This window comes from Colwellia chukchiensis (genome assembly GCF_002104455.1).
In the GTDB taxonomy this organism is placed as follows: Bacteria; Pseudomonadota; Gammaproteobacteria; order Enterobacterales; family Alteromonadaceae; genus Cognaticolwellia; species Cognaticolwellia chukchiensis.
Window position 1 is genome coordinate 115,343 of sequence record NZ_NBOC01000003.1, and the last position, 57,671, is coordinate 173,013.

Sequence of the window (57,671 nt, forward strand, 5' to 3'; positions counted from 1 at the left end):
CAAGCAACTTGCTGCGCCGAACTAGCACAAGCAACTTGCTGCGCCGAGCTAGCAAAACCCAAAAGACGCGACAGCGTCTTTTTTTTAAGGTGTTTCTAAATATCGATAGTAGTCGATGAATTCTTTAAGGTAACAGCGATACAACACCAGCACCAACTGTACGACTCTCAGCTGCGCACCCGAGGTGCTTGCGAAAATCCCTAAAAATAGTCCAATGGTACTGTTTTATTAACGTATTTTCTCATCACGGATTAGTCCGTGAATGTGCTGGTACTGAAAACAAAAAAGACGCCGAAGCGTCTTTTTTAAGGTGTTTCTAAATATCGATAGTAGTCGATGAATTCTTTAAGGTAACAGCGATACAACACCAGCACCAACTGTACGACTCTCAGCTGCGCACCCGAGGTGCTTGCGAAAATCCCTAAAAATAGTCCAATGGTACTGTTTTATTAACGTATTTTCTCATCACGGATTAGTCCGTGAATGTGCTGGTACTGAAAACAAAAAAGACGCCAAAGCGTCTTTTTTAAGGTGTTTCTAAATATCGATAGTAGTCGATGAATTCTTTAAGGTAGCAGCGATACAACACCAGCACCAACTGTACGACTCTCAGCTTTGTCGATGACCTTAGCTCACAGAAACAAAAAAGACGCCGAAGCGTCTTTTTTAAGGTGTTTCTAAATATCGATATTAGTCGATGATTTTAGATACAACACCAGCACCAACAGTACGACCACCTTCACGGATTGCGAAGCGTAAACCTTCATCCATCGCTACTGGGTTGATTAGCTCTACAACAAACTTTAAGTTGTCGCCTGGCATTACCATTTCTACACCTTCAGGAAGCTCTACTGCACCTGTGATGTCCGTTGTACGGAAGTAAAACTGTGGGCGGTAGCCTTTGAAGAATGGTGTATGACGACCACCTTCATCTTTTGAAAGTACGTATACTTCTGACTCAAACTTAGTGTGTGGAGAAATTGAACCAGGCTTACATAATACTTGACCACGTTCTACGTCTTCACGCTTAAGACCACGTAAAAGTACACCACAGTTCTCACCAGCACGACCTTCGTCAAGCAACTTACGGAACATTTCAACACCCGTACAAGTTGACTTTTGAGTATCACGGATACCAACAACTTCTACTTCGTCACCTACTTTAACGATACCACGCTCAACACGACCAGTTACTACTGTACCACGACCTGAGATTGAGAATACGTCTTCAATCGGCATGATGAAAGCACCGTCGATTGCACGCTCTGGCTCTGGAATGTATGAATCAAGGGCGTCAGCAAGTTCTACAACTTTCGCTTCCCACTTCTCTTCGCCTTGAAGTGCACCAAGTGCTGAACCTTGAATTACTGGTAAGTCATCACCTGGGAATTCGTATTCGCTAAGCAATTCACGAACTTCCATTTCTACTAGTTCTAGTAATTCTTCGTCATCTACCATGTCACATTTGTTCATGAATACGATGATGTAAGGTACACCAACCTGACGTGATAACAAGATGTGCTCACGTGTTTGTGGCATAGGACCATCAGTTGCCGCAACAACTAAGATAGCGCCGTCCATTTGTGCAGCACCGGTGATCATGTTTTTGATGTAGTCGGCGTGACCAGGACAATCTACGTGTGCGTAGTGACGTGTTTCTGTGTCGTACTCGATGTGAGAGGTATTAATTGTAATACCACGCTCACGCTCTTCTGGAGCATTATCGATTTGTGCGAAATCTCTAACTTCACCACCGTGAACTTTAGTTAATACCGCAGAGATAGCGGCTGTTAAAGTTGTTTTACCGTGATCAACGTGACCGATTGTACCAACGTTAACGTGCGGTTTATTACGTTCAAATTTTTCTTTAGCCATTTTTCAATTACCTTAAAGTTTATTAAAAGCGCAGCCAATTCGACCGAGCCAGACTTTCACTAACTATTAAGTGATTGCCCTTACTAAGATTCAATTATTTTGTCGGCAACAGCTTTTGGTGCTTCGCTATATTGCAAAAACTCCATAGAGTATGATGCACGACCTTGAGTTGCACTACGTAAAGCCGTAGCATAACCAAACATCTCCGATAGTGGAACAGTTGCATTCACTACCTTAGAACCAGCTGGACCTTCGTCCATGCCATCGATCATACCGCGACGGCGATTTAAATCACCAACGACATCACCCATGTTTGCTTCTGGCGTAATAACTTCAACTTGCATCATAGGCTCTAAAATCACAGGTGATGCCTTAAGCACACCTTCCCTAAAGCCCATAGAAGCAGCGACTTTAAACGCCATTTCATTTGAGTCGACATCATGGAAAGAACCATCATAAAGCGTGGCTTTGATATCAAGTAACGGGTAACCCGCTAAGACACCGCTTTCCATCTGCTCTCGACAGCCCTTTTCAACGGCAGGTATAAATTCCTTTGGAACCACACCACCGACAATCTCGTCGACAAATTCAAAACCTTTACCTTTGGGTAATGGCTCTAATCTCAACCAAACATGACCAAATTGACCACGACCACCTGATTGACGAACAAATTTACCTTCCACTTCAACCGTTGAACGAATCGTTTCGCGATAAGCCACTTGTGGGCTACCAACGTTGCATTCGACGCCAAATTCGCGCTTCATGCGTTCAACCAAGATATCGAGGTGTAATTCCCCCATACCTGAAATGATGGTTTGACCCGTGTCTTCATCAGAAAACACTCTAAATGATGGGTCCTCTGCGGCCAATTTACCTAAGGCAATGCCCATTTTTTCTTGGGCTGCGACGGTTTTTGGCTCAACTGCCACTGAAATAACTGGCTCAGGAAATTCCATACGTTCTAAGGTAATAACATGATTAGCATCACATAAAGTATCACCTGTAGTAACATCTTTTAGCCCGATTGCGGCAGCGATGTCACCAGCACGTACTTCTTTTATCTCCTGACGGTCATTTGCATGCATTTGCACGATACGACCTAAACGTTCTTTCTTGCCTTTAATTGGATTGTATATACTGTCGCCAGTTTTTACTATACCAGAATAGACACGGAAGAAGGTTAAGGTACCGACAAATGGGTCTGTCGCGATTTTAAATGCTAAAGCCGCAAAGGGCGCTTTATCATCGGCTTCACGAGTACCTTCAGTTTCGTTTTTGTCATTGTTAATGCCCGTTATCGCGGCAACTTCTGTTGGCGACGGTAGGTATTCAATGACAGCATCAAGCACTGCTTGTACGCCCTTATTCTTGAAAGCAGAGCCACAAGAGCAAAGGACGATTTCATTGTTTAGCGTGCGGGTACGCAGCGCAGATTTAATTTCTGCTTCGGATAACTCACCTTCTTCAAGGTATTTATCCATCAGTGCTTCGGAGGCTTCTGCGGCTTCAGAGACAAGATTTTCATGCCATTCTTCGGCTTCTTCTTGCATCTCTGCTGGAATATCTTCATAGGTAAAAGTCATACCCTGGTCACTTTCGTTCCAGTTAATGGCTTTCATTTTAATTAAGTCGATAACACCTGCAAAATTTTCTTCTGCACCAACCGGTAAGTAGATAGGTACAGCATTCGCCTCTAAGCGTGTTTTGAGTTGTTCAACAACGTTTAAAAAGCTGGCACCAGTACGGTCCATCTTATTAACAAAAACTAAGCGTGGTACAGAGTATTTCTCCATTTGACGCCAGACAGTTTCTGTTTGCGGTTGAACACCTGAAGAACCACATAATACTAATATTGCGCCATCTAGAACACGCAATGAACGCTCTACTTCAATCGTAAAGTCCACGTGACCTGGGGTATCAATAATATTAATACGATGGTCTTCAAATTGTGCTTCCATCCCTTTCCAAAAACAAGTAGTCGCTGCCGAGGTAATCGTAATACCTCGCTCTTGCTCTTGTTCCATCCAATCCATGGTGGCTGCGCCATCATGAACTTCGCCGATCTTATGAGAAAGACCAGTATAGAAAAGTACCCTTTCTGTAGTTGTCGTTTTACCGGCATCGACATGAGCACAAATACCAATGTTACGGTATCGCTCAATAGGGGTTATACGTGCCACAATTTTTTCCTCTTTCTGAGCATTTAGCTCAGATTATAAAACAGTTGTGGTTATCACCAGCGGCCAAATTGACCTTTAGTGATAACCACGGCATTACACTCTTTACTTTGCTCGCCATGACAGCGCGCAAATTGTTACTACCAACGGTAGTGAGCAAATGCTTTGTTAGCTTCAGCCATACGGTGAACGTCTTCACGTTTCTTAACCGCGCTGCCTTTGCTCTCAGACGCATCTAACATTTCGTTAGCTAAACGCTGAGCCATTGATTTTTCACCACGTTTACGAGCTGCTTCAACTAACCAACGCATGGCTAGTGCATTACGACGCACAGGACGAACTTCAACTGGAACTTGATAAGTAGAACCACCAACACGACGAGACTTAACTTCCACTTGTGGGCGGATGTTGTCTAACGCTTCTTCAAACATTTCTAAATGCGTTTTTTCGGTGTTTTTCTCAGTTAAAATATCTAATGCACCGTAAACAATTTTTTCGGCTGTAGATTTTTTACCATCAACCATAAGGATGTTGATGAATTTTGCTAAAAGTTCGTTATGGAACTTAGGATCTGGCAATATTTTACGTTGCCCAACGACGCGTCTTCTTGGCATCTTAATTCTCCGTTATATTCAGGATAAACCCAAAATTTAATATGTTATTTGGCCTTACTTAACGTTTCTAATCTTTGGCTTAGTTAACTAAGCGAAGAAAGGGAAACTTAAGATTTAGGTCGCTTAGCACCGTATTTAGAACGGCCTTGTCTTCTGTCGCTAACACCTGAACAGTCAAGTGCGCCACGAACGGTGTGATAACGTACACCAGGTAAATCTTTAACACGACCACCGCGAATCAAAATTACGCTATGCTCTTGTAAGTTGTGACCTTCACCACCGATGTATGACGTTACTTCGAAGCCGTTAGTTAAACGTACACGAGCAACTTTACGTAGTGCTGAGTTAGGTTTTTTCGGTGTAGTTGTATACACACGAGTACATACACCACGACGCTGTGGACAAGCTTGTAACGCTGGAACGTTATTTTTGCTTACTTGTCTTACACGTGGCTTACGTACTAATTGGTTAATAGTTGCCATTAAATAGCTCCCGATTAGTTAAATTTGTATAAACTCCAATCAATGGGGGAATTTATACCCTTGTAAACGTGAAAATCCGCGACCTTATTTTTCAGTACACTAGGTACGAAATATAGGGTCGCGGAATTCTATAGGTCAAGCTTTAACCTGTCAAGCTTTACTCGCAATAGACAGGTTAATCACTTGCTTTTTGCTAATTTAGCGCTGTTATTCACTACTAGCGTCTAAATCGGCATTCAAAGCGTCAGTTAATGCTTGTGCTGCTTCGTCTGCTGATACAGTTATTTCATCTTCTGGAACGGCGTGTTTAGCACGCGCTCGTTCCTGATGATAAGAATAACCGGTACCTGCTGGGATCAAGCGGCCAACAATAACGTTTTCTTTCAAACCGCGCAGACTATCTTTCTTACCCGCTACTGCGGCTTCGGTAAGCACGCGCGTAGTTTCTTGGAAAGATGCTGCTGAGATAAATGACTCAGTAGCTAATGATGCTTTAGTTATACCCATCATTTGCATTTCGTATTCCGCCGGTTGTTTACCCGCAGCTTCTAATTCACGATTTGCGATGTTGACACGCGCAACTTCCACGGTCTCACCTTTAAGGAAGTTACTGTCACCGGCGTCTAAGATCTCACACTTGCGGATCATTTGACGGACGATAACTTCAATGTGCTTATCGTTAATTTTAACCCCTTGTAAACGATATACTTCTTGTACTTCGTTAACAATGTAGTTAGCTACTGGTGCAACACCACGCAAACGCAGAATATCATGCGGAGATTCTGGACCATCGGCAATAACTTCACCTTTAAGTACCGACTCACCTTCAAACACGTTTAGTTGACGTATTTTTGGAATCATCTCTTCGTAGACTTCACCGTTTGGTTGCGTGATTAATAAACGCACTTTACCTTTGGTTTCTTTACCGAAGGAAATAATACCGGTTTTCTCGGCTAAAATTGCCGGTAACTTAGGCTTACGCGCTTCAAATAAGTCCGCTACGCGTGGTAAACCACCGGTAATATCACGAGTTTTCGACGAGGCTTGAGGAATACGCGCGAGCGCATCACCAATACCAACATCTGCACCATCTTCTAGGTTGACAATAGCGTTACCCGGTAAGAAGTACTGTGCTGGAATATCAGTACCAGCGATCATGACATCGTTACCTTTCTCGTCGACTAGTTTCACCATAGGGCGCATTTCTTTACCCGCAGAACTACGTTGTCCTGCTTCAGTGATAACAATACTCGACAAGCCGGTAAGTTCGTCCGTTTGACGTACCATAGTAACGCCGTCGATTAACTCAACAAACTGAACCTTACCTGCAACCTCAGTAATGATTGGATGCGTATGCGGATCCCAGTTCGCGATAATATCGCCAGCATTGATAGCTTCGCCATCTTTCTTGCTTAAAATAGTACCGTAAGGCACTTTATAGCGCTCTTTTTCACGACCAAGCTCGTCAATCACAGTTAGCTCAGATGAACGTGACGTGATCACTAAGTGGCCTTCAGAGTTAGTAACAAATTTCGCATTTTGTAGCTTCAACGTACCTGTGTTCTTCACTTGTACATTGTTCTCAGCTGACGCTCGAGATGCGGCACCACCGATGTGGAAGGTACGCATGGTAAGCTGTGTACCTGGCTCACCGATAGATTGTGCTGCAACTACACCAATGGCTTCACCTTGGTTGATCATATGACCACGCGCCAAGTCACGACCGTAACAATGCGCACAAATACCAAAGTCAGTTTCACAAGTGATGATTGAACGTACTTTAATTTGGTCAACTGAGTTTTCTTCGATAACGTCACAAAGTGCTTCATCGATCAATGTGTTGCGCGGTAACAACACTTCTTCAGTACCTGGTATTAATACGTCTTCACAAACAACACGACCTAGTACACGTTCGCGAAGCGGTTCAACAACGTCACCACCTTCAATTAACGGCGTCATTTGTAAACCGTCTAAAGTGCCACAGTCGTGTTCAGTAACCACTAGATCTTGCGCAACATCCACTAAGCGACGTGTTAAGTAACCTGAGTTAGCGGTTTTCAATGCGGTATCGGCCAAACCTTTACGCGCACCGTGAGTTGAGATGAAGTATTGTAATACGTTCAAACCTTCACGGAAGTTCGCCGTGATCGGTGTTTCGATGATTGAGCCATCAGGTTTTGCCATCAAGCCACGCATACCTGCTAGCTGACGAATCTGAGCAGCACTACCACGAGCACCCGAGTCCGCCATCATGTAGATAGAGTTAAACGAGTCTTGCTCTTCTGGCTCACCGTCACGGTTAATAACCGTTTCTTTTGATAAGTTATCCATCATAGCTTTAGAGATTTTCTCATTCGCTGATGACCAAATATCGATAACTTTGTTGTATTTTTCACCCTGAGTGACAAGACCTTGCTCAAACTGGGTTTGAATTTCTGCAACTTCTTCTTCAGAGTCTTCGATGATGCTATATTTAGCTTCTGGAATAACCATATCATCGATACCCACAGAGGCACCGGCAACCATAGCGTAATGGAAGCCTGTGTACATAATGTGGTCAGCAAAAATAACCGTGTCTTTAAGACCTAAGTTACGATACGCATGGTTAATCAATTTTGAAATCGGCTTTTTACCTAATGGCTGATCGATAAGATCATAAGGTATGCCATCAGGACAGACTTGCCATAAAATCGCACGGCCAATCGTGGTATTGCGTAAAGTCGTTTTTGCCACTAACTCACCGTCACTATTACGTTCGTGTTCGGTGATACGAATTTTAACGCGAGCATGTAACTCAGCAAAACCTGTGCGGTAGGCTTTTTCGGCTTCTTTGATGTCGGTAAACACCATGCCTTCACCTAAACCATTAACACGGTCACGTGTTAAGTAATACAAACCTAAAACAACGTCTTGTGACGGAACAATAATTGGATCACCGTTCGCTGGCGACAGTACGTTGTTCGTTGACATCATTAAGGTACGCGCTTCCAATTGCGCTTCAATGGTCAAGGGTACGTGTACCGCCATTTGGTCACCATCGAAGTCAGCGTTGTATGCCGCACAAACGAGTGGATGTAGGTGAATCGCTTTACCTTCAATAAGTACAGGTTCAAACGCTTGGATACCCAATCTGTGTAGTGTCGGTGCACGGTTAAGCATCACTGGATGTTCGCGAATTACTTCGTCAAGTACATCCCATACTTCAGCGCCTTCGCGCTCAACAAGCTTTTTAGCGGCTTTAATGGTTGTAGCTAAACCACGTGCTTCTAATTTACCGTAAATAAATGGCTTAAATAACTCTAACGCCATCTTCTTCGGTAAACCACACTGGTGTAAACGCAATGTCGGACCTACAGTAATTACTGAACGGCCAGAGTAATCAACACGCTTACCTAATAAGTTTTGACGGAAACGACCTTGCTTACCTTTGATCATATCGGCAAGTGATTTAAGAGGACGTTTGTTAGAACCGGTAATAGCACGACCACGACGACCGTTATCTAATAAGGCATCAACAGACTCTTGTAACATACGCTTTTCGTTACGAACGATAATGTCTGGCGCAACTAAGTCTAATAGACGTTTTAAACGGTTGTTACGGTTGATAACACGACGGTATAAATCATTCAAATCAGAGGTTGCAAAACGACCGCCATCCAAAGGCACTAACGGACGTAAATCCGGTGGTAAAATTGGTAGTACGTTCATGATCATCCACTCAGGTTTGTTACCTGAAGCGGCGAATGCTTCCATTAACTTTAAACGTTTGGTAATTTTCTTACGCTTAGTTTCACTACCGATTTCTGGCAATTCTTCACGCATTTGCGCGACTTCACCGTCAAGGTCGATTTGTTGTAGTAAAGCTAATACCGCTTCTGCACCCATAAGTGCGTCAAATTCGTCACCATGCTCTTCTAACGCATCAAGATATTCTTCTTCCGTTAGAATCTGGCTTTTCTCTAATGTTGTCATGCCTGGCTCGGTGACAACATAAGATTCAAAATATAATACGCGCTCAATATCGCGCAAGGTCATATCAAGTAATAAACCAATACGAGACGGCAAAGACTTTAAGAACCAAATATGTGCAACTGGGCTTGCTAATTCGATATGACCCATGCGGTCACGACGAACTTTGGTTAATGTCACTTCAACGCCACATTTTTCACAAATAACACCACGGTGCTTAAGGCGTTTGTATTTGCCACAAAGACATTCATAGTCTTTAACTGGACCAAAAATACGCGCACAGAACAAACCATCGCGTTCTGGCTTAAAAGTACGATAGTTAATCGTCTCAGGTTTCTTTACTTCACCAAAAGACCATGAACGTATCATGTCTGGTGAAGCGAGGCCGATGCGAATACCATCGAACTCTTCTGTTTGGTTTTGTTGCTTAAGAAACTTAAGTAAATCTTTCACACTCTATCTCCTGTCGGAGTTAAATACCGGAGAGAGCAAAATTTTGCTCTCTCCCTGTACTGACCTTGCCATTTCGACTCAGTCAGCAATGTAGCTGAAGGTAGCCTAATCCTGATCCAATTCGATGTTGATACCCAACGAGCGAATTTCTTTCAACAATACGTTGAATGATTCAGGGATACCCGGTTCCATACGATGATCACCATCAACTAAGTTTTTATACATCTTAGTACGACCGTTAACATCATCTGATTTCACCGTTAACATTTCTTGTAGGGTATAAGCAGCACCGTATGCTTCTAATGCCCACACTTCCATCTCACCGAAACGCTGACCACCAAATTGTGCTTTACCACCTAATGGTTGTTGCGTTACTAGGCTGTACGAGCCTGTAGAACGCGCATGCATTTTGTCATCCACTAAATGGTTTAGTTTTAACATATACATGTAACCTACGGTTACTGGGCGCTCAAATTCACGACCTGTGCGACCATCGGTTAGGGTAAATTGACCACTTTCTGGCATATCAGCAAGCTTAAATAATTTTTTAATTTCCAGCTCACTGGCACCGTCAAATACCGGCGTTGCAATTGGTAAACCAGCGCGTAAGTTATCGGCTAAGCGCATCACTTCATCATCAGAGAAGCTATCAATATCAACTTCTTGACGTGACTCACCTAAGCTGTAGACCTCTTTTAAGAATTCACGTAATTTGTGAATTTCTTGTTGCGCTTGCAACATACGGTTAATTTTCTCACCGATACCGCGTGCGGCCATACCTAAATGAGTTTCTAGGATTTGACCTATGTTCATTCGTGATGGTACACCTAAGGGGTTTAGTACCACATCTACCGGCACACCGTGCTCATCGTATGGCATATCTTCAACAGGTACTACGTTTGAAATAACACCCTTGTTACCATGACGACCGGCCATTTTATCACCTGGCTGGATACGACGCTTAACAGCTAAGTACACTTTAACGATTTTCAATACGCCAGGCGCTAAGTCATCACCTTGGGTGATTTTACGACGCTTAACTTCAAACTTCTTATCAAAATCAGCTTTAATGTTATCGTATTGTTCGGCTATTTGCTCAAGCTCTGATTGTTGACCTTCATCACTTAAGTTTTGCACTAACCATTTATCGCGTGACATACCGTTAAGGTCTGACTCGTTTAAGCCTGATGCTAGTAGAAGTTTCTTGGCACGAGCATAAATACCATCTTCTAAAATGCTAAACTCATCGCCTAAGTCTTTCTTGACTTCTTTTAGCTGCATCTCTTCAATTTCAACCGCACGCGCGTCTTTTTCTACGCCGTCACGAGTGAAGATTTGCACATCAATAATAGTACCAGAAACAGAGTTAGGTACGCGCAATGAGCTGTCTTTAACGTCTGCGGCTTTCTCACCAAAGATAGCGCGTAGTAGCTTTTCTTCCGGCGTTAATTGCGTTTCACCTTTAGGGGTAACTTTACCCACTAAGATGTCACCACCGTTAACTTCAGCACCAATGTAAACCACACCCGCTTCATCTAATTTAGATAACGCAGATTCGCCAACATTTGGAATATCCGCCGTGATCTCTTCACTACCAAGCTTAGTATCACGGGCGATACAGGTTAATTCTTGAATGTGGATAGTGGTAAAACGATCTTCCTGTGCAACACGCTCAGATAACAACATTGAATCCTCAAAGTTGTAACCATTCCACGGCATAAACGCGATACGCATGTTTTGACCTAAGGCCAATTCACCCATATCAGTAGAAGGACCGTCTGCTAGCACATCACCACGAACCACAGGCTCAGCCATACGACATAATGGACGTTGGTTGATACAAGTGTTTTGGTTAGAGCGCGTGTATTTGGTTAAGTTATAAATGTCGATACCGGCTTCGCCTGGTACCATTTCATTTTCGTTAACTTTTACCACGATACGAGAAGCATCAACGTAATCAATAACACCACCACGTTTAGCAACCACGGTTACACCCGAGTCAACCGCAACAATTTTTTCCATACCAGTACCGACAAGTGGTTTATCCACTTTCAGTGTTGGTACTGCTTGACGTTGCATGTTCGAACCCATCAAGGCACGGTTAGCATCATCATGCTCTAGGAATGGAATAAGTGACGCCGCCACTGAAACGATTTGCTGTGGTGACACGTCCATATATTGAACTTGTTCCGCCGACATTAAGGTAAATTCATTTTTGTGACGACAGGCAACTAGACCATCGACTAGTTTACCGTCAGCATCAATTTCCGCTGTCGTTTGTGCGATAACGAAGTTACCTTCTTCAATCGCAGATAGGTAATCAATTTCATCAGTGATCACACCATCAATAATTTTACGATAAGGCGTTTCTAAGAAACCATAATCGTTAGTACGAGCGTAACAAGAAAGCGAGTTGATCAAACCAATGTTTGGACCTTCTGGCGTTTCAATCGGACAAACACGACCGTAGTGAGTTGGATGTACGTCTCGCACCTCAAAGCCTGCACGTTCACGCGTTAAGCCACCTGGGCCTAAAGCAGAAATACGACGCTTGTGTGTTACTTCTGATAACGGGTTGTTTTGATCCATAAACTGTGACAGTTGTGAAGAACCAAAGAATTCTTTCACAGCCGCAGATATTGGCTTAGCGTTGATCAGGTCTTGTGGCATGATGGCATCTAAGTCACCTAGACTTAAACGTTCACGAACCGCACGTTCTACACGCACTAAACCAACACGGAATTGGTTCTCGGCCATTTCACCAACAGAGCGAATACGACGGTTACCTAAGTGGTCAATATCATCAACTTCACCTTTACCGTCACGGATATCGATCAAGGTTTTCATCACTGAAATGATGTCATCTTTTGATAGTACACCCGTACCAACATCATCAGCATTACCGACACGACGGTTAAACTTCATGCGACCGACAGTCGACAAGTCATAACGCTCAAGCGAGAAGAACAAGTTATTAAATAAGGTGTCTGCGGCATCTTTTGTTGGTGGCTCACCTGGGCGCATCATACGGTAAATTTCTACTAACGCTTCTAAACGGTTAGTTGAGTTATCTACGCGTAAGGTGTCAGACATATATGAACCAACGTCAAATTCGTTCATGTATAAAGTTGACAGTACCTTATGACCGGCTTGACTTAGCTCGGCAAGCAACTCTAAAGTGATTTCAGCATTCGCTTCAGCGATCACTTCACCGGTTGACTCGTCGATATAGGCTTTAGAAAGTACGCGACCAACAATGTATTCTGCTGGCACTTCTAAAGTTTTCATTTTCGCTTTCGAAAGCGCGCGAATATGACGAGCAGTAATACGACGACCTTGCTCAACTAATACATCACCATTAGGTAACTTGATATCAAAGGTGGCTGTTTCACCGCGTAAGCGTTCTGGAATCAAATCCATCACTAGCTTATCGCCTTGAATTGAGAAGTTAGTGGTGTCGTAGAAAATCGCTAAGATTTCTTCTGTTGAGTACTCTAAAGCACGCAATATGATCGACGCAGGTAATTTGCGACGACGGTCAATACGAACAAATAAATTATCTTTTGGATCAAATTCGAAATCTAACCATGAACCACGATAAGGAATAACACGAGCGTTATATAACACCTTACCAGAAGAGTGGGTTTTACCTTTATCATGATCGAAAAACACACCAGGAGAACGATGTAATTGTGAAACAATAACACGCTCTGTACCATTAATAACAAACGTACCATTGTCTGTCATTAATGGGATTTCACCCATGTATACTTCTTGTTCTTTGATATCTTTAACTGTACCTGCCGCTGCTTCTTTATCATAAACAACTAAGCGTAATTTAACGCGCAATGGTGCAGAATAAGTTACACCGCGTATTTGACACTCTTTAACGTCAAATAACGGCTCGCCCAAACGATAGCTAACATACTGTAATTCTGAGCTACCTGAATAGGCTTTAATTGGGAAAATAGAACGAAACGCAGCCTCTAGGCCTGCTTCACCTGTTGGATCAATATCAATAAACTTACGGAAAGATTCGAGTTGGATTGATAACAAGAACGGGTAATCCATTACTTGTACGCTTTTACCAAAGTCCTTACGAATACGTTTCTTTTCAGAGTAAGAGTAAACCATGGGGTTCCTCAGCTTGCTGGTTATGGCCGATCTGCCTTTAAATACCAATTGGATTTAAATAATTGACCGACACTCGCCAAAGCGTTGTGGCCATCTATTATCTAATCCAATTGGTATCAGACAGGATATTGCAGTGATACTTTTATCTTAAGTATCAAATAATGCACTGTTTTGGTTTAAAAAAAAACCACTTTCTTTAGCGCAAAAAGGCCGGTGACGTTTAAATCACCAGCCATTGCCTTTTCAGGCAAACAATCTGTCTAAAAGCAGATTATTTGATCTCAACAGAAGCACCGGCTTCTTCAAGAACTTTCTTAAGCTCTTCAGCTTCAGCTTTTTCAACGCCTTCTTTGATCGCTTTTGGTGCAGCTTCAACAAGCTCTTTCGCTTCTTTTAAGCCAAGACCAGTTGCGCCACGTACTGCTTTAATCACAGCAACTTTCTTATCACCGAAGCTCGCTAAAACTACGTCAAATTCAGTTTGCTCTTCAGCAGCACCACCAGCGTCACCGCCAGCAACAGCAACAGCAGCAGCAGCAGATACGCCAAACTTCTCTTCCATTGCTTCGATTAGTTCAACTACGTCCATTACTGACATTTCAGCAATAGCATTTAGGATATCGTCTTTAGAAATAGACATTTTTAATTTCCTGTTTTAAGTAACAGCCTTTGTGACTGTTATAAATAACTATAAATACAAAAAGTGCGAATTGTGCTCTTATCATTAAGAGGTAAACAATTATTATGCAGCTTCTTGCTCTTTCTGATCGCGTACTGCAGCAATCGTGCGGCAAAGTTTGCCAGCAGATGCTTCTTTCATAGCGCTCATTAAACGGGCAATTGCTTCGTCGTAAGTTGGTAGCTTAGCTAACATGTTTACGTCTACTGCATTACCTTCAAATGCGGCTGCTTTTAATTCAAAGGCTTCGTTAGTTTTAGCGAAATCTGTGAATAAACGTGCTGCGGCACCTGGATGCTCGTTTGAAAATGCAATTAATGATGGACCTACTAATGTGTCAGTAACACATTCAAAGTTAGTACCTTGTAATGCACGACGTGCTAATGTGTTACGGATAACTTTCATCCATACACCATTTTCACGTGCTTGCTTACGTAAGACAGTAATTGCTTCAACTGAAACACCGCGAGAATCCGCGATTACAGCTGATTGAGCGCCATCGGCAGCTTCTTGAACTTCAGCAACAATTGCTTTTTTGTCATCAAGATTGATAGCCATTGGCTTTACTCCTGGTTCACCGGTCAAAAAAACCGGTATTTACTATCCCTAAGTAACTTATCAGTTACTTGGGCCGTTACGGCGAGGACCAGAATTAGGAAATACTGGGTAATCACCATCTACGTAGGAAATATTAAGCGTTTAGCGAAGAATCGCCTTAGCTCCTACGGTCTTTGACGGGGCTGTCTTGTGCAATAAAATGCCCATAATTAGACAACACCTACCAAAATTTAAGGGGCGAAATTATAGTCTACAATTTCGCCCATGTAAAGTATCGAACACGACACTTTCAGAAAATTATAGTGTCAAGCTAGCTTGGTTAACGGCAACGCCGGCACCCATAGTTGTTGAAACTGAAATTTTCTTAATGAACTGACCTTTCGCATTAGCTGGTTTTGCTTTTTTAAGCGCTTCCAACAAAGACTCTAGGTTTTCTTGCAATTTAGCATCTTCGAAATCAACCTTACCAATCGTAGTATGGATGATACCGTTTTTGTCATTGCGGTAACGAATTTGACCTGCTTTGGCGTTGTTAACAGCGGTTACAACGTCTGGCGTTACTGTACCAACTTTCGGGTTAGGCATTAGACCACGTGGACCTAAAATCTGACCTAGTTGACCAACAACACGCATCGCGTCAGGCGTAGCAATAACAACGTCAAAGTCCATGTTACCGGCTTTAACTTGCTCTGCTAAGTCGTCCATGCCAACAACGTCAGCACCGGCTTCTTTCGCTTTATCAGCGTTAGCGCCTTGGGTAAATACAGCAACACGAACATCACGACCAGTACCATTTGGTAATACAGTCGCACCACGTACGTTTTGATCTGATTTACGAGCGTCAATGCCAAGATTAACTGCTACATCTACACTTTCGCGGAAGTTTGCTGTAGCAAGTTCTTTAAGCAAAGTAAGTGCTTCGTTGATGTCATATTCTTTTAATACGTCTACTTTTTCACGGATAAGACGAGCGCGTTTTGATAATTTAGCCATTGATTAGTCCTCTACCACTAAACCCATTGAACGAGCTGAGCCCGTAATGGTACGCACTGCCGCTTCCATAGAGCCAGCAGTAAGATCTGCTTCTTTAATCTTAACAATTTCTTCAAGTTGGGCTGTAGTAACAGTACCCACTTTTTCTGTGTTAGGACGACCAGAACCACTCTTCACACCAGCAGCTTTTAGTAATAAATAAGCGGCAGGTGGAGTTTTTGTTTCAAATGTAAAAGAACGATCAGCATAAACAGTAATAACTACTGGAACTGGCGCGCCTTTGTCTAAAGAATCTGTTTTGGCGTTAAACGCTTTACAGAATTCCATGATGTTAACACCGTGTTGACCAAGAGCTGGACCAACTGGTGGTGACGGGTTTGCTGCACCGGCAGCAACTTGTAGCTTAATTAAAGCTGTGACTTTTTTAGCCATGGTTTAATACCTTTATGTATGGGTGCGAACGCTGTTTATAGAAAACCAGCTCCCCGTTAACAAAATTCGATTTTAACTTTAACAGCTAAAATCGGCAGCGGATTATATATTATTCAAGGCGGAGAGTGCAAGATAAGATAGCTAATTTGTGCAAAAAATCAGCGCAAAGACGGAACAATAAACGATAACTGTAAATTTAGCGGAATATTTGAGCAAAAAAAACCAGAGTAAGCACTCTGGTTTTTTCGAAAGCAATTAGTGATTAGCCTTTCTCAACTTGACCAAATTCTAAATCAACAGGTGTCGAGCGACCAAAAATTAATACTGAGACTTTAATACGGTTTTTCTCGTAATCTAACTCTTCAACTACACCGTTAAAGTCAGCAAATGGACCTTCAATAACGCGTACCACTTCACCTGGTTCAAACAATGTTTTAGGTTTAGGCTTATCTGTGTCTTCAAGGCGCTGTAAGATGCGATCAGCTTCTTTTTGTGTAATAGGTGCTGGTCGGTCACTGGTGCCGCCAATAAAGCCTAATACACGCGGCACACTTTTAACTAAGTGCCATGCTTCTTCATCCATTGCCATTTGTACTAATACATAGCCAGGGAAGAATTTACGCGCACTTTTACGTTTTTGCCCAGCGCGCATTTCTATAACTTCTTCAGTTGGCACTAAAATTTGACCAAACTTATCTTGAAGGTTATGAATTTCAATATGTTCGGCTAGGGTTTTTTGCACCCGAGCTTCATAGCCCGAAAATGCCTGCACAACATACCAACGCAATTTAGGTTTATTGGCTTCTTCCGGTGTCTCTGTATTTACAATTTCTTCAGTCATGATGTTGCCTTTACCCTACTTGTAATCCGGTGATCAATCCTACTACCCAAAATAGAATTGAATCTAATCCCCATAGTAGTAACGACATAATTACTGTTGCCACTAAAACAATACCTGTGGTTTGTACGGCTTCTTGACGTGTTGGCCAAACCACTTTTCTCACTTCGGTACGCGACTCTTTGGCAAACGTCACGGCAGTGCGACCTTTAACCGTTTGCATAGCAACAAAACCAGCAACAATAATCGCCGCTACTACTGCTAAAGCGCGAACAAGCACTGATTGCTCAGCAAAAACGTAATTACCGACCACAGCGCCAGCTAAAAGTAAAACGATCACGCTCCACTTTATAAAATCAAATGAACCACTTGGTTCAGTTTCTGTACTTGCATTCATATCTACTACCTGTAATTACGTGTCTAACCTAAGACGAAACAACCCCGACATTATCGAGGTTTATATCTAAAATGCTTATTTACCGCACTAGCATTTTACAAAACATGGCAGGGGTAGAGAGATTCGAACTCCCAACCGTCGGTTTTGGAGACCGCTGTTCTACCAATTGGAACTATACCCCTTCAAATTATACTTACACTTACCGAGTGGTCTTAGTTGTTTGGGAATTAAGAGTGACTCTAGAAGTGAGGCGCTATTATACTAAGCAATTTATTTTACTCAAGGACTATTTTTAACTTAAGGATAGATGCCGAGGCAGATATCAACAGAGCTAAATCAGGCAACTTGTCGAGAACGCCATTGATATTCCTTTTTATTTTAGCTACTTTAGCGGCAATTATTTATTAGATAGTGGTCATTAATGCTTTTACAGTTACTGGAAGACAAACACTTTGGTCGATTAACCACAGCAAAGGTTTTTAAACTCGCCAACAATAATGCCAATTTTGCCAACCTTTGGCTGGTACAAGCAATAAGGAGTGATTGTAGTCTCAATGAGCTTGCTTTAGCTATCGCCGCTAATATTAAATGGCAAAGTAAAAATTTAGCACTTTTAGAGCGCTACCTACCTGAGACAGAACTAGCAAACGATCATCTCAGTAATGAACTACTACAAGCGATGGCGTATTCTCAAGACATCATCCAAGATTTTTGTCAGCAACGCCAAGCAAAGCTCCTTATACGCATCACCTCGCTAGCTGAGACAATAACCACAACAAAAATCGATACACATAAAATGACCTGTAACTTATCACTTAGCCTTGAACAGCTTAATGATATTTTAACCAGTTGTAGCCCACATTTAAAAGATGCGGTGTTATTCGGCGCAGAAGGCAAGAGCAGCCAAGACAAAGGGATTAGAAATAACAGCCACTTCCCTACGCCACTACCCAATGATTCAATGGCATTGGCACTGCTTGAGCATTTACTTGCTAAAGCAAGCGGTTTACCTATTGGCGTTGCAGAGCCACCCGTGGTATTACGTTACCTACCTGAGCAATATTATCACTGGCACTACGATCATATTTATCCGCATACTGAGGATATTAAAAAGCATATCGCCCAATTTGGCCAACGCGTTAAAAGCGCTATTTTTTACCTTAATGACGACTTTGTTGGCGGCGAGACAGAGTTTAAAACCCCGTTTATATCTATCACTCCAAAACAAAACAAAGCATTGATCTTTGACAACTGTGATCAACAAGGAAACCGCTACAGCGACAGTATTCACAGAGGAAAGTCGGTTATAAGTGGCGAAAAGTGGATAGTGACCTTGTGGTTTAGAGATAAACCGTTTTGGCTTAGATCGGGTTTACTTTGAGCTCAGAAACTTAGCTGAACTTTCACGCAAACAATTAGCTTTTGCCACTGATTAATTTTCATAGCACCAACTGTACGACTCTCAGCTTTGTCGATGACCTTAGCTCACACAAACAAAAAAGACGCCGAAGCGTCTTTTTTAAGGTGTTTCTAAATATCGATAGTAGTCGATGAATTCTTTAAGGTAACAGCGATACAACACCAGCACCAACTGTACGACTCTCAGCTTTGTCGATGATCTTAGCTCATACAAACAAAAAAGACGCGGCAGCGTCTTTTTTAAGGTGTTTCTAAATATCGATAGTAGTCGATGAATTCTTTAAGGTAGCAGCGATACAACACCAGCACCAACTGTACGACTCTCAGCTTTGTCGATGATCTTAGCTCACAGAAACAAAAAAGACGCCGAAGCGTCTTTTTTTTAAGGTGTTTCTAAATATCGATAGTAGTCGATGAATTCTTTAAGGTAACAGCGATACAACACCAGCACCAACTGTACGACTCTCAGCTTTGTCGATGACCTTAGCTCACAGAAACAAAAAAGACGCCGAAGCGTCTTTTTTAAGGTGTTTCTAAATATCGATATTAGTCGATGATTTTAGATACAACACCAGCACCAACAGTACGACCACCTTCACGGATTGCGAAGCGTAAACCTTCGTCCATCGCTACTGGGTTGATTAGCTCTACAACAAACTTTAAGTTGTCGCCTGGCATTACCATTTCTACACCTTCAGGAAGCTCTACTGCACCTGTGATGTCCGTTGTACGGAAGTAAAACTGTGGACGGTAGCCTTTGAAGAATGGTGTATGACGACCACCTTCATCTTTTGAAAGTACGTATACTTCTGACTCAAACTTAGTGTGTGGAGAAATTGAACCAGGCTTACATAATACTTGACCACGTTCTACGTCTTCACGCTTAAGACCACGTAAAAGTACACCACAGTTCTCACCAGCACGACCTTCGTCAAGCAACTTACGGAACATTTCAACACCCGTACAAGTTGACTTTTGAGTATCACGGATACCAACAACTTCTACTTCGTCACCTACTTTAACGATACCACGCTCAACACGACCAGTTACTACTGTACCACGACCTGAGATTGAGAATACGTCTTCAATCGGCATGATGAAAGCACCGTCGATTGCACGCTCTGGCTCTGGAATGTATGAATCAAGGGCGTCAGCAAGTTCTACAACTTTCGCTTCCCACTTCTCTTCGCCTTGAAGTGCACCAAGTGCTGAACCTTGAATTACTGGTAAGTCATCACCTGGGAATTCGTATTCGCTAAGCAATTCACGAACTTCCATTTCTACTAGTTCTAGTAATTCTTCGTCATCTACCATGTCACATTTGTTCATGAATACGATGATGTAAGGTACACCAACCTGACGTGATAACAAGATGTGCTCACGTGTTTGTGGCATAGGACCATCAGTTGCCGCAACAACTAAGATAGCGCCGTCCATTTGTGCAGCACCGGTGATCATGTTTTTGATGTAGTCGGCGTGACCAGGACAATCTACGTGTGCGTAGTGACGTGTTTCTGTGTCGTACTCGATGTGAGAGGTATTAATTGTAATACCACGCTCACGCTCTTCTGGAGCATTATCGATTTGTGCGAAATCTCTAACTTCACCACCGTGAACTTTAGTTAATACCGCAGAGATAGCGGCTGTTAAAGTTGTTTTACCGTGATCAACGTGACCGATTGTACCAACGTTAACGTGCGGTTTATTACGTTCAAATTTTTCTTTAGCCATCTTAAAATACCTCTGGGTAGATTAAATTAAATAATTTTTTAGTGTTTTTAACATTGATAATCTAGAGAGGGCCTGAAAGAAGTGGTGCTGATAGGCAGATTCGAACTGCCGACCTCACCCTTACCAAGGGTGCGCTCTACCAACTGAGCCATATCAGCATTTTCTATCACAACTGGAGCGGGTGGCGGGAATCGAACCCGCTTCATCAGCTTGGAAGGCTGAGGTAATAGCCAGTATACGACACCCGCTAATTCTACCAGATTATCTCTGTTAAAATGGTGGAGGGAGGTGGATTCGAACCACCGAAGGCGGAGCCGTCAGATTTACAGTCTGATCCCTTTGGCCACTCGGGAACCCCTCCAAATTTTTTACATTACTTTTAATGTATTAATGGTGCCGACTGCCGGAGTCGAACTGGCGACCTACTGATTACAAGTCAGTTGCTCTACCAACTGAGCTAAGTCGGCACTACATTAAGTGGTGCGAATTCTAGAGTAATGTTTTCACGCTTGCAATAGGAAAATGCAAAAACAAGCATGTTTTTATGTGTTTGCTGTTTTTTTACTCATTATTACTATTTTTTTTTGCTTTATTAACAAGCAAACTCGCCTGAAAGCAGCTTAAACCATGAAAAATCAACTTAGGTTCTAACTGACAGGCGTCGGTTAATAATTTAGCGATATTGGCACCGTTGCCACCTGTAATAAGAATTTTATCTAAACTAAGTAAACGCTTGCTCTCAACTATGGCCTCTTTTATAGCGCCTATGGTCATCGCCCAATTGCCGTTATTAAGACAATCAGAGCTGTTTTTCCCAAATGATAAGCTAGGCGATGTATTGGCGCTGGCATTAATCTTATGCGTTCGTGCCAACAAACCATTAAACAATGTTTGCACGCCAGGCATGATCCAGCCCCCTAAATGCTGACCATTTGCCGCCAATAAATCAATCGTCATCGCCGTGCCAGCATCAATAATCAACAGGTTATTTTCTGGATAGCGCTGCTTAGCGCCTATCATGGCTAACCAACGATCGACACCGAGGCGCTCAGCAGTTTGATAACAAGATGTCACACCAAACGCCGTGGCAGTACTATGTACTTGCCTAATAGCCACCTGATTAGCTTTTCCCCACTGCATTATCGAATCGTCTATGGCTTGATCATGCACATTAGCAAAAATCACTTCTTGTACATGGCAAAATTTACCTTGCGCAAGCTGTGTTAAAAACGCTTGATAATCAATATAAGTTACCGCCGACAAAGGTGCCTGTTGTGTTGCGCCTTGCAGTACATATTTAACTTGGCTATTACCTACATCAATCAGTAATCTCATGGTGCTGCCCTTAAGCTTACCTCACCACCATACACAGGTGATACTTGGCCATTAACTTCTAACATTAACGCGCCTTGATTATTGATACCGCGAGAAATACCCCGCGTGACTTTATCACCTGTGATCAAGGCGACAGCTTTATTGCAATAAAAGTCTTGCGCTTGCCACTCAGCCACCATGGTATTAATCCCAGTAGCGCTATGTGTTTTTAACCTTTGTTGTAGTGCGACTATAATCTGCGCTGCTAAGATATTTCGATCAATATCTACGCCAAGTGCAGTTGCTAAGTCGGTCCATGGTTGTTCAACTAACGCGGCACTTTGTACGGGCATTTTGACATTCAAGCCAATGCCAATCACGCAGTGACAAGGGGCCATGGCTTGGCCTTCGAGGTCAATAAGAATACCCGCGAGCTTGACACCATTTAAATAAATATCATTTGGCCACTTCAGTTCTACTTCAACGCGATACAAAGCCTTTATGGCATCACTCACCGCCAACGCAGCCACAACACTAAGTCCCATAGCCGCCGACATACCTTGCTCGAGATACCAATACATTGACAGGTATATATGCGAGCCAAATGGCGATACCCATTGCCGTCCACGTCGGCCTCGGCCATCACTTTGATATTCTGCAATACAAACTTGCCCGGGCAGGTTTTGATTCGGTAAGCGACGCATTAAATAGCTATTGGTTGAATCTATTAAGCTATGCACTTCAACTTTCGTGTCAATATGTTGCTGCTTTAAGGCGGCATTAATCTTACTTGCATCAAGTAGTTCAATTGGCTGCGCTAACCGATAGCCTTTGCCAGTAACACTAAAAATATCAAAGCCGATGGCTTGCAATGCACTAATGTGTTTTGAGATAGCCGCACGACTAACGCCAAACTCCTCACCTAGCGCCTGACCAGATAAAAATTTGCCACTGATCAAACGCTTAATCAATTGTTCACGTATCGCTTTCATTCGCTTTGTCCTGTATCACACGACTCAGTGCTTTTGCTTCTAATAAACCGAACTTCGGGCTCTAAGCTTATATTAAATTTATCCTGCACTTGCGTTTGAATATAAGCCGCAAAGGCAACCACATCTTCACCACTGGCCTGATTAAAATTGACAACCACTAAGGCTTGCTGATCATGCACACCAACACCCGCTCGACGCTGACCTTTTAAACCCGATTGTTCAATCAACCATGCCGCGGCTAATTTCACTTGCTGTTGATTTTGCCGATAATAAGGCATTTTTGGATGCTGCGCTTGTAAAGCCTGAAAAACTTCCTGACTGACAACAGGGTTTTTAAAAAAACTACCAGCATTGGGCAACCGCGCCGGATCGGGTAGTTTTGCTTGGCGCAACGCTATAACTTGATGCAGGATATTCTCAGGCGTTTGCGGTGAAGGTAATTCCTTTAAGCCCTGATAATCAACTACCGGCTGCCAAGCCTTAGGTATTTTAAAGTGTACTTGAGTGATCACACCTCGGCCATTTAGTGACTGTTTAAAAATACTGGTTCGATAACCAAATTGACAAGCTTGACGTGAAAACGTTTGTTGTTTTCTAGTCGCAAAGTTAAACCATGACACGCGCTCAATAAAGTCGCCTACTTCAACGCCATATGCACCTATATTTTGCACCGGTGCTGCACCAACACTGCCAGGGATTAATGCTAAGTTTTCCAAGCCATTAATGCCGCGGCGTGCACAAAGCATCACTAACTCATGCCAGTTTTCTGCGCACGCCACCTGTAGATAAAAATCATGTTCATCTTCGGTTATCTTGATGCCCTTGAAATTTGGTTTAATAATAATGGGAGCTTTTTTATCACAGAACAAGGTATTACTGCCTTCACCTAACACATAACTGGCTGCGGTTTTTTCTTGAGGAATGTTCGCCAAGTCTTGCTCTGTAGTAGGAAAGAATATTTCAGCAGTAACTGCGGCAATATTTAAACTATTTAATGTTTGTAGCGGAAAGTTAGCGCGTATCTTCATAACAATGACTGGAAAGAGTTTTGCGTATTGTACGCAAAAAGTTGGCAAGCATAAACAGCCTCAAGCGCAGTTAACCGCGCTTTCTTGCCGCTAACTTAATAATGTTATTGTCTGGGCGATAGTATTTGCTTTGATATTTGCCGGTATCTATGCTCTCGCTGTGGTTAATCACCACACCATCAACAGGCGCATTAACTTGCTGAAGCAATCTTAATCCAGACGATATTTGTTCTCGTTTGGTTTTATTGCCGTGCACTATATATAACACGCTATCAACAAGTTTAGAAATAATAACCGCGTCGCTGACCGCATGCACGGGTGGCGTTTCGATAATAATGCGATCATAAAAGTTACCAAAAACATTGATCAGCATATTAAAACGTTTCATGGATAGAAACGCCAGCGGATTTGCCGGCGAAATACCTGAGGTTAAAATATCAAGCTTTACGCTTTTATCGCGAATAATACATTCATTAATTTGGTGAGTTTTCGCGAGTAAATTAGATAGCCCTGGGCGATGGGGGTCTAAATTCATGTTTTTCGCTATGGTTGGATGGCGCATATCCGCTTCAATCAGTAATACTTTTTCCATTTCACTAAACGAGCGCGCCAAATGTAATGCCACAGTTGATTTACCCTCGTTAGGCACTGACGAGGTGATGGCCATCACTTTAGGCGGCGTTTTTTCTCGGTGAAATAATAATGCAGTTCTTAACGTGCGAATGGCTTCGGTAAAGCGGCTGTCTGTGCTGTAGGCACCCGTGTCTTGCTCTGTATTGGGTCGCTTGATCTTAGGTAAAACCGCTAAAATATCGGCTTCATTAAAGTTATCCAGCTTGCGTCTTGAATTTAGCGTATCAACAAGTAACTCTCGCATAATAATAATGATCGAAATGAACATTAGGGCAAACGCAAAACTGATGGTGACTATCATCACCTTGTTGGGCGCAAATGGGCTTTTCGGTACCACCGCCTTATCAATAAAGCGCACATAAAAGTTCGCTTTATAATTTCCCATGGCATCCGCTTCTTTTAAGCGTACTAAATAATTGTTATAAAGCTCTTGGTTGGTTTCTACTTCACGGCTTAATTGTGAAAACTTATTTTGCAAGCGACTCAAGCGCAGATAGTTTTGCTTTGCGAGCGCTAGCCGCTGTTTCGTGCCATTGACGCGTTCTAACGCGCCCATATAGGCTTTTTCTGTTGAGGTAACAATATCTAAAACTTGCTGATTAATGCGGTTTTGCAACGCGCTTAGCTCGGCATTAATTGCAATAATTTTTGGATGTTTCGGGCCATAACGTTGTGATAGTTCAGAGACTTTACGGGCAATTTTTTCTTCGTTCTGTCGCAGTTGTCTAATGCTAGCATCATTTTTAATACCTTGTAGCTCACTTAATTGCCTAACGTCGTCGGCATACTTTTTCATGCTTTGGTAGGCTATGGCCAGATCATCCGCTAACTTTTCAGTTCTTAGCAGCTCAGACGTTAGCTCTGTCAACTCTGCTCCCACTAGCCCAACGACACCATGAATATCAACAATACCCTCTTCTTCTCGGTAGGCTTGTAAGGATAGTTCGGATAATTGCAGCTTCTTTTCAAGCTCCGTCAGTTGATCAATCAACCACTGTGAGGTGGTTTCTTTTGAAGCACTATGAATTTCATCTTGATATTCTAGGTAAGTAATACCCACCTGATTAGCGATTTGTTGCGATAGTCTTGCCGAGTATGAAGCAAATGAAATTTTCACAAGCTCAGTGCCTGCGATTGGCGCTATCGTTAACTGTTGCTGAAATCGCGCCACGGCTTCCGTCATTGAAGGTGGCGACTTTTTACCACCAAACTTTGCTAAGCCAGCAATTTTGTCATTATATTTTCCACTGTAAAACTCAGGTTGTTCTAGAAGCGTTAGTTGCTTGATCACTCGCTCAGCAAATTTACGCGAGCGCAGTAATTCAAATTGCGTTTGAATTTGCTCTTTACTGGCACTGGACTCATTAAAGGCGTCGTTAATTGACAAAGTGTTAGCGGGTTTATTACTGCCAATTTGCAAAATTGCCGTCGCACGATAAGCAGGCTTAAGTAACGACAAATAAAAGGCAACAATAAACGTGATCACTAAAGTGAAGAAAATAATTTTCCAACGTCGTGTCCAAAGTGGCGTTAAAACTTCTTTCAATGCCACTTCATCGTTCGGGTACATTAACTTATCGTGCCTTGGAGTCTTCAAAAATAACTTTGCTCAATTTCTATTATGTCATCAGGTAAAATCACACTGGTAACCTTGGCTTTAATGACCTTTTTTTCACCTGCCACTAAACGGGTGATATACCAAGCAGATTTAGACGCCCGCGCTGCTAAACCACCCGCAATGGCAATCGCCTTATCTAGAGTCAAATCTTCTTGGTATGAGTAACCCCCTGGTCGTTGCACTTGGCCGTGAATAAAAAACGGCCGATATTTTACAATTGTCACCGAGACTTGTGGGGCAATTAAATAATCACCACGCAAGCCGGCTGCAATTGTATTTGCCAGAGCCTTGGGTGTTAGTCCCAGCACGGCTATATCGGATAAAAATGGAAATGATATCAGCCCTGTTTTATCTATTTTAATATGGCGGGTTAGATCTGCTTCACCGTAAACCATAATCTGAATTTCATCCCCCGCACCTAACTGGTATTCCCCTGCCGTTGCATGAGTGACAATCAACAGTAAACAACACAGCAACATGCGCATATTTCTTCTCCCCATCTGCAAATACGGTTTCGCCACTTTTCTTGGCGCTTAATGGTTCACCTACTTTTAACGCTATAAAGACATTGCGATGCTCAAGCCGAAACGACGGTGCAAATAATCAAAGCGTGCTATATCTGCTGTTAGTGACTGATAGTGGTAACTTAATTGCATGCTCAGCCTGTGATTGAACTGATAGACAATGGCAGTGTTAGTAAAATAATAATCTTCTTTTTGCCGTGTCGTCGGCGAGATAAATTGATCATAATTAACACCCACTGTCGCTAAAAGGCTCAACTGTTTCGTAAAGCTATGTTCAACGTCTATTTGATGACTACGAGTTAAGCGATAGCTGTTGGTTAAGCGATAGCTTGCGTCAAAATGTCGCTGTGACACCAGCTGAACTTTACTGTGATCTGATGGCGACCACATGTAGTTAAAGCGCCACTTAATCGCGTCATCATCGGCTAATGAGTGCTGCGTAAATTTCAGCTGCTGATAACCCACTAAAACGCTTAAGTCACTGATCGCCGTTGTCGACCATTTCACCCCCATTAACGCGGTAATGCTATCGCGATTTAGTATTGGGTTATTGGGGTAATCAGTAATTTCGTAATTAACATCAAGCGCTAAGTAACTTTTACCTGACAGCAAATAATCAAAGCTTGATTTAAGGGCGGTGATTTCAGTATCCAACGGCAGTGTATTGGTTCTACGACTTGTAAACTCACTCGCTTGATAACTGATATCAAAGGTGAATCTTGCCGTTGACGTTGCGCTACCTTGTTGGTAACCCGCGGTAACGCCTGTTGTGACTTGCTCATCGCCCTCAGTCAGCAGTGTTGCTTGTCCTTGGGATAGACCTGTGCCGCGGTAGTGGTATTGATTGTGCCACAATGCCGATAAATATAGGCCTTGATTATGATTGAATTTAAATTGATATTGCGGCGTTAAGCTAAACTCAGTGTGATTATCCGCTTGAAATTGTTGAAAATAGTGACTGGTTAAATTTGTCTCGAAATCAAACGCGGATTGTTCGCTGATGTAACTATAGCTTAAATTTGAACGCAGCTGATAGTAAGTGGTGCTTTGTGGATTGTGCGCCTGATATAAAAAATTATCTATCTGGCCAGCTTCCGTTGCAAGATCAAAACCGAACGCATGCTCAAGTTCAGTTTGAGCGACAGCACTACCTGCGCAAAGGCTTGCACAAATAGTAAAAAGTCGAGAACAATTCATACCTCAAATTTACCTGTTTTAATTATTATTATTATTTATTCGAATTAATCGAGTAATTCGTTGTGCAAACTAGGTTATTTTGCTGAGCTTAGTATGCATAAAAAAGTTAACCTTTGAAATCTTTTGTTACCCAATTGTAAAAAATAGCGATATTTAGAGCAAAAAAAAGCAACCTAAGGTTGCTTTTGCGTAATATGTAATCAATTTTAAATAGTTTTTGCAAACGCTTTTGATTTGCGTTGGATATTATACATGCGTTGTTTGCCTTCGGGCAGCTTGTCGATCGCTTGCTCGCTGTAGCCTTGTTCAATAAACCAATGCGCACTCACCGTGGTTAAGACAAATATTGACGATAAATTTTGCCGCTTTGCTGCTTGCTCTAAGGCTTGGATCAATCGCAGTCCACGGTTACCGCCACGGTAATCAGGGTGGATCACTAAACAGGCAATTTCGCCTGATTTTGCCTCGGGATAAGGATAAAGCGCACCACAGGCAATGATCACATCTTCTTTTTTGATAACCGTAAAGCGGTCTATTTCCAGCTCAAGCAGCTCGCGCGAACGCTTCACTAACACGCCTTCCGCTTCTAACGGCGCAATTAACTCTAAAATACCACCAACATCATCAATACTGGCGGCACTAAGCTGCTCGTGGTGATCTTTCGCCACTAAAGTACCCGAGCCATCACGGGTAAAGAGCTCTTGCAATAGCGCGCTGTCACTGGTGTAACTGACGCAGTGACAACGCTCAACACCTTGTTTACCACATAAAATAATAGCTTTTAATAGTAGCTGCTGTACATGATCTTCTTGCTCGCGCAATAATTGGCTAACGGTTGCCACCCCACAACTTCGGATCAAGGCCCCTTGATTATCTAAAAGCCCTGACTGTTCGGTTAGGGTGATCAATTTATCCGCCTGTAAAGCGATTGCCGCTTGCGCAGCAACATCTTCCAATGCCAAGTTAAACACTTCACCGGTAGAAGAATACCCTACCGGGGACAAGAGCACGATAGAGCCAAAATTTAATTGAGTTTTTATCCCTTGGGCATCAACGCGGCGCACAAGTCCTGTGTATTTATAATCAATACCATCACGAACGCCGATCGGTTTGGCGATCACGAAATTACCACTGCTGACCCGAATTTGCGCACCATGCATAGGCGAATTCACAAGCCCCATGGTCAGTAATGCGTCAATATGAATCCGCAATGAGCCAGTGGCATCTTTAACAGCCGCTAAGGTTTCGGCATCAGTAATACGAACATTGTTAGCAAAATGCTGCGCTATGGCCTGCGCTGCTAGGCGTTGTTCAATTTGCACGCGTGCGCCATGCACTAAAACTAATTTAACGCCTAAGCTGCGCAATAACGCGATATCATGAATGATATTGGCAAAATTATCGTGCTGTATCGCCTCGCCACTGAACATTAAAACAAAGGTTTTGCCCCGATGTGCATTAATATACGGCGCCGCACTTCTAAACCATTTGACATTATTTTCGTTACTATTCATTCAATTACATCACTAATTTGGCCGTTAATTTACTTGTGTTGTTGAGCTCAGCTTATCGCCAGAATCAACCATATATTCCATGGCAATTTCATCATCTGGGTCTTTATGTGGACTTTGCTCGCTATCTTCAATTATATTGGCAGCCAATGAGGCCTTGTCTATCACCTTAAAACCTAACGGCTTGAAATAGTCGGGTATGTAGGTCAAAACAATAATTTTTTGCAACTCAATTTGATGAGCAAAGCCCAATAAATATTGTACTAAGGCTTGCCCTTGCCCTTGCTTATGCGCAGACTCGGCAATCACTAATGAACGAATTTCTGCTAAGCCGGTTTGATAAATGTATAACGATGCACAGCCGACCACCTCGCCTTCGACCTCAGCAACGACGAAATTTTGCACCGCATGAATAATATTGTCGCGACTACGGGGCAAAATTTCGCCGCGCTGCGCCCAATAATCCACTAAGCTTGCGATACTATCGATATCTGACATGCGGGCGCGGCGCACCGACATAGCCGCGGCTTTTTGGGCATCAAGCCGCTGCTTAACTTGCTTTAAGGCTACTTGCGTTTGCTGTTTACCCGGCGCGCCAACAACATTTTCATTCAATATTTCCCGCTCACCCGACTGTACCGTGGCAAGTGCTTGCTTAACTTGACCTCGAGACGTACCACCGAGTGCTTCGCGTTTATCTAAAGTAGATTCAATGGATAAATGTTGATAGACATCTTGACCAATTTTTTCACTATAGCTTTGTAATTGCCCCAAGGTTAGATCTTCTAGCGGTACGCCTTTGTCGATAGCTCCAAGCACCACTTCACCAACAATATGATGCGCTTCACGAAACGGGATATCTTTACTGACTAAGTAGTCGGCTAATTCCGTGGCATTGGCGTAGCCTTGTTGCGCCGCAGCTAAAGTGCGAGAACGATTCACCTTTAAGCCATCGGCCACCAACACCGCCATTTCCATACACTCTTGCCAGGTATCTAAGGCATCAAACAGCCCTTCTTTATCTTCTTGCATGTCTTTATTGTATGCCAAGGCCAAGGCTTTCATGGTGGTCAACATGCCGGTTAACGAGCCAAATACTCGCCCCGCTTTGCCGCGAATCAATTCACAAGCATCTGGGTTTTTCTTTTGCGGCATCAGTGAGGAGCCTGAGCTGACTAAATCACTCATTTCCACAAAGCCGGCTTCACCTGAATTATAAAAGATTAAGTCTTCAGCAAAACGGGATAAATGCATCATAGAAATACTTGCCGTCGCCAGTAACTCGATAACATGATCTCGGTCTGATACCGCATCTAAACTGTTGAGGGTGGCGGTTCTAAAGCCTAAGTTGTGCGCCAGCTGATTTCTATCTATCGCATACGCGGTGCCGGCGAGCGCTCCTGAGCCAAGCGGTGACACATCTAAGCGATAGATGGCATCTTTTAAACGCCCAATATCGCGATTAAACATTTCTACATACGCTAAACACCAATGGCCAAACGTGATGGGTTGGGCTCGTTGTAGGTGAGTATAGCCAGGTAAAACCGTGTCTTTTTCCCGCTCTGCCAAGTTCATTAACGCTTGCTGTAAGGTCACTAAGGCAAATAAGAGTTCTCCGCCCGTTTCTTTACACCACAGTTTTAAGTCTGTTGCGACTTGGTCGTTACGACTGCGACCCGTGTGCAGCTTTTTGCCTAAATCACCGGTTTTTTCAATCAGTGCCAACTCAACCCAACTATGAATATCTTCGGCATCTGAGCCTAAAATCTGCTGTGGATTTTCAATCACCGACGCTTTCAATTCGTTTAATGCGCTAGTGAGCTGTGTTAACTCTTGTTGATTAATAATACCCACAGAGTGAATTGCGCCGGCCCAAGCAATTGAGCCAACAATATCTTGCACTGCCATGCGATAATCTACCGGCAATGAGTCATTAAACTTTTTAAACTGTAAACTTGGCTGCCCTTTAAAGCGCCCACCCCATAATGCCATGGCTAATATCCTCTGCGGTTTAGTTTTGCTTTTTGATGACGGAGTCTGCCTGGTGTAAGGCGGTAATTCTGCTCGATAGACTAAACAAGCGTATAAAACCTTCCGCATGCTTTTGGTCGTAAACATCGTCAGCACCAAAGGTGGCAAACTCTTCAGAGTATAAGCTATTTGGCGAGCGACGTTGCGTGACTTGCGCTTGGCCTTTATATAGCTTAACCACAACATCACCGGTAACTTGCTCAGCAAAAGTTGCCGCTCCAGCAAGTTGCGCTTTCGCTAACGGGGTAAACCAACGACCATCATAAATCACATGTGAAAACTCATGGCCGATACTTTCGCGATACTTTAACGACTCTTTGTCTAAAATCAGTGACTCTAAGCCTTTATAAGCCGCCATTAATACCGTGCCACCTGGGGTTTCATAACAACCACGCGACTTCATGCCCACTAAACGATTTTCCACGATATCGATGCGGCCCACGCCATGGGCAGCGGCTTTGTCATTTAAATACATCAGCGCCTGATAGGCAGACATTGGCTGCTCGTCTACGGCCACTAATTCACCTTGGGCAAAGCTTAGCATGACTTTGCCCGCTTCATCTGGTGCGTCTTGCGGGTCAACCGTCATGGTCCACACTTCTTTTGACGGCTCACACCAAGGGTCTTCAAGCTCGCCACCTTCATGGGAAATATGCCAAGCATTGGCGTCACGACTATAAATTTTTGTTAACGACGCCGAACAAGGAATATTACGCTCAGCTAAATAAGCCAATAAGTCTTCACGCGACACCATATCCCACTCACGCCAAGGGGCAATCACAGTTAATTGCGGCGCTAAGGCGGCAAAACAAGACTCAAAACGTACTTGATCGTTACCTTTGCCGGTGCAACCATGGCAGACCGCGTCTGCACCAACTTTTAACGCGACTTCAACGTGGGCTTTGGCGATCACAGGTCGCGCCATCGACGTGCCCAATAAATATTGTCCTTCGTAAACCGCCCCCGTTTTGATAATTGGATAGATATAGTCTTTAACAAACTCTTCTTTTAAATCGACGACATGGCACTCAGAAGCGCCTGAGGCGATGGCTTTTTCTTTAATGCCGGTCAGCTCATCTTCGCCTTGGCCTACATCAGCACAAAACGCGATAACTTCACAGCCATCATAATTTTCTTTTAACCACGGGATAATGGCCGATGTATCTAAACCGCCAGAATAGGCTAATACGACTTTTTTAATGTTTTTCTTTGCTGCTAATGCCATGATTTTTTTCCTTTACAATATGTTGTCATCAGTCTAGCCAATGGCGAGACAGATAGCGTATTTTAAAATTTATGTCGAGTTTACTACTGCAATGACGTGCTAACTTAGTCAGCCAATAACGTGACTAAGACCGCATTTTGTGCCCACATGCGATTTTCAGCAGACTGAAACGCCACTGACATATCACTATCAAACAATGCGGTACTGATCTCTTCTTCAAGGTGCGCCGGCTGACAATGCATCACAATGCTGGCGCCTGCTTTGGCCATTAATTGATGATTCACTTGATAGCCAGAAAATGTTGCTAATACTGCTGCTTTCTTCGTGGCATTTTCATCCCCCATAGAAATCCAAGTGTCAGTATAAATAGCATCTTGTTGCCCTAACTCACTAATATCTGTGCTCAGGTGTAATTTCGCCCCTGAGTGGGCGCTCAAGGTTTGCGCTTGCGCAATAATTGCCTCATTTGGGCCATGCCCTTCGGGAGAGATCAAGGTAAAGTCGACACCTAAGATGCTCGCCATCAACATTAATGAATTAGAAACATTGTTTGCATCGCCAACATAGGCAAGTTTGACTTGCTCAAGGTTGGGAAAATTTTCTGCTAAAGTGACAAAGTCTGCCAATGCTTGGCATGGGTGATATACATCACACAGCGCATTGATAACAGGCACGCTGCCATGCGCTGCTAGTTCAGTAATCGCACTATGGTGAAATACTCGCGCGACAATGGCATCGGCATAGCACGAAAGGTTTTTCGCGTAATCACTGACTCGCTCACGCTCGCCCAATTTGCCATTTTGCTGGCCAAGATAAAGGGCATGACCACCTAATTTATTGATACCAATATCAAAACTGACATGAGTTCGTAAGGACGGTTTCTCAAAGATCATGGCCACGGCTTTACCCGCCAAGGCATGAGAATAGTTTTCTGGCTGTTGCTTTATCGCCCGCGCTAACGCGATTAAATCTAATATTTGTTGTTTATTGAGCTGATCATCAGCTAAAAAATGGGCTAAATTCATCAAGGTGTTCCTGTAGCAAATAAGTTAACGAGTACTATTATTAATATTTAACAAGCACTCGGTTGTATGCGGGTGCCAATACTGCCCCCATCGAGCAAAGCAATAATTTGCTCTGGCGATTGCCAGCTGGCAACCGCGATGCTTCGTCGTAACTTATTCGCTGCTTGGAACGCGGCATTGACTTTCGCTGTCATACCACCGGCGATAACGCCTTGCTTAATTAATTGCTGAGCTTGTTGCTGATCTAATGAGCTTAAATACTCACCAGTTGCCCCTTTGACGCCATTAACATCGGTTAATAACAGTAAGTCGGCATTTAAAAGTTGACAGATTGCAACCGCAGCATCGTCAGCGTTAACATTCACCAAGTCGCCATTATCTAATGCGCCTATGGATGAAATAATTGGTAAAAACTTCGCTTTCAAAAGCGTATCTAATAGTGTGCTGTTATAGGGGCTAGGTACACCCACTTGCCCGAGTTGCTTAGTGCTTAATTGACACTTAACCATTTGCCCATCTGCTAGCGATAAGCCCACGCTGGGTAAATTTAAGTTCACGGCGCAGGCAACAATCGCCTTATTAACGTGACCTGCCAAGGCACCACTAATAGTCGGCATTTGTGCTTTCGGTGTAATCCGCAAGCCCGCTTTTTTCTCTGTGCTAAAGCCCGCTTGCTTAAGCATTTCATCAACGACACAGCCACCGCCGTGCACCAAGACTACCGGCTGATTTTTTAACTGTGAAATTACGGTTAATAACGCCATTAATGCGGTTTTATCGCCCTGATTGTAGCCGTCTAATATCGCACCACCAATTTTCATCACCAGAGGTTTTTTCATCCCTGACCTCCTTGGCTCAGCAAACTGTGATCACTGGCTAAGCCTAAACTAATGTTTAGACATTGCACCGCTTGTGCAGCAGCGCCTTTAAGCAGATTGTCTATGGCACAACTCACCACAACGACCTGCTTTTCTTCGTCAACTTGCCAATACAAATCCGCAAACGGTGAATATGCAACGTCATCAATTTTTGGCCAGCTATCGCGTAATCGCACCAAGCTTTGTCCTTGATAGGCTTGAGTAAAAGCCTCGGCAACCTGATGTGCATTAACCTGAGCTTTTAATGGCACAGTAGCTGTAATAAGCAAGCCGCGTTTATAAGGGGCTAAATGAGGGTTGAAGATAACGTCAGCGTGAGCCTCTTGGCTGATCTCAGGCTGGTGTCTGTGTTGTAAAATGTTGTAGGGCGTTAAGCTAACCTCGCAAAAGCTTGTTGATAAAGCCGCCTTACGACCTGCCCCACTAACGCCACTAATACCATTAACCACGATTAAGGCATTTTCTTGCTGCAGCTTATGTTGGGTAATTGGCTTAAGCGCTAGCAAGCTAGCAGTCGGATAACAACCGGGCACAGCAATTAGTTCGCTGTTAGCAATGCCGTCGGCATGCCACTCGGCTAAGCCATATTGTGCTTTCTCTAGTGCTGCCAGTGCTTGGTGCTCAAAACCATAATGTTGAGGGTATAAACTCGGATCTTTTAAACGAAAACCGCCGGATAAATCAAACACCTTAATGCCAACATCTAAAAAGGCTTGTGCCCATTGCGCGCTAAACTCATGAGGGGTGGCAAAAAATACTGCGTCAATATCGTGTGACGTTGAACTCAAATGTTGCTCAAACCATTGCGGAGAAAAAGATTGCAGGGGTAAATCACAGATCCCCTGCCAACGAGCATGTAATTTTGCAAAAGTTTTTCCGCGAGCACTGCTCTGCTCAGAAACCAATAAATGCTTTAGTGTGACTTTGTTATGCAAAGTTAATAGAGCGATTAACTCAGCACCAACATAACCACTTGCACCAATAACGACGACCTTCATTTAACTACCACTTAATTTTATGGTGAGTAAAACAGCAACAGCATAAATTTCACTACGCTTATATTGCAATTCTATTCAACTTTGACTATTTAATTTCTAGTGTTTTTGTCTAATTAGCACCGTAACTAGAAAACTTTCTCTTACCTAAATTAACAATTTAAAAACTGTCGTCGTCGCAGAGTTGATTGAATTACAAACATTTTCATCTTGGTGTTTAATTAAGCTATTTACATTGTGCAGTTAAAGTATCATTATAAATCTAGTTATGCAACAATTTAGCATAATTACCCATTAAATATTTTTACGAGTGACCTCAGATGCTCAACCATAAGCTACCCACCTTTACCCAAGCCATAAGCCAACTCATTGCTCAGCCCAGTATCAGTTCATCACAAGCAAGCTGGGATCAGAGTAATGCCGATGTTATTCACCTCTTGGCGGCTTGGTTTGAAACCTTAGGCTTTACCATCACCATACAAGCGGTGCCTGGACTCAAAGGCAAACTAAATATGCTCGCTAAACTCGGTAGCGGCACTGGCGGATTATTACTGGCAGGCCATAGTGATACCGTGCCATTTGATGAGCAGCGTTGGCATTCGGATCCCTTTAAACTTAGCCAAAAAGATGACAAGCTTTTTGGTCTTGGCAGTTGTGATATGAAAGGTTTTTTCGCTTTTATTTTACAAGCCTGCCAGCCATTAGCGCAAAAGCCATTAAAGAAACCTTTATATGTGTTGGCAACCGCCGATGAAGAAACCACCATGGCAGGCGCACGCTTTTTTGCTAACAGTGGTATTATCAAGCCTGATGTGGCTGTGATAGGCGAGCCAACCAACCTAGTGCCTGTCGTCATGCACAAAGGACACATGTCACACAAGATCACGGTTAAGGGCCAAGCGGGCCATTCAAGTAACCCAGCGCAAGGGGTTAATGCAATTGAAATTATGCATCAGGTGATCAGTCAGTTATTTACACTGCGAGACGCACTAAATTTAAAGTATCAAAATCCCGCCTTTGATGTGCAAACGCCAACGTTAAATTTAGGTGCCGTCCATGGCGGTGACAACGCTAACCGTATTTGTGGTCACTGTGAGTTAGATATAGATATGCGCTCGCTACCTGGCATGAAAGATGAAGAGTTAGTCGCTTGGTTAAGCAATAGCTTAGCCACCATTGCAGAAAAATATCCAGGTAGGTTAACGATAACTGAGTTAGACCCTAGCTCGCCAAGCTTTCAGCAAAACGAGAACAGCGACTTAGTGCGTCACGCTGAACAGTTTTCCGGTCATAGTTGTTGTGCGGTGAATTACGCCACGGAAGCACCATTTATTCAGCAATTGGGTTGTCAAACCATAGTGTTAGGGCCAGGTTCAATTGCACAAGCACACCAACCAAACGAATTCTTAGCATTAAGTGAAATTAATAAAACTGAAAGGTTACTGAGTCAACTCATTCACCAATACTGTTTTTAGCTGCCGACTTTAAACACATTGAGCGTATAACACTATCAGCGCACCATGGCACGACTAGGCTCAGCGACTATCGATCGCGAATCCATAACTTTTGGTGCACTTTGCTAGCAAAATATTCACCCGGATGCCAGCAGCGCGGAAGTAAATCAAGTTCTTTGCGCTCAAGGTAGTTTGAGGCGAGCAAGGCCAGTATTTCATTTAATCGTTCTTTGGTGATGGTTGAAAAGGCTTGCGCTGTGGCAACAAAGTAAAGGTTATGACTTTCATGGATAATTAAGTCATGGCCGAAGCCAATAAAGGTTAAATGTCGAGTGGCCATTCGACACTTGGGTTCATTTGGCTTTTCTGGGTAGAGTTGATTGACAATAGCATATTCATAGCGCAATTCTTGATCCACTTCATATGGCACATAAATCACACCATAGCCTTGTGGAAAGTCACCTGTTATCTGATATAAAGCCTCCACCACGGCAACACTACAAGTACCACGCTGCGCGTTTTGATATAAAGCCTGATAAACTTTTGGCAGCAATTTGTAGTTATAACTGGCTTTGGTCGATAACACGATTGAGCTGTATATTTGAGGAACTTTTAACAAATTACCTAAACCAAGCTTAGGGTTAATGCTGCTTTTCAGTAAACGCTTAATAAATGTTAGCTTTTTGTTTTCTGCAGCCAAAAAGTGCGAACGCTCTGTTTTACAGTTACCTAAATAGATACCGGCGCCAATGCCATTTAGCAAATAAGTAAGGGTTTCTCTATAGTTGATTTGTAGCAGTGCTTTACGCTCAGTCGTACTGAGGGTTCGAAACTTATCGAGCTTGCCATCAGCGCCGTGCATGATACGTTGTGCATCAGGGTGATAATTGCCAATATCTTGCAATAACGCCGCCATCAGTACCGGAATTTTAACGGCATCAACAAAACCTTGATAAGCAGCCGGATTTTCACCACGCAAGGCTCGCACATCGTTTGACGAGACTTTCGCTAATTCACTTGTGATATACGTATCGGGTAGTAATTGCTGCAGGCAAACCTCGTCCAATAACCTTAAGGCTAAAACTGCTTTGTATAGGGGTTTATGTCGCTCGTTGGTCGCAGCAATTTTATTTCCTTCCGTTGGCGATAATAGCTGGATGGTACCGAGAAATTGCGCACTTTTACGCAATGTTTCTGCATAATTTTCACCTTCACAAAGCTCAATAATGTCACGGCAAATTTGTTGTAAATGCTGGTAACGTTCATGACTCTCAAAGCGCAGCTGCTTAACGAACTCTTGCCGTTGCCGCTCAAGCTTACTTTGTTTTGCATCAACTTTAGTACTGACAACTGTCGTTAGGTAGTCAATATCTTTATTCAGCTTGTTTAACTTGTGATCAGTACTAGCCGCTGACTGATAATAGTCAATGGCTCTTTCCAATACTGAATCCTTTAAAGGGCTGCAACCGTAAACTTTACTCAACAAGCTTTTTACTTGTGCAGTAAACTTAGTGTCCCCGGCAAAATATTTTGACATAAATTCCGTACTTTAAGTGTTGCGGTTAATGCGCCAAGATCACGCCTTGTGGTACTTGTGCTACAAACTATATTAGCTGATTATTATCAAGATTAACCACAGATAAATTAACTAAAATATAAATACTTAGCGATACGCTTGCCATGGTGGGTAACGTAGAGAGATTTCGCCGAGGCACTTGTTTGTATGTCGGCACTATCACATACTGGTAATAGCTCAGTTAACATAAGGCGATTAAGTGGTGAAATTAATGATAAGAAGGCACAGAAATAGTGAATCATTTAACGAGTTTTAAAGATACCCTAAAAAGCGTCGCAGCAGCATTTTTTGGCGTGCAAAGCGATAAAAACAGACAGCGAGATTTTAGTCAGGGTAAAATCAGCCACTTTATTTTCGCTGGGATCATCGCGGTGGCAATTTTTATTGGTGCATTACTGACGATTGTAGCCCTTGTTGCTCCAAGCTAGCTCAGCGTAAAACAACTAATAAAGCGCCAGTAATTCTGCCACTTTCTCGCGTTTACCCACTTTTTGACTTATGGTTCGCGATACCGCAATAGAGGTCTGCTTTTTTGCATGCTCATATATTTTACGCGTCCAAATGGTATCGTGATTGCTGATCAGCACCGATATATTGGAAACTTTAGTCACTTCTTCAGCCACATTCGCTAAATCTGCCTGTTCATCTAAACCAAAGCCATTGCCTGCATAGCTGGTAAAACTGGCTGTCTTACTCAAGGGAACATAGGGCGGATCACAATAAATCACATCACCTGACTTGGCATGGGCAAACGTTTGACGATAGCCATCGCAAATAAAAACCGCTTTCTGCGCTTTTTCAGCAAAATGCCATAGTTCCGCTTCTGGGAAGTAGGGTCGCTTATATTTGCCAAAAGGCACATTGTAGCCACCTGATTTATTGTAACGGCATAAGCCATTATAGCCATGGCGGTTCATGTACAAGAAAACTAGTGAGCGAAAATAAGGATCAGCACTGGCATTAAATTCTTTACGCAACTGATAATAAGACTCAGGCTGATTGTTTTTAATTGAAAAAAAACGCCGAGCATCATTAATAAATTTGTCTGGTGTTTGTTGCACTATGCGATACAAATTCACCAAATCTTGATTAATATCATTGAGTAAATATTCTTCATAGTCACTATTTAAGAATACTGAACCAGCGCCAACAAAGGGCTCTATCAAGCGTTCACCTTTGGGCAGTAATGAATTAATAACATCGCTTAGCGCATATTTTCCACCCGCCCACTTCAAAAATGCTCGATGTTTCTTCTTCATTGTACTTACAGACCTAAATAGTTAATAACAGATGAAAAGCATCTTAACAATATGCGGGGATTGTAGCCTGTATCAAGTGCGCACGCATTAAATAATTATCGCTAATAATGCGCCATTATCTGTCTCGGCTTAAGCTATTGGCGACTTAGTAAGGCCTGTATTTCTTTGTGAATCACTGCAACCGGTTTTATCCAGGGCTGTCGGGTAAGTAATGCCTGAGGTAACGCTGCTAAAGCTGATTGCGCACTGGCTTTATCGTCATAAATTTGACTGGTGATCACGAGCACAGGTTTACCATTAAGTAAGCGCTGATAGCCATAATACTTAATGGCGGTCAGCTCAGCTAAAAAGTCAGGCGGTAATGTTAAGTCACTTAACAACGCAATTTGAATGGCATAACCGGAACGCTTAAGAAAATACTCATTATCAATGCGTACTTGTGATAGCTGATTGGTGTGACTGGTTTTAATTGCCGTCGGCGCCTGACTCTGTGTAACACCAGTGTCTGCTAATTGTTCATTAGCCGCTTTACTTGTGCTAAGCGCTAAAAACATCTCCTGCGCAGACGCTGCCTCAACAGGTAATGCGGCATTAGGAAACGAACTTGGCATAACTAACGCATGGTAAATATCATTGACATGAGCAACTTGTGCTTGCGGTATTTGCGCCTGATTTACCACGGCTGTGTCTTTGCTAGCCGCGTGCTCAAGGCCGATGTTCTTCTCTACAAGCGCTGGCTCAACTTGTGAGTGCGTTACTGGACTGTCAGGTTCATCAACTAATATTGGCGAAGTATCTTGTTGAGTGACCTGCTGTAGCCATATAATCGTGATGAGGGTGGCGACAAATAGCAGCATTAATAACAGCATTAACGCTTTGTTTTCTTGTAAAAAGCCTCGATGATTGCCTGAGTCAGTAAAAAGTGCAGAGCTCATCGCTAATAACTGACCCGATTGCGCTGATAGCAGTGCCAATTTATTTGAAAATAGCGCTTTGTTATCTGCTACTTGCTTGCCTGCAGCTGCGCTGGCAAACATAACGACATTAATCGATAATTTTGCCTTTTTTGCTATATGTGTTAATTGCGTGAGTTCATGTAATATTTGCAATGGTAAATACTGGGCCTTATCTAAGACGATACTGATCGTTTGCTCAGACTTTCGCGCGAAATTAATCACACTCACCGCTAATGATATTTCGGGATCGAATAGTTCGCCACTAGCAAGTTGCTCAATAACACGGCAACGAATTTGAATATCATTAAACTGGTTCGATAGGGAAATATAAGCAGCGTTATGCTGCTCAGGTAAGCTCGCTAAGAATTGTCCGGAAATAGCGGCATTTTGTTCAGCGCTTTCATCTATGACTAAGATCGCTTGTTTAGAAAAGCGTAAGATATAATCTATGCGTGCTAAGGCACTGATGCGAGTCACACTGGGTTTGTTTTTTGATAAGTCGATATTTTTTACGGACGTCGACATGCTTCACCTATTCTAGCTAAAATTATAGAATTTGTTGAAGCAGGTCCTCGCTAACATCGTCGTTAATTTCAGACTTGCCAATAGCGGTAGGTAAAATAAAACGTAGCTTACCAGCTAAATTCTTTTTATCGCGACGCATATGGCAAATAAACTCGTTAAAACCCATATTTTCTGGCGCTTGTAAGGGTAAATCAAACGCAGAAAGTAGAGCTTCAATGCGACGAAGATCTGACACTTCAAGCAAATTCATTGCTACTGATAGTTTTGCAGCAAGTACCATGCCAGTGGCGACCGCTTCACCGTGCAACCATTTTCCATAGCCTTGATCCGCTTCAATGGCGTGGCCAAAGGTGTGGCCCAAATTTAATAACGCTCTAACGCCAGCTTCAGTTTCATCTTCCGCGACAATATTTGCTTTACACTGACAGCAACGCTCGATCATTTGCGTTAACACAGCAACATCACCTTGCTGTATGGCATCAATATGTTGTTCTAGCCAATTAAAAAATTCACCATCACCAAGTATGCCGTACTTGATCACTTCCGCCATGCCAGCATTAAATTCTCGAATAGGTAAGGTGTTAAGACTGGCAAGATCAATCACTACCGCTTTGGGCTGATAAAACGCCCCGATCATATTCTTACCTAAGGGGTGATTGACGGCGGTTTTACCGCCCACAGATGAATCAACTTGCGATAGCACTGTGGTTGGGATTTGAATAAAGTCTATGCCTCGTTGATAGCATGCTGCAGCAAAGCCCGTGATATCACCGATCACACCGCCGCCTAAGGCAATCAAGGTCGTGTCTCGACCATGATTTCCAGCCAACAAGTGCGACATAATATGTTCAAAGTTTGCTAAGTTCTTTTCAGCTTCGCCATCAGCTAAAATAACTTCATCTACGTCGAAAGCACTCAGTGCAAGCTTGATTTGAGCTAGGTACAGCGGCGCAACAATTTCATTGCTAACGATGCAAACTCGCTGACTTCGAATATGTTTAGACAGCAGATCGCGATTGTTAAACAGGCCACTGTCTATATAGATAGGGTAGCTACGATTGCCCAATTTAACTTCTAGTGTGTTCATAAAGAATCGCTTAAAAGTCTAGACGCTCAACTATTTTACTTGCCACAACTTTCGCGCTTTGATCGTCAGTTTGTACAATCACATCAGCGATTTCTTCATACAAGGGGTTACGCTCAACAGCTAACTTTTCAAGTACAACTCTCGGCTCTTCATCTGTTTGTAGTAACGGACGACGTCTATCTCGCTGAGTACGTGCAACTTGCTTGTCAATGGTGGTCTCAAGATAAACGACTATGCCGCGCGCTGATAAGCGATTTCGCACTTGCGCACTGATCACAGAGCCACCGCCAGTCGCCAAAACAATACCTTGTTTTTCACTTAAGTCTTCAATTACTGATTCTTCTCTTTTACGAAAACCTTCTTCGCCTTCAAGATCAAAAACCCACGCGATATCTGCACCAGTACGACGTTCAATTTCTTGATCGGAATCAAAGAACTCTAAATGTAGCTTATCTGCTAATTCTCTACCAATGGTGCTTTTGCCTGCGCCCATTGGGCCCACAAGGAAAATGTTACGTTTTTCTGCCATTAGATTAATTAATACTCGTTTATTTATTACGTGAACAGGTAAGAGGGAACCCCCCTCGAAAATTTCAAGGGCGCAATTATCGCAATTGTTAGGGTCAAATTGCAAGCATGTAAGTTGAAAACACCAACTTACATGCAAATAAAGTTAGAATTTCTCCGTAACTATCCGCGGTGTAACGAATATTAATAACTCTTTTTTCTCATTAAAGTTACTACTATTCCTAAACATCCAGCCGAAATACGGTACATCACCTAATACGGGTACTTTAGATACTGAACTAATAACCTGCTGCTGATAAATACCACCTAACACTATGGTTTCACCATTATTGACCAGTACTTGCGTACCTATGCGCTGTGTATCTATCGCCGGCGCCGTACCATTGGTGACATCAGAAACGGTATCTTGCGTCACCACTAAATCTAAAATAATTCTATCGTCAGGGGTAATATGCGGCGTGACCGTCAAGCTTAATACCGCCTTTTTAAATTGTGTTGAGGTTGCACCGCTCGATGCCGCTTCTTGATAAGGTATTTCAACACCTTGTTCGATATAGGCTTCTTTTTGATTGGCGGTGGTGATCCGCGGACTCGCTATTATTTCACCTTTATTTTCTTTTTCCATAGCGCTTAGCTCTAAATCGAGTATCGTGCCATCGGCAAGGCGAGCAACTTGGAAGGCAATACTACCTGCAGGCGTAGCGGCCGGTAAGTTAACATTTAAGCGATCGCTTAACGAAGGTATGACACCATTGCCGGCACTATTAGCCCCTGATAACGAGCCTGAGGTAGATGATTCGCCGTCCGTGTCTGTAACTCCCCAACGAATGCCTAACTCTTCATTAATATTATCCTTTACCGTGACCATGCGCGACTCAATGATCACTTGTCGTACTGGAATGTCTAGTACCGATACCATACGTTTAATATCTTCTATACTTTTGGCGGTATCACGAATCAGCAAGGTATTCGTTCGTTCATCAACACTGACACTGCCACGAGCTGACAAAATACTGTTGTCTTCATTTTTAATTAAATTGGCGAATTCGGCCGCTTTTGCATAATTCACTTGTACATATTCTGAATACAAGGGCGCTAATTCTTCTACTTGTTGCATGGCTTGAAGGTCTCGGGCTTCACGCGCCGCTAACTCATCACTGGGTGCCACCATCAAGATATTGCCTTCCATGCGTTTATCTAAGCCTTTTACTTTTAAAATAATATCCAACGCCTGATCCCATGGCACACCGTCCAAGCGCAAGGTAATATTACCGGCCACTGTGTCACTTGTGACTAAGTTAAAGCCATTGTAATCAGCAATAATTTGCAACACGGTACGAACAGAAATATCTTGGAAATTTAACGATATTGCGCGACCACTAAAGCTTTCTTCTTCGCCAAGATAGCCATCTACTTTCGCTTTAGTATTCACGGTTAGTGAAAACGTGTCGTGCATTTGTTGATGCTTAAAATCAAACGGCCCGTCAATATCAACCACCAAACGTGCATTACGTCCTTCTTTAAAGGTTTCAATACCGGTCACTAAGGTACCAAAGTCCGTCACATCTAACTTATAAATAAAATCGTCTAAGATTTCAGTATTGTGAAATTCGATATATAGCTTGCCAAGTTTGTCGCTGACATCAACCGCCACTTTACTGTCAATAAGTTTTACTAGCAGCTGTGCTTCATTTTCTTGCCCGCGCTTAAAGTCAATATTTTCGATTTGGTTGATAAAGCCATGCCCAAGCGGCACGAGTTGAGTTAAGTTGCTATTCACTTGGCCCGTATTTAACGTTAATGCAAAGCGGTTATCTTTTTGTACCACATCAAAAATAGAAAGCTGTTGTAAATTAACTTTCGCAACCACTTTACCAGCCACTTTTTGCACACTAATATTTTTTACGCCAGCATGTGAAACTATGGTTTCAGCGAGTGTTGGATTAAACTGGTCCGCGTCAAATGTGATGCTCACTTGTGCCGGGTTCATCGACGTGGTTACTTGCGGTTGAGTAACTATGTTATCTGATAATTCAAAGATTAATTCAACTTCATTATTTTGAATGGTATTGTACTTGATACCAGTGAGTTCGCTTGCCCAAGAAACTGTCGACATTACGCATATATATACTGCAGCGATCAACTTGATTTTTTTGCTTTGTGTCATAAGCTTATGATTTTTAATTTTTTTGAATAACAACATTACTTCCTTTGCCCCTCTGCACTAGTCTGTGTCATGGCAACAACAGTTTCACGCTCAACCCAGCAGCCAGCACCATCTGGGATTAACTCTACAACCTTTACATTATCTTCGCTTACGCTAGTAATGCGTCCATTATACAAACCAACATAACTGCCAACTGCCACGCGGTGTAAAGTGTTATCAGACGCTTCTACCAGTGCCCAAGTAACACCCAATTCTCCTAACGTCCCTCGCATCACTAAATCGCTTAATGAAAACTTTTCTAACGGCTGTTTTCTCCGTCTCGGATCTGGACTTAAACAGCCCGACATCTGTTGAATTTTTTCTTGTATCGCTTCCGGTTTAGGTGCATCAAATGGGCTACGCAGGGATTGCGCCGAATAATCAAAGTGGCCATAGACTGTAACTTCAGGCATCGGCTCAATTGCACTACTGGTGTTTGCTTGCACATTGGCAATATGAACTTTTAAATCATCTGTATCACTAAAACAACCGCTCAGCATTATCGCAGTGAAGAGAATCAATTTTTTCATTTTTCTTCTCCTTCTCGGTAACGATACGTTTTAGCTTGTAATTTTAACTTTAAATCTCGTGTACCTTCTTGCTCCAGTCGAATATCAAAATTATGCAAGGTCACTATGCGTGGTAAACCGGCAATACGACTGACAAACTCGCCAAACTCATGGTATGTGCCTAGCACTTCAATATCGATAGGCAATTCGATATAAATTTCTTGTTCAATTTCTGGTTGCCAGTTTAATTTAACAAAATCTAGTCCTGTGGTGGTACCAACAAAAGTGATGTCATCTAACAGGCCTGGCGTTTCATGGCTTTCGGGTAAGCTTTTCAATTGCTCAGCAAACATAGCTTCCGCCTCTATCATTTGCTGCTCAAATAATTCTAAGTTCGCCGCTATATGATATTTAGCTTGATACTGTTGTTTAAGAGTAACTTCTTCTGCGGCAACACGCTCTAGTTGTTTGATTTGATCACTGATGGTTAATGCATAACCTAAACCTAGCACCAAAACCATAAGAAAAATTGCCAAAACAACTTTTGCTGCTTTTGGCCACTGACCAATATTATCCAGCTCTAAACCATTAAATTGCTCGGTAAATTCCGATAAATTAACGTTCATCAGGATGCTCCTTGCTCAGTGGTTTCAGTACTGTTTATCAAGCCTTTAATGCGCACCCGCATTTTGAAATCACTTAGTAGTTTACTTTTTGCGTCATTCGATGTTATCGACTCCAGAATGGCATCCTCGAAAAGATCTGAGCGTTCAATTTCTCGTATCATATTGGCAAGGTGGTTGTTGGATTCACTTTTACCGATAATATTTAAACTATTATCGAGCTTTTCTAAACGCGTTAAATAAATGCCATTAGGCACAACCTTGGCAATTTCATCAAGCACTTGTGTACCAACGTTACGACTACGTTGTAACTGCTCAACGACGCTAGTGCGTTTTTCTAGCTCTTTTTTCTTTTCATTTAGTGATTTTATTTTTGCTATTCGCACATCCAAGGCAGCAATTTCATTTTGCAAGTATTGGTTACGAGCATTTTGGCCATCAATACGCAGCTGATAAAACTGATTTACTAAAAATACTATGGCAAAAGCGGCTAAAGCGACAGCAGTCAAGACGGTAAAGTACTCACGTTGTTTAGCTTTTTCCGCTTCTTCACGCCATGGTAATAGATTTATATATGCCACGGAACAAAACTCCTTAATGCTAATCCAGCCGCCACCATATAACGAGGGGCAGTTGCGGCTAACTCTGCTTGATTAATCGTACTCGAGACTTCCATACCATTAAATGGATTAGCAATCACGGTATGAATACCTAACTCTTCAGTTAACAATTCCTCAACACCTTCAACTAAAGCGCAGCCACCGGAAATCACCAGATAATCGACTTTTTCTTTACCACTTGAGGTAAGAAACATTTGAATGGCACGACGGATTTGTTGCACTAAAATAGTATGAAAGGGAGCTAACACCTCAAAGGTATAGTTAGGGGGTAAATCATCTGTCAGCTTAGCTAACTCAGCTTCTTCGTATGATTTATTATAATAAGAGACGATTGAACGTGTGTATTGCTCACCACCAAACAACTGATCGCGACTATAAATATGCTTACTCGCTTCAGTGACTGAAAACAGGGTCATGGTAGCGCCTAAGTCCACAGTTGCAACGACTTTGTCGGCGGCGTCATCAGGTAGCTGACTGAGCGTTAAATCGAAAGCACGGCTGATGGCATAAGATTCGACATCAATCACTTTAGTGGCAAAACCACCGGCTTCAAGCGCGGCGACTCTGGCCTCTACTGACTCGGTGCGTGCGGCGCTTAATAAAACATTAATTTTACTAGGGTCTGACTCGTTAATGTCTAAAGATTCAAAATCAAGACTTACTTCATCAAGCGGATAAGGTATTAAACTGTCTGCTTCGATTTCTATTTGGCTGGCTAATTCTTGCTCGGTTAAAGCAACATCCATATAAATAATTTTGGTAATAACGGTTTGGCCTGAAACCGCAGATGCTGCATGCTCAACCGATGAAGTAATTTTTTTGCGTATTTTTGCGATTACTTTCCCTACCGCTTCAATATCTTGAATTTCCCTATCAACAATAGCCCCACGAGGCATCGCTTCAATAGCAACAGTTTCTAGCGCGTAGCCGGTATCCTTTTGATTCAGCAACACAGCTTTAACTGAGTGAGAACCAATATCAATTCCAACCATCAAGGCGGTCTTTTTTTTCCATAAACTACTTAACATAGAATCCTACTAGAACTTTTTATTATAATAATGTTAGGTATAAAATTCGTATAAATACATTTATTACATGCTTTTACAGGATATACTAGTACTATTACGTCAAATTTTTAAATTTTATTGGTCATTTTTTTGTGTTTTCTCTAAAAAACCTCTTAAAAGCTAGCGCTGCGTTGATGTTCATCGGTTTATTGGTACTTGCCGGTATCTACTTGTCAATGCGCTCAAATTTACCCAGCGTTGAGTCACTGAGAGATTTGCAATGGCAAACGCCAATGCAAATTTTCAGTGCTGATGGCAAACTCATTTCTCAATTTGGTGAGAAAAAACGTATCCCGCTTACCTTAGAGGAAATGCCACAGCAATTAATTAATGCCATTTTAGCCACAGAAGACGATCGCTTTTATCTACATTTTGGTGTTGACCCTATCGGCATGGGGCGTGCCATACTCGGCCAAATTATTGGCCAGAATAAAGGCGGCGCGAGTACGATAACTATGCAGGTGGCCAGAAACTTTTTCCTCACCCGCGAGCAGACATATGTCAGAAAAATCCGAGAAATATTCATCTCATTTCATATTGAAAGTTTGTTAACTAAAGATGAGATTCTTACGCTCTATATGAATAAAATTTCGTTGGGGCACCGCTCTTTTGGTTTTGGCGCCGCCGCGCAAGTTTATTATGGCAAAGATGTTAAGGATCTGACCTTAGCGCAAATTGCCGTATTAGCGGGCTTACCTAAAGCACCGTCGACGTTAAACCCAATTAGTAGGCCAGATCGGGCTAAACAACGCCGTGCTGTGGTGTTACAGCGTATGTTTAGTGCTGGCTATATTACGGCTCAGCAGTTATCCGACGCCAACAATGCCCCGATTAGCGCTAAAAAGCATGGCGCTGAAATCGAACTCAGTGCGCCTTATATCGCTGAAATGGCTCACCAGGAAATGATAGATCGCTTTGGTAAAGAAACCGCTTATACTGGCGGCTTCAAAGTCTTTACTACTGTCACCTCGCACCTACAACATGCTGCGCAACAAGCCTTAATCAATAACATCTTGGCTTATGATATACGTCATGGCTATCGTGGTGCACTCGCCTCTTTGCGGTCGGTTAACGAAGAAAGTATCACAACTAAAGAAGCAAACAATCAGGCAGACTTAATACCGATAACAACAGAAGAAGCCATCGCCGCTCTATCATCATGGCCCAGTTATCATCACCTTGAGCCCGCAGTAGTCACTGCGGTATTTGAGCAAACCGCAGATATCACCTTAAAAAATGGCAGCAATGCCACGCTAGATTGGTCAGCACTTTCTTGGGCGCGAGCCTATATTAATGATGATAAACAAGGTCCAGCACCGACGTCAGCCAATGAAATCTTAGCTTTAGGGGATGTCATTATGGTGGCGAAAACTACTTCAGGTTATCGACTCAGTCAAGTGCCCGATGTCAGCGCTGCTTTGGTCTCTTTAAATACTGACAATGGCGCGATTAAAGCGGCGGTGGGTGGCTTTAGTTTTCAACAAAGTCAATTTAACCGTGTTACCCAAGCCAAACGGCAAGTTGGCTCAAACATCAAGCCCTTTATTTATTCTGCCGCGCTAGCCAATGGCTATACCCTAGCATCCATTGTCAATGATGCGCCTATTAACCAGTGGGACAGAAGTACGGGCGTGGTGTGGCGACCGAAAAACTCACCACCAGTCTATAGCGGTGAAATTCGCCTACGTTTAGCCTTGGCACAATCTAAAAACGTTATCGCTGTTCGTTTATTACGCGCTGTCGGTTTAGATAATATTATTCCCTACTTAGCGTTATTTGGTTTTAATCCTCATGATTTACCGCGTAATGAGTCGCTAGCGCTTGGCTCTGCCTCATTGACGCCGCTAGAAGTCGCGACCGGCTTTGCCACCTTTGCTAATGGTGGCTTTTTAGTCACGCCTTACTTAATTGAGCGTATTGAAGACTCCTTTGGCAATATTATTTTCCAAGCTAACCCAGCGATTGCCTGTGACGAATGTAACACTGGCGAGGCCGAACCAACAGCATTGTTGCAAGCCGATACCATGAGCAAAGACGTCGATAATTTCGAAGCAGCGTTAACAAATAACACCATTAATAAAGCACCGCGCGTTATTAGCGCCCAAAATGCGTTTTTAATGACGGAAGCACTTAACTCCGCCATATGGGGAGCAGACTGGAATATCAAGCCCTATTGGCAAGGTACAGGCTTTCGCGCGCGAAGCCTTAATCGCCGAGATATCGCAGGTAAAACAGGCACTACCAACCAAGCAAAAGACGCATGGTTTTCCGGTTACAGTCGCCGCCTTGTTACCACGTCTTGGATAGGGTTTGACGATCCAAGCCGTAATTTAGGGCAAACCAGTTACAACGCTAACCTAGGCAAACAACAAACGACAGGTAAAGAATTTGGTGCAAAGTCAGCTCAGCCTGCTTGGATTAATTTTATGAAAGTGGCCTTAGCTGATTTGCCGATAGAGCCTTTTACTCAGCCAGACGCCTTACTGTCGGTCAGAATAGACAAAGCCTCTGGCAAGCTAACCACCAAAACCGATCGTTCGAGCCGCTTTGAATATTTTGAGCTCGGAACGGCACCGACTGAGTATGTTAGCCAAGATCTTAGTAGCGAAATACTCGATGGTGGTAACACAGAGGAAAATAGCGAACTAGAAATATTTGACTAATTTTGCGGACTTTTAATGGTTACAGGGCGACTAGGTTCGCCCAACGCCAATGAGCAAGGTAGTCACATTCAGCAAAAAGTTTCGTTAGATAAGTCAAATCGTGAAAAATTTAATTTCAATCGTAAATTTTTTCTCATCATAAACCGGCGTTTTTAACCATTGTCACTACGACTACAGTTGAAATATCCTGACCAACAAGTCAACTATGTAAAACCGTAATCCTTTGTTTTTAATGATAAATAAAAATTATCACAGCCATTTTTCTGCAATAGCTAGTAAATAATGAGTTATTGTTGTTGCTTAGCATCCTAAAAAATTATGAAAGTTGACTTAAAAACTTTCACAACGAAAGAAAAAAAACTTTCGTTTTAGTCATTGATCACCTAAAATTGGCGGCCTTAATCGATACACCGAACCCATTTGTTAAAAAACCGTCATACTTTTAGGAGCGAACTCGCAATGGCAGCTTTAGAAAACTCAATCGACTTATCTTCATACGGCATCACTAATGTTGCTGAGATAGTATATAACCCGTCTTATGAGTTGCTCTTTGCCGAGGAAACACGAGCCGATTTAACGGGCTTTGATAAAGGTGTGGTAACTGAATTGGGCGCAGTATCAGTGGATACCGGTATTTTTACTGGTCGCTCGCCTAAAGATAAATACATTGTTCGTGATGACACTACCCGCGATACAGTTTGGTGGTCTGATCAAGGTAAAAATGACAACAAGCCTATGTCACAAGAAACCTGGACCAGTCTAAAAACATTAGTGACAGAGCAACTATCGGGCAAACGCTTATTTGTTGTTGACACCTATTGTGGTGCTGATGAAAGTACTCGCTTAAAAGTGCGCTTTATCACGGAAGTCGCGTGGCAAGCACATTTCGTGAAAAACATGTTCATTCGTCCAACCGATGCTGAATTGGCAAACTATGAGCCTGATTTCATCGTAATGAATGGTGCGAAAACTACCAACCCTAATTGGCAAGAACAAGGCTTGAATTCAGAGAATTTTGTTGCCTTTAACTTAACAGAAAAAATGCAACTGATTGGCGGTACTTGGTACGGCGGCGAAATGAAAAAAGGTATGTTCTCAATGATGAACTACTTATTACCGTTAAAAGGAATCGCCTCAATGCACTGTAGTGCCAACGTTGGTGAAGATGGCGATACCGCCGTATTTTTTGGCCTTTCAGGCACAGGTAAAACAACCTTGTCTACCGATCCTAAGCGTCAACTTATTGGTGATGATGAGCACGGTTGGGATGAAAATGGCGTCTTTAACTTTGAAGGCGGTTGCTATGCTAAAACCATCAATTTAAGCAAAGAAAACGAGCCGGATATCTACAACGCAATCCGTCGCGATGCATTACTAGAAAATGTCAGCGTAAATGAACATGGCGAAATTGATTTTGACGATAACTCAAAAACTGAAAACACCCGTGTTTCTTACCCTATTCACCATATCGACAACATAGTTAAACCTGTTTCGCGTGCTGGCCATGCGAAAAAAGTGATTTTCTTGACCGCAGATGCATTTGGTGTTTTACCTCCGGTTGCGAAACTTACGCCAGAGCAAACAGAGTATTACTTCTTATCAGGATTCACAGCCAAACTTGCCGGTACTGAACGCGGTATCACAGAGCCGACACCTACATTTTCGAGCTGTTTTGGCGCGGCATTTTTGAGTTTACACCCAACACAATACGCAGAAGTGTTACGCAAGCGTATGCAAGCTGTTGGCGCTGAAGCTTACTTAGTAAACACTGGCTGGAATGGCACAGGTAAACGCATTTCAATTAAAGATACTCGCGCCATCATTGATGCTATCTTAGATGGGTCAATTGATAATGCACAAACCCAAGTATTACCATTGTTTAACTTGAATATTCCAACAAGCATTGCCGGTGTTGAGCAAAATATTTTAGACCCTCGAAATACCTACAGCGATGCGGCACAGTGGCAAACCAAAGCCGTTGATTTAGCAACACGTTTCGTCAATAACTTTGATAAGTTTACCGATACCGAGAACGGTAAATCCTTAGTTGACGCGGGTCCTAAGCTATAAGCATATAATATCACTGCATAAATAAAGCCGTAGTAATGATAATTTTACTACGGCTTTTTTGTTAGTGGGTCATTTAAGGCGCAATTAATTTTCGTTACCGCAACTGCGCCAGTTATGAGTACTGATCACTCATGAATAATGGGTAAACAAACTTCTGCTTGTAAGCCACCTTCAGCGCGGTTAGCTAAAGTCACGCGACCACCATGAGTATCAACAATACGCTTAATGATGGCTAAACCTAGGCCACTACCTTCCGCGCCGCGTGCAATATCACCTTGCGTGAAAGGTTGAAACAAGCGCTCAATATCAGCTTCAGGAATGCCTGGCCCTTCATCAAACACACAAAAGCACACCTCTTGTTTTTGTGCATTAAAACAGGTGGTGACAACAATTTTTCCACCCGAATAGCGTAGTGCGTTTTGGATCAAGTTTGCCAACGCTCGCTTTATTGCCACATAGCGCAGTGGGATTTGCGGCACATCTCCGGCGTGAAATTCAATTTCTCGTTCTAAAATTCCTTCCGCTTGCACGACTTCTTCAATTAAGACATTGATATTCCCCATTTCAGCTTTGTCTTTGCTGTCATGACGCAGATAATCTATAAACTGATCTATGATGGTATTCATATCATCAATATCAGCTTCAATACCATCTTTGAGAAACTCATCTTGTTGCGAAATCATCTCTATCGCTAAGCGGATACGGGTTAAAGGCGTGCGTAAGTCATGTGATATACCCGCCATCAGCAGGTTACGATCATCTTCTAGCTGCTTAATGCCCTTAGACATATGATTAAAAGCCCGAGTTACCGCAACGATCTCTGTGGTGCCGCGCTCTATTAGTGGCTCTGGAAAATCACCGCGCCCCACTTCATGTGCAGCATGTTGCAAAGCGCTTAATGGCCGATTCAGCTGCCGCACGAAAAGCCAGCCCCCCATCACACTCAATATTCCTAAGATCATCAATACCAGGATCAATGGCGAAAAATTTTCTTCTTCTAAACCATTGATTGGGATTTTAACCCAATAGTCTGGGGCTTGAGGTGGACGGATCCAAAATAAGTATTCATCACCTTGGGAAATCCTTACTTCAGCTGGCCCCCCTAAGAGATTCGACATTTCTTTTGAACGAAAGGCATAATACACTGCATTTTGCAGTCCTAATTGCATAGCGGCTTCTTCGCGATATACACCAATGCCAGTTTCACGCTGAAACGCCTCGCCCATCGCAGGGCTTAGTGCTTCATCTTCGATATCGATAAAAACCACCCGCACCTGTTTAGCCAACAACTGGTTGACCTGCTGCGCATTTGGCTGAATGATATATATCGACATCGATATAAAAGAAACAACTTGATTAATTAGCAGTAAAACGCCAATTAATAGTACCGTTTGACCAAAGGCACTGCGGGGAAGTATTTTCATAAACCTCTACAAAATTAACAACATTGTTAGGCAACTTACACTTTATGCAACTGACTTACCTTCGGGTACAAAAACATAGCCTAAGCCCCAAACCGTTTGAATATAGCGCGGCTTAGCAGGGTCTTCTTCTAGCATACGCCGTAAACGCGACACTTGCACATCAATACTGCGCTCTAACGCTGAATAATCTCGACCGCGGGCTAAGTTCATTAACTTATCGCGCGACAGTGGCTCTCTTGGGTGGGTAATCAAGGCTTTTAAAACGGCAAATTCACCGCTAGTTAGCGGCATGTTAACATCACCTTTTAGCATTTCTCGTGTCGCTAAATTAAGTTGATAGTCACCAAAACAAATCACGTTTTCTTCTTGCGATGGAGCGCCTGGTGCTTCTTGTACTCGACGGCGCAGCACGGCTTTAATACGCGCCAATAATTCTCTTGGGTTAAATGGCTTAGGCATGTAATCATCAGCCCCCAACTCCAAGCCTATAATACGATCCACTTCATCCCCTTTCGCCGTGAGCATCACTATCGGAATATCATTGGAGTTTTGACGCAGGCGGCGGCAAATAGACAAGCCATCTTCGCCAGGGAGCATTAAATCGAGTACCAATAAATGAAAGTTTTCTCGCTCAAGTAGCCTATCCATTTGCTCAGAGTTTGCAGCGCTGCGCACCACAAAACCTTGCTCGACTAAGTAGCGTTCAAGTAGCGCACGCAAGCGCATATCATCGTCTACAACCAAAACTTTAGGCGTTTCGTGTCCCATAAAGTAGCTTCCATTTTTAGGTTCAATAACTGAATATTACTATAATTCATATTGATGGAAATTTGAAAAATTGTTCTCCGTTTACATTCTGACATTTGTTACAAAGTATGTTCTTTGCCTTAGTTTAGGTGTTATGTAGCGATTTTTTCACGAGTGCTGCTGCTAACCAGCTCTCTGCTAACCAGCATCAATACACAAAGTGAATTGAGTTGCTTACAAGCGGCGATGAATATGGGAGAATAGCGCCATGAAAGTTTGGCGTCATTTTCACAAAGCTCCTATTCGTGTTTTACACATCAGTAAAAGGCGCAATCTGTTACAGCTAAAACGTAGCATGATAAAAATAAAAATTGCGTTAGCCCAAGAAAAAGCAGAAACCAAAGCCATGCTCAGCACTTATAAGCGTTACACTAAACGCGCCGCAAGCGCGGAAGAAATGCGCATTGCAAATCAACAATTTATCGATATTTTAAAAGGCTTAGGTATTGGCGTAGTCGCTATTTTACCGTTTGCGCCTATCACCATTCCGTTAATGATAAAAATTGCCCGCTTAGTCGGTGTTGAGATCCTTCCCAGCTCAATGCTAACCGACAAAAAAAACAATGTGAGTAAAGACGACTAGCGCAAATAGTCAATGGCTTGCGCCGTTACACATTTGGTAAAGCTTTTTTGCCGTTCTGCGCGTGACAGCTCAGTGATCGCCTGAGCCACCAAGGCCATTTTTTGTTGTCGCTCGTCTGCAGCTAGTTCTGCCAATTGCTCCTCAAAACACGCTTTCAAGCCAAAATTTAACGCAATATCAGACTGTAACGATGTCTGTGCCAAACACAGCATTAACTTTTCTGCTAAAGTATTTTTATCCAGTTGCGTTAGCATAGACTTCACTGACAACTGCTCACCAACGTTGCGCTCTTTTTCACAGCTATACAGCATATCGGCTACCGCAACAAGCGGGATCAAGGCTTGGTGTTGTTCGCTAAAACGCGCTTTTAACCATTGCTCCATTTCAAGATCTTGGCTTTGTGCAGCTTGGACATCGCCGAGAGCAAATATTATGGCCAGTATAATTACCAAGGCAGTAATAACGCCACGCAGTAGAGGTGTGTTTTGTATGCTTGAGACTAAAGTAGTCATATTGCCAACTCCATTTCAGTAACACTAAATCTCGGTCAGCTTACGCGCTATCCAGTTCTAATTAAAGCGCTATTTAGCACTAAAAAAGCTCTACGCTTTGCTAATAAAAATTAACATGGTTAAATGACGGTATGAATAAATTCATAAAAAGGTAATACATGCGGCTAACTAACATAACAACTAAGCTAATTATCATGATAGTAAGCCTTAGTTGCTGCCAACTTTCAGCTAATAACAACGATTCAGCTCTGGCGACGTTATCACAACAGCTTAATCAAGCGCATGGTCAGGTAGTGTATATCGATTTTTGGGCCTCATGGTGCATCCCATGCCGACAGTCATTTCCTTGGCTAAATAAAATGCAAGCGCAATATCAACCGCACGGTTTTAAGGTGTTAAGTATTAATTTAGATCACAGCCGTGCGTTAGCCGATGAATTTTTAAAGCAAATTCCGGCAAATTTTCCCGTTATTTATGATCCCAAGGGCGAGATCGCCCGAAAATATCAACTTAAAGGTATGCCCAGTAGCTTTATTGTTAACCGACAAGGTGAGATTGTCAGTGCTCACGTCGGTTTTAACGCTGAAAAACAGCAAAGTTATGAACAAGAAATTAGCGCTTTACTAACGCCCGCTGCTGCGAACAACTAAGTACGATTAAAGCATAGCACTATGGTCTAAACCTTGTACAAATGCCGAATACGCAAAAGGCGAGCACTTAGGCTCGCCTTTGAAAACAACGCTATGCAAGATTAAAAGCTATATTTATAACCTAAGGTTACGCTGCGTGGCTTACCTGCCATGATAGAGCCGTGTGCGCGTGTCGCCATGTACTCTTTATCCAATAAGTTATCTACATTGAAGACAATTTCTTGGTTATCACTCAGGTTATAATGAGCGGCTAAATCCACCACAGTACGGCTATCAATCACCTCATCAGCGGCAATGCCCCCTTGCCCTGCACTCGTGCGCATTTCATCAGTGTAACGCACTAAAATATCACCTCGCCATTTTTCGCCCACCACACCAACGCTTAGTTGTAGTTGGTTTTCTGGTACATAAGGCAGTTCGTCACCTACGGCAACATTACCCCAAGTATCTAAGCCAGATGAAAAGGCGTTTTGAAACTCAGTTTCGGTAAAGGTATAAGTTAAGTCTACAGGAACCGATAATGCCCCCGCTGCAAAGGCATAGCCGGCTTTAAGCTCTAAACCTGATACTTTAACTTCACCTGCGTTGTATTGATTACCAATGTTTTCTTCATCACAACCTTGGCTAGCGGTACAGTTACCATGCATATTTTCATAATCTGAGTAGAAAAATAATGCTTCAGCGCTAATGGCAGATTGATTAAAGCGCATACCTAACTCGTAGTTGATACTTTCTTCATTGTCGGCTTTATTATTACCCGGTGCTGGCGGCGCAAAACCTTTTTGTACACCACCGATAATTACTAAGTCATTATTAACACGGTAAGTCAC

46 protein-coding genes and 5 tRNA genes (1 of these 51 cut by a window edge) are annotated in these 57,671 nt (G+C 42.8%); 7 read left to right on the forward strand and 44 right to left on the reverse strand.

Annotation, left to right across the window (positions count from 1 at the left end):
• Positions 1-690 precede the first annotated feature (690 nt).
• From tuf (B6K83_RS05790) to B6K83_RS05850, 13 genes are all read right to left on the reverse strand, one after another.
• Positions 691-1,875 carry an elongation factor Tu gene (tuf, locus tag B6K83_RS05790; protein WP_085284019.1) on the reverse strand — a complete coding sequence of 395 codons (1,185 nt, stop codon included), beginning with the start codon at positions 1,873-1,875 and terminating at the stop codon, positions 691-693.
• An 83-nt stretch (positions 1,876-1,958) separates the two neighbouring features.
• Positions 1,959-4,055, reverse strand: a complete 2,097-nt coding sequence (gene fusA / locus B6K83_RS05795; RefSeq protein ID WP_085284020.1) for an elongation factor G — start codon at positions 4,053-4,055, stop codon at positions 1,959-1,961.
• Positions 4,056-4,192: 137 nt separating this feature from the next.
• A complete protein-coding gene (rpsG, locus tag B6K83_RS05800) occupies positions 4,193-4,666 on the reverse strand; it encodes a 30S ribosomal protein S7 (protein WP_085284021.1) in 474 nt (157 codons plus the stop codon).
• A 107-nt stretch (positions 4,667-4,773) separates the two neighbouring features.
• Positions 4,774-5,148: a 30S ribosomal protein S12 gene (gene rpsL, locus B6K83_RS05805; RefSeq protein WP_085284022.1), complete on the reverse strand. Its 375-nt coding sequence runs from the start codon at positions 5,146-5,148 to the stop codon at positions 4,774-4,776.
• Between the two features lie 207 nt (positions 5,149-5,355).
• The gene (rpoC, locus tag B6K83_RS05810; RefSeq protein WP_085284023.1) at positions 5,356-9,570 is read right to left on the reverse strand and encodes a DNA-directed RNA polymerase subunit beta'; all 4,215 of its coding nucleotides are present in this window, start codon (positions 9,568-9,570) and stop codon (positions 5,356-5,358) included.
• A gap of 105 nt (positions 9,571-9,675) precedes the next feature.
• Positions 9,676-13,704 (reverse strand): DNA-directed RNA polymerase subunit beta, encoded by a 4,029-nt coding sequence (rpoB, locus tag B6K83_RS05815; RefSeq protein WP_085284024.1) that lies wholly within the window; start codon positions 13,702-13,704, stop codon positions 9,676-9,678.
• A gap of 271 nt (positions 13,705-13,975) precedes the next feature.
• The gene (gene rplL, locus B6K83_RS05820) at positions 13,976-14,344 is read right to left on the reverse strand and encodes a 50S ribosomal protein L7/L12 (RefSeq protein ID WP_085284025.1); all 369 of its coding nucleotides are present in this window, start codon (positions 14,342-14,344) and stop codon (positions 13,976-13,978) included.
• A gap of 102 nt (positions 14,345-14,446) precedes the next feature.
• Positions 14,447-14,941, reverse strand: a complete 495-nt coding sequence (gene rplJ, locus B6K83_RS05825) for a 50S ribosomal protein L10 (protein WP_085284026.1) — start codon at positions 14,939-14,941, stop codon at positions 14,447-14,449.
• Between the two features lie 297 nt (positions 14,942-15,238).
• Complete coding sequence (gene rplA / locus B6K83_RS05830; RefSeq protein WP_085284027.1) at positions 15,239-15,934, reverse strand: 50S ribosomal protein L1; 696 nt, start codon at positions 15,932-15,934, stop codon at positions 15,239-15,241.
• A gap of 3 nt (positions 15,935-15,937) precedes the next feature.
• Complete coding sequence (gene rplK, locus B6K83_RS05835) at positions 15,938-16,366, reverse strand: 50S ribosomal protein L11 (protein WP_085284028.1); 429 nt, start codon at positions 16,364-16,366, stop codon at positions 15,938-15,940.
• Between the two features lie 262 nt (positions 16,367-16,628).
• Positions 16,629-17,207 carry a transcription termination/antitermination protein NusG gene (nusG, locus tag B6K83_RS05840; RefSeq protein ID WP_085284029.1) on the reverse strand — a complete coding sequence of 193 codons (579 nt, stop codon included), beginning with the start codon at positions 17,205-17,207 and terminating at the stop codon, positions 16,629-16,631.
• A gap of 10 nt (positions 17,208-17,217) precedes the next feature.
• On the reverse strand, positions 17,218-17,601 hold the full coding sequence (gene secE, locus B6K83_RS05845) for a preprotein translocase subunit SecE (protein ID WP_085284030.1): 384 nt from the start codon (positions 17,599-17,601) through the stop codon (positions 17,218-17,220).
• A gap of 105 nt (positions 17,602-17,706) precedes the next feature.
• A tRNA-Trp gene (locus tag B6K83_RS05850) sits at positions 17,707-17,783 on the reverse strand.
• A 239-nt stretch (positions 17,784-18,022) separates the two neighbouring features.
• Between B6K83_RS05850 and B6K83_RS05855 the strand changes: the two genes are divergently transcribed.
• The gene (locus B6K83_RS05855) at positions 18,023-18,982 is read left to right on the forward strand and encodes a 2OG-Fe(II) oxygenase (protein ID WP_085284031.1); all 960 of its coding nucleotides are present in this window, start codon (positions 18,023-18,025) and stop codon (positions 18,980-18,982) included.
• A 584-nt stretch (positions 18,983-19,566) separates the two neighbouring features.
• On the opposite strand, the gene tuf (B6K83_RS05860) is transcribed toward B6K83_RS05855, so the two are convergent.
• The 17 genes from tuf (B6K83_RS05860) to argC all read right to left on the reverse strand — a co-directional run bounded on the left by tuf (B6K83_RS05860) (position 19,567) and on the right by argC (position 35,725).
• Positions 19,567-20,751, reverse strand: coding sequence for an elongation factor Tu (gene tuf / locus B6K83_RS05860; RefSeq protein ID WP_085284019.1), 1,185 nt, complete (start codon positions 20,749-20,751; stop codon positions 19,567-19,569).
• Between the two features lie 82 nt (positions 20,752-20,833).
• Positions 20,834-20,909: transfer RNA gene (locus B6K83_RS05865), tRNA-Thr, on the reverse strand.
• A 15-nt stretch (positions 20,910-20,924) separates the two neighbouring features.
• Positions 20,925-20,999: transfer RNA gene (locus B6K83_RS05870), tRNA-Gly, on the reverse strand.
• Positions 21,000-21,027: 28 nt separating this feature from the next.
• Positions 21,028-21,112 (reverse strand) — tRNA-Tyr (locus B6K83_RS05875).
• Between the two features lie 30 nt (positions 21,113-21,142).
• Positions 21,143-21,218 (reverse strand) — tRNA-Thr (locus B6K83_RS05880).
• A 94-nt stretch (positions 21,219-21,312) separates the two neighbouring features.
• Positions 21,313-22,086: a type III pantothenate kinase gene (locus B6K83_RS05885; RefSeq protein WP_085284032.1), complete on the reverse strand. Its 774-nt coding sequence runs from the start codon at positions 22,084-22,086 to the stop codon at positions 21,313-21,315.
• The gene (gene birA / locus B6K83_RS05890) at positions 22,083-23,057 is read right to left on the reverse strand and encodes a bifunctional biotin--[acetyl-CoA-carboxylase] ligase/biotin operon repressor BirA (RefSeq protein ID WP_085284033.1); all 975 of its coding nucleotides are present in this window, start codon (positions 23,055-23,057) and stop codon (positions 22,083-22,085) included. The genes B6K83_RS05885 and birA overlap by 4 nt, the downstream gene beginning before the upstream one ends.
• Positions 23,054-24,085 carry a UDP-N-acetylmuramate dehydrogenase gene (murB, locus tag B6K83_RS05895; RefSeq protein WP_085284034.1) on the reverse strand — a complete coding sequence of 344 codons (1,032 nt, stop codon included), beginning with the start codon at positions 24,083-24,085 and terminating at the stop codon, positions 23,054-23,056. Before murB ends, birA begins: the two co-directional genes overlap by 4 nt.
• A 70-nt stretch (positions 24,086-24,155) precedes the next feature.
• Entirely contained in the window at positions 24,156-26,288 is a 2,133-nt protein-coding gene (locus tag B6K83_RS05900) for a GumC family protein (RefSeq protein ID WP_085284035.1), read from the reverse strand.
• Positions 26,289-26,311: 23 nt separating this feature from the next.
• Entirely contained in the window at positions 26,312-26,821 is a 510-nt protein-coding gene (locus B6K83_RS05905) for a polysaccharide biosynthesis/export family protein (protein WP_158088323.1), read from the reverse strand.
• A 72-nt stretch (positions 26,822-26,893) separates the two neighbouring features.
• Positions 26,894-28,057, reverse strand: a complete 1,164-nt coding sequence (locus B6K83_RS05910; RefSeq protein WP_085284037.1) for an outer membrane beta-barrel protein — start codon at positions 28,055-28,057, stop codon at positions 26,894-26,896.
• Between the two features lie 206 nt (positions 28,058-28,263).
• Positions 28,264-29,571, reverse strand: a complete 1,308-nt coding sequence (gene argA, locus B6K83_RS05915; RefSeq protein ID WP_085284038.1) for an amino-acid N-acetyltransferase — start codon at positions 29,569-29,571, stop codon at positions 28,264-28,266.
• Positions 29,572-29,595: 24 nt separating this feature from the next.
• The gene (argH, locus tag B6K83_RS05920; RefSeq protein ID WP_085284039.1) at positions 29,596-31,560 is read right to left on the reverse strand and encodes an argininosuccinate lyase; all 1,965 of its coding nucleotides are present in this window, start codon (positions 31,558-31,560) and stop codon (positions 29,596-29,598) included.
• A 19-nt stretch (positions 31,561-31,579) separates the two neighbouring features.
• Positions 31,580-32,824 carry an argininosuccinate synthase gene (locus tag B6K83_RS05925; protein ID WP_085284040.1) on the reverse strand — a complete coding sequence of 415 codons (1,245 nt, stop codon included), beginning with the start codon at positions 32,822-32,824 and terminating at the stop codon, positions 31,580-31,582.
• A 104-nt stretch (positions 32,825-32,928) separates the two neighbouring features.
• Positions 32,929-33,849 (reverse strand): ornithine carbamoyltransferase, encoded by a 921-nt coding sequence (locus tag B6K83_RS05930; protein ID WP_085284041.1) that lies wholly within the window; start codon positions 33,847-33,849, stop codon positions 32,929-32,931.
• Between the two features lie 47 nt (positions 33,850-33,896).
• Positions 33,897-34,688 (reverse strand): acetylglutamate kinase, encoded by a 792-nt coding sequence (argB, locus tag B6K83_RS05935; protein ID WP_085284042.1) that lies wholly within the window; start codon positions 34,686-34,688, stop codon positions 33,897-33,899.
• Positions 34,685-35,725 carry an N-acetyl-gamma-glutamyl-phosphate reductase gene (gene argC, locus B6K83_RS05940; protein ID WP_085284043.1) on the reverse strand — a complete coding sequence of 347 codons (1,041 nt, stop codon included), beginning with the start codon at positions 35,723-35,725 and terminating at the stop codon, positions 34,685-34,687. Before argC ends, argB begins: the two co-directional genes overlap by 4 nt.
• Positions 35,726-36,042: 317 nt before the next feature.
• On the opposite strand from argC, the gene argE reads away from it, so the two are divergent.
• Positions 36,043-37,197, forward strand: coding sequence for an acetylornithine deacetylase (argE, locus tag B6K83_RS05945; RefSeq protein WP_085284044.1), 1,155 nt, complete (start codon positions 36,043-36,045; stop codon positions 37,195-37,197).
• Positions 37,198-37,264: 67 nt separating this feature from the next.
• Here the strand turns inward: argE and B6K83_RS05950 are convergent, their stop codons facing one another.
• Positions 37,265-38,713, reverse strand: a complete 1,449-nt coding sequence (locus tag B6K83_RS05950; protein ID WP_085284045.1) for a hypothetical protein — start codon at positions 38,711-38,713, stop codon at positions 37,265-37,267.
• A 272-nt stretch (positions 38,714-38,985) separates the two neighbouring features.
• Between B6K83_RS05950 and B6K83_RS05955 the strand changes: the two genes are divergently transcribed.
• Positions 38,986-39,180: a DUF2970 domain-containing protein gene (locus B6K83_RS05955; protein WP_198951663.1), complete on the forward strand. Its 195-nt coding sequence runs from the start codon at positions 38,986-38,988 to the stop codon at positions 39,178-39,180.
• Positions 39,181-39,195: 15 nt separating this feature from the next.
• On the opposite strand, the gene B6K83_RS05960 is transcribed toward B6K83_RS05955, so the two are convergent.
• The 9 genes from B6K83_RS05960 to B6K83_RS06000 form a co-directional block, all read right to left on the reverse strand.
• A complete protein-coding gene (locus tag B6K83_RS05960) occupies positions 39,196-40,011 on the reverse strand; it encodes a Dam family site-specific DNA-(adenine-N6)-methyltransferase (protein WP_085284047.1) in 816 nt (271 codons plus the stop codon).
• Between the two features lie 134 nt (positions 40,012-40,145).
• Positions 40,146-41,492 (reverse strand): hypothetical protein, encoded by a 1,347-nt coding sequence (locus B6K83_RS05965; RefSeq protein ID WP_085284048.1) that lies wholly within the window; start codon positions 41,490-41,492, stop codon positions 40,146-40,148.
• A gap of 22 nt (positions 41,493-41,514) precedes the next feature.
• Entirely contained in the window at positions 41,515-42,579 is a 1,065-nt protein-coding gene (aroB, locus tag B6K83_RS05970; RefSeq protein WP_085284049.1) for a 3-dehydroquinate synthase, read from the reverse strand.
• A 10-nt stretch (positions 42,580-42,589) separates the two neighbouring features.
• A complete protein-coding gene (gene aroK / locus B6K83_RS05975; protein ID WP_085284050.1) occupies positions 42,590-43,108 on the reverse strand; it encodes a shikimate kinase AroK in 519 nt (172 codons plus the stop codon).
• 144 nt (positions 43,109-43,252) lie between these two features.
• The gene (locus B6K83_RS05980; RefSeq protein ID WP_085284051.1) at positions 43,253-45,310 is read right to left on the reverse strand and encodes a type IV pilus secretin PilQ; all 2,058 of its coding nucleotides are present in this window, start codon (positions 45,308-45,310) and stop codon (positions 43,253-43,255) included.
• The gene (locus B6K83_RS05985) at positions 45,310-45,843 is read right to left on the reverse strand and encodes a pilus assembly protein PilP (RefSeq protein ID WP_085284052.1); all 534 of its coding nucleotides are present in this window, start codon (positions 45,841-45,843) and stop codon (positions 45,310-45,312) included. Before B6K83_RS05985 ends, B6K83_RS05980 begins: the two co-directional genes overlap by 1 nt.
• Entirely contained in the window at positions 45,840-46,448 is a 609-nt protein-coding gene (locus B6K83_RS05990; protein ID WP_085284053.1) for a type IV pilus inner membrane component PilO, read from the reverse strand. The genes B6K83_RS05985 and B6K83_RS05990 overlap by 4 nt, the downstream gene beginning before the upstream one ends.
• Positions 46,448-47,026, reverse strand: coding sequence for a PilN domain-containing protein (locus tag B6K83_RS05995; RefSeq protein WP_085284054.1), 579 nt, complete (start codon positions 47,024-47,026; stop codon positions 46,448-46,450). Before B6K83_RS05995 ends, B6K83_RS05990 begins: the two co-directional genes overlap by 1 nt.
• A complete protein-coding gene (locus B6K83_RS06000; protein ID WP_085284055.1) occupies positions 47,014-48,093 on the reverse strand; it encodes a pilus assembly protein PilM in 1,080 nt (359 codons plus the stop codon). The genes B6K83_RS05995 and B6K83_RS06000 overlap by 13 nt, the downstream gene beginning before the upstream one ends.
• A gap of 173 nt (positions 48,094-48,266) precedes the next feature.
• On the opposite strand from B6K83_RS06000, the gene B6K83_RS06005 reads away from it, so the two are divergent.
• Both B6K83_RS06005 and pckA read left to right on the forward strand, forming a co-directional pair.
• Positions 48,267-50,795 carry a penicillin-binding protein 1A gene (locus B6K83_RS06005; RefSeq protein ID WP_085284056.1) on the forward strand — a complete coding sequence of 843 codons (2,529 nt, stop codon included), beginning with the start codon at positions 48,267-48,269 and terminating at the stop codon, positions 50,793-50,795.
• Positions 50,796-51,254: 459 nt separating this feature from the next.
• The gene (gene pckA, locus B6K83_RS06010; RefSeq protein ID WP_085284057.1) at positions 51,255-52,865 is read left to right on the forward strand and encodes a phosphoenolpyruvate carboxykinase (ATP); all 1,611 of its coding nucleotides are present in this window, start codon (positions 51,255-51,257) and stop codon (positions 52,863-52,865) included.
• 125 nt (positions 52,866-52,990) lie between these two features.
• Here the strand turns inward: pckA and envZ are convergent, their stop codons facing one another.
• The gene (gene envZ, locus B6K83_RS06015; protein WP_085284058.1) at positions 52,991-54,289 is read right to left on the reverse strand and encodes a two-component system sensor histidine kinase EnvZ; all 1,299 of its coding nucleotides are present in this window, start codon (positions 54,287-54,289) and stop codon (positions 52,991-52,993) included.
• 42 nt (positions 54,290-54,331) lie between these two features.
• Complete coding sequence (gene ompR / locus B6K83_RS06020) at positions 54,332-55,057, reverse strand: osmolarity response regulator transcription factor OmpR (RefSeq protein WP_085284059.1); 726 nt, start codon at positions 55,055-55,057, stop codon at positions 54,332-54,334.
• A gap of 247 nt (positions 55,058-55,304) precedes the next feature.
• Between ompR and B6K83_RS06025 the strand changes: the two genes are divergently transcribed.
• Entirely contained in the window at positions 55,305-55,679 is a 375-nt protein-coding gene (locus B6K83_RS06025) for a hypothetical protein (RefSeq protein WP_085284060.1), read from the forward strand.
• Here B6K83_RS06025 and B6K83_RS06030 read toward each other — a convergent pair.
• Positions 55,676-56,191: a hypothetical protein gene (locus tag B6K83_RS06030; RefSeq protein WP_085284061.1), complete on the reverse strand. Its 516-nt coding sequence runs from the start codon at positions 56,189-56,191 to the stop codon at positions 55,676-55,678. The genes B6K83_RS06025 and B6K83_RS06030 overlap by 4 nt on opposite strands.
• Positions 56,192-56,385: 194 nt before the next feature.
• Between B6K83_RS06030 and B6K83_RS06035 the strand changes: the two genes are divergently transcribed.
• Complete coding sequence (locus tag B6K83_RS06035) at positions 56,386-56,841, forward strand: TlpA disulfide reductase family protein (protein ID WP_233143806.1); 456 nt, start codon at positions 56,386-56,388, stop codon at positions 56,839-56,841.
• A 101-nt stretch (positions 56,842-56,942) separates the two neighbouring features.
• On the opposite strand, the gene B6K83_RS06040 is transcribed toward B6K83_RS06035, so the two are convergent.
• On the reverse strand, positions 56,943-57,671 hold the end of the coding sequence (locus B6K83_RS06040; RefSeq protein WP_085284063.1) for a TonB-dependent receptor family protein. 1,446 nt of this gene lie beyond the right edge of the window; the window shows 729 of its 2,175 coding nt (coding positions 1,447-2,175); its start codon lies beyond the right edge, outside the window — the gene reads right to left on this strand; its stop codon occupies positions 56,943-56,945.

Bases quoted from the DNA above. Each gene is read 5' to 3' on its own strand.
- secE (WP_085284030.1), bottom strand. From the start codon at position 17,601: ATGAATGCAAGTACAGAAACTGAACCAAGTGGTTCATTTGATTTTATA.
- B6K83_RS06000 (WP_085284055.1), bottom strand. From the start codon at position 48,093: ATGTTAAGTAGTTTATGGAAAAAAAAGACCGCCTTGATGGTTGGAATT.
- envZ (WP_085284058.1), bottom strand. From the start codon at position 54,289: ATGAAAATACTTCCCCGCAGTGCCTTTGGTCAAACGGTACTATTAATT.
- argE (WP_085284044.1), top strand. From the start codon at position 36,043: ATGCTCAACCATAAGCTACCCACCTTTACCCAAGCCATAAGCCAACTC.
- B6K83_RS05855 (WP_085284031.1), top strand. From the start codon at position 18,023: ATGCTTTTACAGTTACTGGAAGACAAACACTTTGGTCGATTAACCACA.
- rpsG (WP_085284021.1), bottom strand. From the start codon at position 4,666: ATGCCAAGAAGACGCGTCGTTGGGCAACGTAAAATATTGCCAGATCCT.
- B6K83_RS05885 (WP_085284032.1), bottom strand. From the start codon at position 22,086: ATGAGATTACTGATTGATGTAGGTAATAGCCAAGTTAAATATGTACTG.
- aroK (WP_085284050.1), bottom strand. From the start codon at position 43,108: ATGGCAGAAAAACGTAACATTTTCCTTGTGGGCCCAATGGGCGCAGGC.
- argC (WP_085284043.1), bottom strand. From the start codon at position 35,725: ATGAAGGTCGTCGTTATTGGTGCAAGTGGTTATGTTGGTGCTGAGTTA.
- tuf (WP_085284019.1), bottom strand. From the start codon at position 1,875: ATGGCTAAAGAAAAATTTGAACGTAATAAACCGCACGTTAACGTTGGT.
- B6K83_RS05925 (WP_085284040.1), bottom strand. From the start codon at position 32,824: ATGGCATTAGCAGCAAAGAAAAACATTAAAAAAGTCGTATTAGCCTAT.
- argB (WP_085284042.1), bottom strand. From the start codon at position 34,688: ATGAAAAAACCTCTGGTGATGAAAATTGGTGGTGCGATATTAGACGGC.
- B6K83_RS05985 (WP_085284052.1), bottom strand. From the start codon at position 45,843: ATGAAAAAATTGATTCTCTTCACTGCGATAATGCTGAGCGGTTGTTTT.
- nusG (WP_085284029.1), bottom strand. From the start codon at position 17,207: ATGACTGAAGAAATTGTAAATACAGAGACACCGGAAGAAGCCAATAAA.
- tuf (WP_085284019.1), bottom strand. From the start codon at position 20,751: ATGGCTAAAGAAAAATTTGAACGTAATAAACCGCACGTTAACGTTGGT.
- B6K83_RS05900 (WP_085284035.1), bottom strand. From the start codon at position 26,288: ATGTACCCGAACGATGAAGTGGCATTGAAAGAAGTTTTAACGCCACTT.
- rplA (WP_085284027.1), bottom strand. From the start codon at position 15,934: ATGGCTAAATTATCAAAACGCGCTCGTCTTATCCGTGAAAAAGTAGAC.
- B6K83_RS05965 (WP_085284048.1), bottom strand. From the start codon at position 41,492: ATGTCGACGTCCGTAAAAAATATCGACTTATCAAAAAACAAACCCAGT.
- ompR (WP_085284059.1), bottom strand. From the start codon at position 55,057: ATGGGACACGAAACGCCTAAAGTTTTGGTTGTAGACGATGATATGCGC.
- rpoB (WP_085284024.1), bottom strand. From the start codon at position 13,704: ATGGTTTACTCTTACTCTGAAAAGAAACGTATTCGTAAGGACTTTGGT.
- rplJ (WP_085284026.1), bottom strand. From the start codon at position 14,941: ATGGCTATCAATCTTGATGACAAAAAAGCAATTGTTGCTGAAGTTCAA.
- B6K83_RS06005 (WP_085284056.1), top strand. From the start codon at position 48,267: ATGTTCATCGGTTTATTGGTACTTGCCGGTATCTACTTGTCAATGCGC.
- birA (WP_085284033.1), bottom strand. From the start codon at position 23,057: ATGAAAGCGATACGTGAACAATTGATTAAGCGTTTGATCAGTGGCAAA.
- rpsL (WP_085284022.1), bottom strand. From the start codon at position 5,148: ATGGCAACTATTAACCAATTAGTACGTAAGCCACGTGTAAGACAAGTA.
- B6K83_RS05950 (WP_085284045.1), bottom strand. From the start codon at position 38,713: ATGTCAAAATATTTTGCCGGGGACACTAAGTTTACTGCACAAGTAAAA.
- B6K83_RS06035 (WP_233143806.1), top strand. From the start codon at position 56,386: ATGATAGTAAGCCTTAGTTGCTGCCAACTTTCAGCTAATAACAACGAT.
- argH (WP_085284039.1), bottom strand. From the start codon at position 31,560: ATGGCATTATGGGGTGGGCGCTTTAAAGGGCAGCCAAGTTTACAGTTT.
- argA (WP_085284038.1), bottom strand. From the start codon at position 29,571: ATGAATAGTAACGAAAATAATGTCAAATGGTTTAGAAGTGCGGCGCCG.
- B6K83_RS05905 (WP_158088323.1), bottom strand. From the start codon at position 26,821: ATGCGCATGTTGCTGTGTTGTTTACTGTTGATTGTCACTCATGCAACG.
- B6K83_RS06025 (WP_085284060.1), top strand. From the start codon at position 55,305: ATGAAAGTTTGGCGTCATTTTCACAAAGCTCCTATTCGTGTTTTACAC.
- B6K83_RS05930 (WP_085284041.1), bottom strand. From the start codon at position 33,849: ATGAATTTAGCCCATTTTTTAGCTGATGATCAGCTCAATAAACAACAA.
- murB (WP_085284034.1), bottom strand. From the start codon at position 24,085: ATGAAGATACGCGCTAACTTTCCGCTACAAACATTAAATAGTTTAAAT.
- B6K83_RS05960 (WP_085284047.1), bottom strand. From the start codon at position 40,011: ATGAAGAAGAAACATCGAGCATTTTTGAAGTGGGCGGGTGGAAAATAT.
- aroB (WP_085284049.1), bottom strand. From the start codon at position 42,579: ATGAACACACTAGAAGTTAAATTGGGCAATCGTAGCTACCCTATCTAT.
- rplK (WP_085284028.1), bottom strand. From the start codon at position 16,366: ATGGCTAAAAAAGTCACAGCTTTAATTAAGCTACAAGTTGCTGCCGGT.
- rplL (WP_085284025.1), bottom strand. From the start codon at position 14,344: ATGTCTATTTCTAAAGACGATATCCTAAATGCTATTGCTGAAATGTCA.
- B6K83_RS06030 (WP_085284061.1), bottom strand. From the start codon at position 56,191: ATGACTACTTTAGTCTCAAGCATACAAAACACACCTCTACTGCGTGGC.
- pckA (WP_085284057.1), top strand. From the start codon at position 51,255: ATGGCAGCTTTAGAAAACTCAATCGACTTATCTTCATACGGCATCACT.
- B6K83_RS05910 (WP_085284037.1), bottom strand. From the start codon at position 28,057: ATGAATTGTTCTCGACTTTTTACTATTTGTGCAAGCCTTTGCGCAGGT.
- B6K83_RS05980 (WP_085284051.1), bottom strand. From the start codon at position 45,310: ATGTTGTTATTCAAAAAAATTAAAAATCATAAGCTTATGACACAAAGC.
- B6K83_RS05990 (WP_085284053.1), bottom strand. From the start codon at position 46,448: ATGAACGTTAATTTATCGGAATTTACCGAGCAATTTAATGGTTTAGAG.